Genomic DNA, 56,900 nt, shown 5'->3' with positions numbered 1-56,900 from the left:
GAGCCTACTGGCTGATGGCGGTGCTGGCCGTGGTGGTGGATGCGCGGCCTTACGTGCTGGCGGATCGGCGGGCCAGTTCGGTTATTTTGCCGTCGATCTGCTTCACGTTTGCGATCGCGCTCGCGTGGGGGGTGGTGCCGGCGCTGGCGGTGCAGGTGGTGGCGGTGGCCGTGGCGGGGGCGCGGATGCGGCAGAGCGTGCGGCGGACGTTTCACCTGGCGGTGCAGCATGCGGTGGCGATCGGGGCGGCCGCCGGCGTGGCGGGGATCGTGTCGTTGCGGATCGGGCCCCGGCCGGACTGGGATGACGCGCTGCTGACGATCGCGGCGGCGGGGGCCTGGATTCTCGCGCGGTACGGGCTGGCGGCGGGGGTGGCTCGGGTCAGCTCGCATCGGCGGCGGCGGCCTTCTCGGCGGCGGGGGATCGAGGTGCTGGCCACGGCGGCCCTGTTGCTGCTCGGGCCCGTCGTGTTGGCTACCGCGCAGGTCGGGCTCGCGTTTGTGCCGCTGGTGCTGCTGGCCCTGCACGCGGTGCATCGGATGGTGCGGTCGGCGTGCGAGTCGGAGCGGGCGGCGCGGGTCGACGCGTTGACGGGACTGCCGAACCGGCGGGCGTTGCAGGCCACGGTGGGTGACAAGCACGGGCGGCAGCGGGCGCTCTTGTTGCTCGACCTCGATCGGTTCCGGACGGTCAACGACGCGCTCGGGCACCGGGTCGGCGACCGGCTGCTGGTCGAGGTGGCGCGGCGGCTCGCTGATGTGGTGCCCGCGCACGACCTGGTGGTGCGGCTGGGCGGGGACGAGTTCGCGGTGCTCGCCAACCGGGTGGACGGGGCGCCCGAGGCCCGCCGGATCGCCTATCACCTGGCCGAGGCGCTGAACCGGCCGTTCGCGCTGGACGGGCTTCCGGTCGACGTCAGCGCCTCGATCGGGATCGCGTTGCAGGGCGACTCGGCGGACGACTGCGCGACGCTGCTGCGCGAGGCCGAGGCCGCCATGTACGACGCGAAGCAGCGCGGTGATCAGGTCGCCGTCTACGGGCCGGACGCGGCGCACCACTCGCCCGACCGGCTGGCGCTGCTCGCGGACCTGCGGCGGGCGCTGCGGGAGGACGCGCCCGACGACGGGATCGTCCTCTTCTACCAGCCGCAGATCGCCATCCCGACCGGCGAGGTGGTCGGTGTCGAGGCGCTGTTGCGCTGGCAGCACCCCGAACGGGGACTGGTCGGGCCGGAGGAGCTGATCCGGGTGGCCGAGCCGACCCCGGTGATGCGGCTGCTCACTCTGCGCGTGCTGCACGACGTCGTGGCGCAGGTCGCCGCCTGGCGGGACGCCGGACGCCCGTTGCGCGCCGCGGTGAACGTGAGCGCGCGTGACCTGCACGCCGGTGGCATCGCCGACCGGGTCGAAGAACTTCTGCACGAGTACGCCCTGCCGGCCGACCTGCTCCAGCTGGAGATCACCGAGAGCGCGCTGATGGCCGACCCGCACCGCGTCCTCAACACGATCACGCGGCTCGACCGGATGGGTGTCGCGATCTCGCTGGACGACTTCGGCACGGGCTACTCGTCTCTTCAGCACCTGCGCCGGCTTCCGCTGGCCGAGGTGAAGATCGATCGCTCCTTCGTGCTCGGCATGGCGACCGATCGGGGCGACGCCGCGATAGTCCGTTCGGTGATCGATCTGGCCGAGGCCCTGGGCCTGCGCGCGGTCGCCGAGGGCGTCGAGGACGAGCGCACCTGGCGCCTGCTGGCCGCCGCCGGCTGCCACGCCGCCCAGGGCTGGTTCCACGCCCGCCCGATGCCCCCCGACGACCTGAGCACCTGGCTGTCGCGCTACCGCCCCCTGGTCCTGCCGACACTGCTGACCTGACGCCAAGACGCAACATTCAATCGATATGCTTTGATCTCCTGCATTCCCCCCGACCCCACTCCCACCTGCGGAGCGGCGGCCCGGACCGGTCCTGCCTGCGGTCGGTGACGACCGTAGGGGGTTTGGGCGCAACCACTCACGCAGGTCGCCCGGGTGGGTCGAGTGTTTTGGGCGCTCCAGCGCCCTGCTCGGCCCGCCCGGGTCCCGGCGGGAGCGACGGTCTGTATCACCCACTCAGGCACGACATGAGGAATTTGATCTTCGAGGTGGGTGACCTGACCGCCCGGCGAAAATTCTGTCGGGGGGTCGAAATAGACTCGTCGAGTCAGATACGGAATCGGAGAAAGTAGGGGCTATGGCCATCTCCCGCGAAGAGGTCGCGCATCTCGCGCGCCTGTCGCGGCTCGCCGTGACCGAGCAGGAACTGGATCAGTTCGCGGGGCAGCTCGATGTGATCCTGCAGTCGGTGGCGCGGGTCGGCGAGGTGGCGGCGGATGACATTCCGCCCACGTCACACTCCGTGCCGTTGACAAATGTGTATCGCGACGACGTTCCGCAGCCGTGCCTCACGCAGGAGGAGGCGCTCTCGGGCGCGCCCGACGCGTTCGAGGGCCGGTTCCGGGTGCCGCGGATCCTGGATGAGGAGGCCTGAGCCCGATGACCGATCTGATCAGGATGACGGCCGTCGAGCTGGCTGCGAAGATCAAGAGTCGGGAGGTCTCGGCCGTCGAGGTCGCCCAGGCTCATCTCGACCGCATCGAGGCCGTCGACGATCGCGTCCACGCCTTCCTGCACGTCGACCGGGAGGGTGCGCTCGCCGCCGCCGCCCGGGTCGACAAGGGCGAGGTCACCGGGCCGCTGGCGGGCGTTCCCGTCGCGGTCAAGGACGTGATCGCCACCAAGGGCGTGCCCACGACCGCGGCCTCCAAGATCCTCGAGGGCTGGCGTCCGCCCTACAACGCGACGATCGTGGAGCGGCTGCAGGCGGCCGGCACGGTCATGCTCGGGAAGACCAACATGGACGAGTTCGCGATGGGCTCCTCCACGGAGTACTCGGCCTATGGTCCGACCAACAACCCGTGGGACCTCGGACGCATCCCGGGCGGCTCCGGCGGTGGGTCGGCGGCGTCGATCGCGGCCTATGAGGCACCGCTGGCGATCGGCACCGACACCGGCGGCTCGATCCGCCAGCCCGGCGCGGTCACCGGCACGGTCGGCGCGAAACCGACCTACGGCGGTACGTCCCGTTATGGCCTGATCGCGTTCTCCTCCTCGCTCGACACCCCGGGCCCCTGCGCCCGCACCGTCGAGGACGCGGCCCTGCTGCACACCGTGATCGCCGGCCACGACCCGCGCGACTCCACCTCGATCCCGCAGGCCGTGCCCGACGTGGTCGGCGCGGCCCGGCTCGGCGCGACCGGCGACCTCAGCGGGGTCAAGCTGGGCCTGGTCAAGGAGTTCGCGGGCGACGGCTCCGAGCCGGGCGTCTCGGCGGCGTTCCGCGAGTCGCTCGAGGCGCTGGTCAAGCTCGGCGCCGAGGTCATCGAGGTGTCCTGCCCCCACTTCCAGTACGCACTGCCCGCCTACTATCTGATCGCGCCGAGTGAGTGCTCCTCCAACCTCGCCCGCTTCGACGGCGTCCGCTACGGCCTGCGGGTCGGCGACGACGGCAACCGGTCGCTGGAGGAGGTCATGTCCCTCACCCGCGACGCCGGCTTCGGCCCCGAGGTCAAGCGCCGCATCATCCTGGGGACGTACGCGTTGTCCAGCGGTTACTACGACGCCTACTACGGGCAGGCGCAGAAGGTGCGCACGCTGATCACGCGCGACTTCCAGAAGGCGTTCGAGCAGGTCGACGTGCTGGTCTCGCCGACGACGCCGTTCGTCGCATTCCCGTTCGGGTCGCGTACGTCGGACCCGTACCAGATGTATCTCGCCGACCTGTTCACGATCCCGACGAACCTGTACGGCGGTCCGGCCATCTCGGTGCCGTGCGGACTGTCCGAGGGACTGCCGGTCGGCTTCCAGGTCATGGCGCCGACCATGGCCGACGACCGGATGTACCGGGTGGCGGCGGCGCTCGAGTCCGCGGTCGGAACTCTCACGCCGCCGGCCCTCTGATTCTCGCGACGCCGGCTTCGCTATGAAGCCGGCGTCGTCTTCGAGTCCAGCCAGGTGTTGATCAGCTTGGTGAAGTTCCGGCCGGTCTGCTTGTTGACGAAGGCGATGAACGACGCCCGGTCCTGCTGGGTGCCCTTCTGCGTCTGCACCCACGCCCTGGCCAGCGCGAAGAACTTCGTGTCGCCGAGCGCGTCGTTCAGCTCCTTGAGCATCGCGGCCGGGCAGTAATAGACGTTGCTCTCGGCGAAGTTCGCCGCCTTCGGGTGCCCGGGCGGCCCGAGCCGCTTGCGCAGGTCGGCGTCGGCCGTGCGCAGGTAGTCCTCGAGCGCCGTGTCGCTGAAGTGGTACAGCTCCTGCTCCCACAGATATTGCGCGTACGTCGCCCAGCCCTCGTTGAGCCACAGGTCGTTCCAGTTGGACGTGGTGACCGCGTCGCCGAACCAGTGGTGCGAGTACTCGTGGAGCAGGTCCTCCTCGAACGCGGCGGCGTCCAGCTTCTTGATCTTGCCACCCATCGTGATCATCTGCTGGGTCTCCATGCCGGACGCCGAGTCGACGATCACGATGCCGCCGGTGGCGAACGGGTACGGCCCGAACCGCTTCTCCAGGAAGGTCAGGAACTGCGGCGACTTGCGCAGCGACGGCACCAGCTTGTCGTCGGTGCCGGCGCGGTACCAGTAGGTAAGCGGTACGCCGTTCGGGCCCTTCGCGCTGATCTTCTTGTACTTGCCGACGGCCAGGGTCTGCAGGTAGGACGACATCGGAACATCGCTGCGGTACGTGAACGTCGTGCCCTTCACTCCGGTCGGCGTGCCCGCGGCGATCGCCGAGAAGCCGGCCGGCACCGTCACCGAGATGTCGTAGAGCGCCTTGTCGGACGGCTGGTCGTTGGCCGGGTACCAGGTGAACGCCCCGTACGGCTCCTGCATCGTCCAGAGGCCGCCGCCCTTGGTGATCGTCAGGCCGAGCGGCTCGGAGTCGCTGCGGTGCGACGGCATCGGGGTGGTGGCCGGCCGGCCGTGGTAGGCGACGGCGAGCGTGACCGGCTTGTCCTTGGTGACCGCGACCGGAACGACGAGCCGCTCGGCGGTCACCGTGGCGCCGTCCACCGGCCGGTCGTCGACGGTGACCTTGTCCAGCGTGTACGGCTTGAAGTCGAGCTCGATCGAGGCGGCGTCGGCGGTCGGGCGGATCCGCAGCGTGGCGAGCCCGGTGAGCGTCTTCGTCGGCGGCGCCCAGGAGAGGTCGAGGCCGTAGTGCAGCACGTCGAGGCCCTTGTTGCCGTGTTTCGGGTAGACCGGGTCGGCGACCGGCGTCGACTTGCCCTTCGCCCAGGCGGAGTAGTCGACGGGCCCGGCCGGCGCGGCGGCGCTCGGGGCCGTCGTAGTCGCTGTCGTCGCCGGCTTGTCCTCACAACCCGCGACGAGAACGACGGCGGCGAGGGCCGCGGCCAGGAAGGGGGTGCGGTGCATGGCGGGCACGCTACCTTCTTGATCACCCTCCGTGGGGGCAGCCGGAGGTCGCCGAAAAACTGTCGGTGGCGGCCACTAGGCTTAAGAACGAAAGTCACCGGATCGGAAGTCTGGGAGCTCACCGCATGACCACCATCGCCCTGCCGACGTACGAGGACGCCGTCGCACGCTACGAGCCGGTCATCGGCCTGGAGACGCACGTCGAGCTGGGCACGCAGACCAAGATGTTCTGTGGCTGCCGCACCGAGTTCGGTGCCGAGCCCAACACCCAGGTCTGCCCGGTCTGTCTCGGCCTGCCCGGCGCGCTCCCGGTGGCCAACCGGGCCGGCATCGAGGCCACGATCCGCATCGGCCTCGCGCTGAACTGCGAGATCGCCACGTGGTGCCGCATGGCGCGGAAGAACTACTTCTACCCCGACATGCCGAAAAACTTCCAGACCTCGCAGTACGACGAGCCGCTCTGCGTCGACGGCTACGTCGATGTGGAGACCGGCGGAAAGACGTACCGGATCGGCATCGAGCGGGTGCACCTCGAGGAAGACACCGGCAAGACGCTGCACGTGGGCGGCGCGACCGGCCGCATCCAGGGCGCGACCGAGTCTCTGGTCGACTACAACCGGGCCGGCATCCCGCTCGTCGAGATCGTGACCAAGCCGGTGCCGGGCCTCGGCGAGCTCGCGCCCGAGGTCGCCCGGGCCTACGTGACCGAGCTGCGCGACATCATCCGCTCGCTCGGCGTCTCCGACGTGCGCATGGAGCAGGGCTCGCTGCGCTGTGACGTCAACACCTCGCTCAACAAGCCCGGCGCTGAGTGGGGCACCCGCACCGAGACGAAAAACGTCAACTCGCTGCGCTCGGTCGAGCGCGCCGTCCGCTCCGAGATCATCCGGCAGGCAGCGGTGCTCGACGGCGGCGGCCGCATCATCCAGGAGACCCGCCATTTCCACGAGGACCGCGGCGAGACCAGCCCCGGCCGGTCCAAGGAAGAGGCGACCGACTACCGCTACTTCCCCGAGCCCGACCTCGTGCCGATCGCGCCCGACCCGGCGTGGGTGGCCGAGCTCAAGGCGGCCCTGCCGGAAAAGCCGAGTGCCAAGCGGGCCCGCCTGCGTGAGGACTGGGGCATCAGCGAGCTCGACATGCAGTCGGTGGCCAACGCGGGCGCCGTCGAGCTGATCGAGGAGACGATCGCGGCCGGCGCTTCCCCCGCGGGCGCGCGCAAATGGTGGATGGGCGAGCTGGCCCGCCGTGCCAACGAGACCGGCATCGAGCTGTCCGCGGTGGGCGCGACCCCCGTGCAGGTGGCCGAGCTGCAGAAACTGGTCGACAGCGGCAAGCTCAACGACAAGCTGGCCCGCGCCGTGCTCGAGGGCGTGGTGGCCGGCGAGGGCAACCCGGCGGCCGTCATGGCGGCCCGTGGCCTCGAGGTGGTCAACGACGAGGGCGCCCTCACGGCGGCGGTCGACGAGGCCATCGCGGCCAACCCCGACATCGCCGCAAAGATCCGCGACGGCAAGGTGGCGGCCGCGGGCGCGCTGGTCGGCGCCGTCATGAAGACCACGCGCGGCCAGGCCGACGCCAAGGCCGTCCGCGACCTCATCCTGGCCCGCCTCTCGGCGTGAGCCCGCCTCGGCGTGCCGCCCGGCCGGGCGTGACGCTGGCTCACTGCGCGAGTTCGGTTCCCGGCGCGGGGCCGGCTCTCTTCGTGAGCTCGGCCAGGCCAGTCCAGGCGGTCCCGGTGTCGTACGACGGGAAATGTCCGATCGCCGTGCTCCGCAGAATTGCCTCCTGGGCGGAAACCGACGAGTCCGTCATGCCCGCTGACGTGCTCGCCCGGCTCGAACAGCGTCCCGCACTGGCGCCCGAGCCCGTCCAGGTAGGCCGCGAGCGCGCCCGGCCCGCAGGCGTCCGGGAAGAACAGGTCGGCGTCGATCCCGCTGTCGTGCGAGAGCAGGTGCCGGACCAGGATCTTCGACGCCGCCCCGGGCGTGGTGAGCGCGAACGACGGCAGGTGGTCGACGACCGGCCGGTCGAGATCGAGCGTCCCCCGCTCGACCTGCTGGAGCGGGGCAAGGTTAAGCCGTCAGCTGGGCGGTGCGCTGGTCGGGGTCGTCTGCGCGTCGTCGGCGCCGATCACGTTTCGCTGCATCTCCACGTTGGACTGGCCGGTGCCGCCGAGCTGGATGTCGTCGTACGCCTTGAGCTGGTGTTTCTCGTCGAAGTAGAGAACCGACAGGGTGAGCGGGGTCGGTTCCTCCTTCTCCAGGCCGCGCAGCCCGGCGCCGCCGGTCGACCCCTCGACCATCAGGCGGGTCGGCACCGGCGTCCGGATGCCGTCGGCCGAGATCGCCGGAGTCGGGGTCGGTGAGGCCGACGCGTCGGAGGCGGCCGGGCCGGGCGTCGGCGCCGGCAGCAGGCTCACCTCGCGATGGTGCAGGTGACCGGCGAGCACCAGCGGCACCACCCCGGACAGCGGCGGGGCCATCGCCGGGTCGTGCACCATCGCGATGTCGACCGGCTTGCCGCTCGCCTCGATCGTCTGAGCCAGCTGGTTGCCGGCCGCCAGCAGCGGGCTCGCGGCCGGGTCGTCCGCGTTCGCGGGTTCCGGCGCCGTGGTCTTGTCGGGGGTGAACTCCGGGTCGCCGATGCCGGCGATGGTGAGCCCGTCGATCGTCGTGATCTTGTCGTCCAGCACGATCGCGTTCTTCTGGCGGCCCACGGCGGACTGGATGATCCCCGAGTCGTGGTTGCCGCGGACATAGATGTACGGGACGCCGACCGATGGGATCGAGCTGACGTAGTTGGTCTCGGCCGCCGACCCCCAGTCGACCATGTCGCCGGTGTCGACCACCGCGTCGATGTCGAAGGTCTGCACCACCGTGCGGATCAGGCCCCAGGACGACGGGTTCAGGTGCAGGTCGGAGACGTGCAGGATGCGGGTCGTGTTGCCGGCCGGCTCGTACACCGGCAGCGACGACACCGTCGTGTAGAGGCGGCTCACGTTGCTGACGATCTGCTGGAGCTGGTCGGCGTATTTGCCGTAGTTGTCGGCGATGCGCCGCGCGTCACCGACCACGGCCGGCGCGTTGACCAGCAGGCCCTCGTACCGCGGCTCGGCGATCGAGCCCGGGCGCAGGGTGGCCGCCGCCAGGCCCAGGCTGCCCAGCGTCACCACCAGCGCGGTCACCCCGGCCGCGGCGATCCGGCGGATGTTGCGGAAGATCAGTGCGGACAGGATCAGGGCGCTGAGCACCGCGATACCGAGCGTGCGGACGCCGAGCCGCATGACACCGGTGCGTACGTCGTCGACCGCGTTCTCCCCGGCCGAGCTGATCGCGGCCGGGTCGTCGATGAGGGCCTCGGTGCGGCTCTGGTCGAGCGACCCGAGGTTGACCTTGAGGTGGATCGGGCCGTCGTGGCTGTCCAGGTGCAGCGAGCCGAGCGGCGGGATGTCGACCTCGGTGCCGCCCTGCACGGACGGGCTGATCGACATCTCGGCCCGGAACGGGCCCACCGCGATGTCGGCGTGGGCGAACAGCATCGTGCCGATCACGACGCCGCCGATGCTGATCAGGCCGACCGCGGCCGCGATACGGACGCGGCGGGTCCAGCGGTTGCGATAGGCGCGACCGGTCCACGCCGCGGCGTTGCGCACCTGGCGGCGTGCGGTGGACATATGGCGGAACCAGTTGGGCGAGGTCATGACGAGATCAGGTGATTCCCGCCCCGCCGTCGGAGAAAACAAGCCGGATGATCCGGTCGTCGTCGGGGGCGGGGTCGCCCGCGTCCTCCTGGTTCGACGTGCTGGCCCACAGCGAGCCGTCGGGGGCGGCGACCAGCCCGCGCAGCCGGCCGTACTCACCGGTCAGCAGCGCCTGCGGGGTGCCGAGCACGGTGCCGTTGCCGGTCACGTTGAGCAGCCAGACGCGCTTGCCGAGCAGGCACGCGGTGGCCACGGTCTGCTCGACCACCGCCACGCCCGAGCAGTACGAGTCGTTGATCGGCCAGCTGTACAACGGGCTGGTCAGGGCCGGGTTGGTGGAGGCGCCGTCGGCCTTGGCCCAGCCGTAGTTCTTACCCTTGACGATCACGTTCAGCTCGCCGTTCTTCGGCTGGCCGCTGTCGCTCGCGTACATCCGCTTGGTCTTGTCCCAGGCGATGCCCTGCACATTGCGGTGGCCGAGCGACCAGACCAGTGAGCCTTTGGACGGGTTGCCGGGGGCCGGTTTGCCGGCCGTGGTCATCCGCAGGATCTTGCCGGCCAGGCTCTTCGGGTTTTGTGCCTGCGTACCGGTGGGGGTGGCGTCGCCGGTGCCGGCGTAGAGGTAGCCGTCGGGGCCGAAGGCCAGCGCACCGCCGTTGTCGTCGGTCGAGCGGGGGATGCCGGTCACGATCGGCTGCAGTTTCCCCTTCAGCACCAGCTTGCCGATCCGGTTGTCCCTGGCCGTCGAGTAGTAGACGTAGATCGTCTTGTCGGCCGAGTATTTCGGGGAGACGGCGATGCCGAGCAGACCGCCGTCGCCGGAGGCCTGCACCTCGGTGAGCCGCTGCACCTCGGTGACGGTCAGCCCGTTCGCGTCGGACTCGGGGCCGACCTGCAGGATGCGCCCGGAGTCCCGCTCGGTGACCAGCGCGGAGCCGTCGGGCAGGAACGCCATGCCCCACGGGATCTCCAGCTTTTTGGCCAGCACGGTGACGGCGACCTCCTGGTCGCCCTCGGGCGCTCCGCTCGCCGATTCCGCCGCCGAGGGTTTCGGCAGGTTGGGCGGGGTGCCCTGGGCGTCGGGGTCGGGCGGGCCGAAGCTGCACGCCGCGGACAGCGCCAGCACGGCGCCGAGCGACACAAGCCCCGTTACGGCCCGGCGGGAACGCAGGATCACGCGACCTCCTCGACGTCGACGCACCCAGGGTAGCGGCGCTGCCTGGAAAGCCCCTGGCGATCAGTCGGGGTGGCTGATCTCTTGCTGGCCGGCGGCCAGCACGCGGGGAAGATTGCCCCGGGTCACACCGGTCAGACGGATCACGTTGCCGTTCTCGAGCAGCGCCGAGATCCGGCCGCGCTCGTCGGGGGCGAGCTCGGTGATCCGCGACCACGGCACCCGGGTGCTGCCGGCCAGCGCCCGGACCCGCAGCTCGTCGGGGTAGACGTCGGTGCCGGCCCGCCACGCCCAGACGAAGATGGCGATCGGGATGAGCAGGACGGGAGTCAGCTCCCACTTGGCCCCGGCAAGCGGGACCGTGCCGACGAACGCGATCACGGCGGCGACCAGGAGCGCGCCGGTCTTGCGGACGCGGAGCAGGGGCTTTCTTCTCACCTTCACATTGTCCCATCCGCGGTTTCGGGGCCGGACGGGGCGGCAGTTGTCCACAGGCGACGATCTGTGGATGCGCGGAATCACTACCCGGCCGTAACCTGTTCGAGGGACGTTCGTTGATCCCTGACAGCCGCAACCCCTTGTCCGACCGGCACCGCAGAGGAACCGTCGACGTGGCAGTGCAACCCCCCGTGCACTCCCGGCCCACCGACCGGGTGACGTTCCTCGCTGTGCCCGTGGTCGCCGCGCTCGTCCTGCTGGCCGGGGTCGCGGGCCTCACGCCGCCCGCGGTCGCGCTGGCCATCGGGCTGGGCGGCGCCGGCCTCTGGGCCTGCAGCCACCTGGTCCGGGCCGCTCTCGAGATCCACCATGCCGACGGCACGTTCGTCGCCTGCCGGGGCGCCGGCTTCATCGGCCTGGCCGCGCTGGCCACCGGCCTCACCGCGGTGGTTCCGCTCTGGGGGCCGCCGCACGCGGGTGTCTGGGCGACCATCGGGTACGCGGTGGCCGCCGCCCTGTACTGCGTCGGCGCGCTGTTCCTCCCCGGCTCGGCGACGAGCTGGGTGGTCCGCACGAGGCGCGCCTTCGACGGCGCCGGCCTGGGCGTCAGCCTCGGTTTCGCGGGCTACCTGATCCCCCCGGTGAAGGACGCGCACGTCGCGACCCTGCCGGTCACCCTGCTCGGCGCGGTCGGCATCTCGATCACCGTGATCGCGGTGCTGCGCAGCCGGCCGCACGGCGGCCCCTCGGTGCGCTGCGGCGCCGGAGCGGTCGCGGTCATGGTGAGCCTCGGCGTGCTCACCACGATGGTCGTGCTCGGCACCGGCGGCGCGCTGCTGCCGCTCCTGGGCCTGCCGGTCGTGGCCGGGCTCGCCGCCTCGGCCGACGGCGGCAGCCGCCGCGACCTGGCGCCGCCCCCGCTCGAGCCGCGCAGCCCCGATCAGGTCCTCGCGAGTTACCCGCTGCTGGCCGCGCCGGCCGCGGTCGGTGTGATCGCCGCTCTCTGGCACCTGATCACGGTGCGCGAGTTCGACACCGTCGGCATCGTCCTCGGCATCGGCATGGTCGCCGTGCTGGTGATGCGCGAGCTGCTGGTGGTGCGCGACATCCGGAAGTACGCCGGGCAGCTGCAGACCGCCGAGGCGCATTTCCGCTCGCTGGTGGCCGGCGCCACCGACCTCACGCTGGTTCTCGACGAGCGGCTGCGCATCAAGTGGCAGTCGCCGGCCGCGTCCCGGCTGTTCGGCCTCTCCGACGACGAGGTGGTCGGCCGCGAGTTCCGCGAGCTGATCCACCCCGACGACGCGGCCGGCGCCCAGGCCGCGATCGACTCGGTGCTGGCGGGCGAGCACGCCGACGGGCCGCCCGCGCTGGTCAACGCCCGGCTGCGGGACGGCGCCGAGCTGTGGCGCGACACCGAGTCGACGATCTCCGACCAGCGCGCGGTGCCCGAGGTGGCGGCGCTGGTGGTGCATGTGCGCGACATCGGCGAGCGCCGCCATCTGGAGCGTGCGCTGCACAAGCTGTCGTACACCGACCAGCTCACCGGCCTGGCGAACCGGCGGGCGCTGATGCGCGACCTACTGGCCTACCGCCGCCGCGCCGGCCGTCAGGGCACGCTGCTCGTGATCGACCTGCACGGCCTCGCCGAGATCAACGACAGCCGCGGCCGGGCGACGGGCGACGCCGTGCTGATCGAGGTCGGCCGCCGGATCAAGACGCTGCTCGCCGACGACGACGTGCCGGCCCGGCTCGGCGGTGACGAGTTCGCCGTGCTCACCGGCGACGGCGCCGTGCTGGCGTACGCGATGGCCACGCGCATCGCCACGGTCCTGGCCGAGCCGCTCGAGCTGCCCGGCACGGTGGTCGAGCTGCACACCAGCATCGGCCTGGCCGAGCTGGCCGGCGGCGCCGACTCCGACGAGGTGCTGCGCCACGCCGACCTGGCCCGCAAGCGCGCCCGGCAGATCGGCCTCGACCGCGTCGAGTGGTACGACCCTGACGTCGAGATGAAGCTCAACCGCCGGATGGAACTGGAGCAGCAGGTGCTCGGCGCGGCCGAGCGCGGCGAGCTCGACCTGGTCTTCCAGCCGGTGGTCGACCTGCGCGACCATCTGCCGGTCGGCGTCGAGGCGCTGCTGCGCTGGCGGCATCCCGAGCTGGGCACGATTCTGCCGGCCGAGCTGCTGCCGATCGCCCGGGCCGTGGGCATCGCGGCCGAGCTCGACGAGTGGGTGCTCGACGCCGCCTGCAAGCACCTGATGGCCTGGACCACGGGGGACAACTCGTTCTGGCTGTCGATCAACGTGTCGCCCCGCGAGCTGCTCACCGCCCGTTTCCCCGACCGCGTCGCAGCGATCCTGAACCGATATCACCTGCCACCCGAGCGGCTGGTCGTCGAGGTCGCCGAGGACTGGATCGCCGAGGACGTGCCCACGATCGTGGCTTCGCTGGCCGGCCTGCGCAAGCTGGGCGTGCGGGCCGCGCTCGACGACTTCGGGGCCGGCCAGGCGTCGCTGTCGCACCTGCGCCGGCTCCCGGTCGACATGCTCAAGCTGGACGCGTCGCTGGTCAACTCGCCGTCCGAGGCGACCTTCGGCAACGGGCCGGCGGTGATCGACGTGGTGGTGAGCCTGGGTCGTCGGCTGGGCCTGGAGATCGTGGCGAAGGGGCTCGAGACCGAGGAGCAGATCCAGCGGGCGGCCAAGGCGGGCTGCCTGTTTGGGCAGGGCTTCGCACTGGGCCGTCCTGGGCCCGCCGAGCGCATCGAGGCCTATCTGGAAAGCCACCACGCCTAGGCTTTAAGACCGCAGGGCTCCGCCCCGCACCCCGGCCTCGGCTCGGAGATGCCTCCGCGTGTTTCTTGCGGTGGGTGGGGTGATCTCCTCGCGGCGGCTGCCGTAGGGGATCGCAAGAGTGGGTGGGACGCAAACGGGGTGTGTTTGCGTCCCACCCACTCTTGCGATTTGGCTGGGCTGCCGACGCGAGGAGATCACACCCGGGTTTCTCTGGGCGGCATTCGCCGCCAATCAACCCCCTCCCGCATCGTGATCACGCCCTCTCGCAGTTCGGACACACCACCCGCCCGGAAACGGATCCCGCCCCAAACATCCCGATATGCGAGCCCGCTGCGGCCCGAGCTCCCCGGCATTAGGCGCATATCACCCGCCGGATCTGGCTGGCTCCCGCGCGGAGGATATCGGTCCGACACCTCGGGTTCGGAAAATGCCTAGCGGGGTGGAGCGGTGCTTCCCCGGGGCGTGAGGTGGGCGGTGCCGGCCTCGACGTTGCCGACTTCCTTGCCGTCGATGGATGCCAGCAGCTCGCGGGCCGCGTGGGCGCCGTACTCCGCGATGTCGCGGGTCAGGGCGGTCAGCGGCGGGTGCACGAGGCTGCACAAGGGAGAGTCGTCCCAGGCCACGATGGACAGATCGCCGGGGACGGCCAGGCCCATCTCCTGTGCCACCGCGAGCCCGGCCACGGCCATCACGTCGTTGTCGTAGATGATCGCGGTGGGCCGGTCGGTGTCGATCAGCAGCCGGCGGGTGGCGCGGCTGCCCTCCTCGCCGGTGTAGTCGGACGGCACGGTGACCGCCTCGAGGCCGAGCGACGAGCACGTGTCGTTGAACGCCTTGGTGCGGGCCTGCGTGTGCAGCAGCCCGGGCAGACCGCTGACCCGGGCTATCCGCCGGTGGCCGAGCGCGACCAGGTAGCGCACCGCCTCGGTGATCGCGCCGGCGTCGTCCGACCAGATCTGCGCGATCTTGCCGGTCTCGCCTGGGCCACCGATCACCACGGCCGGCAGCTGGAGCTGCTGCAGGACGGGGATGCGAATGTCGTTCTCGCGGAGGTCGGTGACGATCACGCCGTCGATGCGCCGCTCGCCCCACCAGCGCCGATAGACCTCGACCTCGAGCTCCGGCGTGGCCACGACCTGCAACGTCAGCGCGTACGACCGGGCGGAGAGCTCGGCCTCGAAGCCGCTGATGAGCCCCATGAACCAGGGCTCGATGCCGAGGATCCGGGCCGGCCGGCACAGGGTGAGGCCGACGGCGCGCGCGGACGCGCCGGACAGCGCCCGGGCAGCACTGTTCGGGTTGAACCCGATCTCCTGCGCGATCGCAACGATGCGTTGGCGCGTCGCCTCGGAGACACCGGGCTGTCCATTGAGCGCGTACGAGACGGCGCCCTTGGACACGCCCGCCCGCCGCGCGATGTCGGCGATCGTGGGCCGCTTCACTCGGTCTCCCTCTAGTTTCCGGCTGAAGCTTACCGGCACGCGTTTCGGTAGAGCGCTCTCACGCCACCCCATGGCGAGATGGCCAAGCGTCGGCGGCAGGGCTTGAGCGGTTAAGTGTCGCCGGACACACGCCGTTTGTAAACCGCGAAAGAGGTAGAAGTCCGTTTCGTCCCACTTAACTGTCACTGACAACGATGGGAAATCAACGCGGTAACACGCTATTGACAGTCATCGAGGCACGGCTTAGCGTCACCACAACTTACCCGGTTCAGTAAATTCTCTCCTCTGTGGAGGCGCAATGAAACGTCTTGGCAAAGCGACGGCGGCGGCCGGCGTCGCGGCAACCCTGGCCCTCACGGGCTGCAGCGGTCAGAGCCTCGAGGGCGACGGCGACAAGGCCCAGGGCACCATCACGCTCAAGGTCGCGTTCTGGGGCGACATGGGCCTCGACAAGCTCAAGGCCCAGTACGAGGCGGCCCACCCCAACATCAAGATCGTGCTGAACTCGGGCGAGTACAACGCCCAGCACGAGGACCTGCAGAAGAAGATCGTCGCCGGCACCGGCGCCCCGGACATCTCGGCCATCGACGAGGGCTTCATCGTCCAGTTCCGCAGCCAGGCGGACAAGTTCGTCAACTTCATGGACAAGGGCGGCGCCGAGTACGAGTCGAAGTACCTGCCCTGGAAGTGGCAGGAGTCCATGTCGACCGACGGCAAGCAGATCGGTCTCGGCACCGACGTCGGCGGCCTGGCCATGTGCTACCGCTCCGACCTGTTCAAGGCGGCCGGCCTGCCCACCGACCGGGACGCGGTCAGCAAGCTCTGGAACAACTGGGACGACTTCATCAACGTCGGCAAGCAGTACACCGCCAAGACCCACAAGAAGTTCGTCGACTCCGGCACCAACATGTTCAACCCGGTGCTCGCCCAGCAGCCGGTCGGCTTCTTCGACACCGGCGAGAAGCTGCAGATGGACGGCGGCCCCAAGGTCGCGTTCGACGTCAGCATGAAGGCCCTCGACGCCGGCATCTCGGCCAACCTGGCCAGCTTCCAGCCCAACTGGGACCAGGGCTTCAAGAAGGACCAGTTCGCCGTCCTGGCCTGCCCGGCCTGGATGCTCGGCCACATCCAGGACACCGCGCCCGACCAGGCCGGTAAGTGGGACATCGCGTCGATCCCCGGCGGCGGCGGCAACTGGGGCGGCTCGTGGTGGACCATTCCGGCCCAGGGCAAGAACATCGACGCCGCGGCCGACTTCGTGAAGTGGATGGTCGCTCCCGAGCAGCAGATCGAGGTCTTCAAGACCGTCGGCAACCTGCCCTCGCAGCCCGCGCTCTACAAGGACCCGGCGGTGCTCGACTACAAGAAGGAGTTCATGAGCAACGCCCCGACCGGCCAGATCTTCGCGGCCACCGCCGAGAACCTGAAGCCGCAGTACCTCGGCAAGAAGGCCGGCCCGACCCGCGTCGCGGTGGAGAACGTGATCACCCAGGTGCAGGAGGGCAAGCTCAAGTCGGCCGACGCGTGGGCGGTCGCGGTCAAGGAGGCCGAGAAGGCCGCCAACTCCTGATCTGACAAGTCCTGTGGCGGGGCGGCGCATGCCGCCCCGCCCTTAGCTTAGGAGTGGCAGTGTCCCTCACCCAGCTCAGGCCGTCGCCGCAGCACGCGGCGCCGCCGCCCAAGCAGAGCAGGGCGAAGCTCCTGCTCTACCGGTTCGACACGAAGGCGACCCCGTACGTCTTCATCGCGCCGTTCTTCGTCCTGTTCGCGATCTTCGGCCTGTTCCCGATCGTGTACAACGCCGTCGTCTCGCTGCGCACCTGGAAGCTCGACGAGCCGGACAAGGACGGCTGGGCCGGCTTCGCCAACTTCACGAAGCTGCTCACCGACTCGGACTTCTGGAACGCCCTCTACAACACGTTCGGCATCTTCGTCCTGTCGACCGTGCCGCAGCTGCTGCTCGCGCTGATCATCGCGAACCTGCTCAACCGCAAGCTGCGGGGGCAGTCGTTCTGGCGGATCGGCATCCTGTTGCCGTACCTCACGCCGGTGGTCGCCTCGACGCTGGTCTTCTCGGTCTTCTTCGCGCGCGACAACGGCATGGCGAACTGGTTCCTCTCGCTCGTCGGCTACGGCCAGGAGCAGCCGCTGGACTGGCGCGCCGAGAAGTGGAGCAGCTGGATCGCGATCGCCACGATGGTCAACTGGAAGTGGATCGGCTACAACGCGTTGCTCTACCTCTCCGCCATGCAGACCATTCCCAAGGACGTGTACGAGGCGGCCGCCGTCGACGGCGCCGGCCCGTGGCGGCAGCTGTGGCGGATCACGGTCCCGATGATCCAGCCGGTCGTCGTGTTCACCGTGATCCTGTCGACCATCGGGGGGCTGCAGCTGTTCAACGAGCCGATGATGTTCGACCAGAACCCCCAGTCCGCGACCGGCGGATCGGCGCACCAGTTCCAGACCATCGCCCAGCTGATCTACAAGGTCGGCTGGAAGGACCTCAACCTCGGCTACGCGGCCGCGATGAGCTGGGCGCTCTTCCTGATCATCCTGATCGTCGCGGGCATCAACGCCCAGCTCACCAAGCGCATCGGAGGGGACCGGTGACCACATTCGTGAACCGGGCGCCGCAGGACACCCGCGGCAGTTGGAAGACGTACCTCGGACTGACCGCGGTGCTGCTCGTCTCGGCCTTCCCCGTGTACTGGATGTTCGTGATCGCGTCGAGCACCGATGCGGCGGTCTCGCAGATCCCGCCGTCGGTGATTCCGGGCAGCCAGCTCTTCAAGAACCTCAACGAGGTCTTCACGATGCAGGAGGTCTACTTCACGGCCTCCCTGATCAACAGCGTGATCGTGTCCACCGTCATCACGGCGGCGACGCTGTTCTTCTGCTCGCTGGCCGGGTTCGCCTTCGCCAAGCTGCGCTTCCCGGCCCGTAACGCGCTGATGTTCGTGGTGATCCTGACCCTCACCGTGCCCAACCAGCTCGGCGTGGTGGCCCTGTACATCCTCATGGGCAAGCTCGGCTGGAACGGCACCCTGCTCGCGGTCATCGCCCCGGGCCTGGTCAGCGCGTTCGGCGTCTTCTACATGCGTCAGTTCATCGCCCACGCCGTGCCGGACGAGCTGGTCGAGTCGGCGCGTATCGACGGCGCGATGACCATGCGGGTCTACTTCAGCATCGTGCTGCCGGCGATCCGCCCGGCCCTCGCGGTTCTGGGCCTGCTGACCTTCGTGATGGCCTGGAACGACTTCCAGTGGCCGCTGATCACGCTGAACGGCACCGACTTCCCCACCTCGATGGTCGCCCTCAGTGACCTGGCCAGCGGCAACTATGTGATCTATCGCCGGGTGCTGGCCGGCGCCTTCGCGGCTACCGTTCCCTTGATCATTCTGCTGCTGATCGGCGGCAGGCAGATCGTCCGGGGAATTATGGAAGGCGCAGTCAAGAACTGATGGGAGTGTCGTGACCTCGTACCAACCGTTGCATGAGGGCTGGACCGTCTCGGGCGCGGACGTGACCGCTCTGCCCGCGAGCGTTCCGGGCTGCGTGCACACCGATCTGCTCGCGGCCGGCCGCATCGAGGACCCCTACCTGGACGAGAACGAGACGAAGCTGACCTGGATCGGGCGCACGGAGTGGGTGTACTCCACCACCTTCGCCGCCGCTCCCGGCACGCCGCGGCTCGATCTCGTCTGCGCGGGCCTCGACACGGTCGCGTCGATCGAGCTGAACGGCGTGCAGGTCGGCCAGACCGCCAACATGCATCGCGGCTACCGCTTCGACGTCCAGCCACTGGTGCGCGCGGGCGACAACTCACTGAAGATCAAATTCAACAGCCCCTATGCGTACGCGGAGGAGCAGCAGCGCCGGCTGGGCGCGAGGCCGAACGCGTACGGGGAACCGTTCAACTTCATCCGGAAGCAGGCCTGCAACTTCGGCTGGGACTGGGGACCGACCCTGGTCACGGCCGGGATCTGGCAGCCCATCGGCCTGCACGGCTGGTCGGTGGCCCGGCTCGCCGAGGTCCGGCCCCAGGTCACGGTGGCGGACGGGACGGGCCGGGTCGAGGTGCGGGTACGACTCGAGCGGGCGGCCGAGGAACCGGTGACGATCACCGCCTCGGTCGCCGGCCGCCGCGCCCAGGCCACCGTCGACGGCATCGAGGCGCTGCTGATCCTCACCGTCGACGACCCGGAGCTGTGGTGGCCGCGCGGCCTCGGCAAGGCGGCGCTGCACGACCTCGACCTCACGCTGGCGACGGCGGACGGCACGACACTCGACACCTGGTCGCGGCGGATCGGCTTCCGCTCGGTGCGGGTCGACACGGCCGGCGACGCGTACACGCTGATTGTCAATGACGTCCCGGTCTTCGTCCGCGGCGTCAACTGGATCCCCGACGACGTCTTCGCCGACCGGATCACCCGCGACCGGATAGCCCGGCGCTTCCGGCAGGCCGTCGATGCGAACGTCAACTACCTGCGGGTCTGGGGCGGCGGCCGGTACGAGTCCGAGGACTTCTACGAGCTGGCCGACGAGATGGGCCTGCTGGTCGGCCAGGACTTCCCGTTCGCCTGTGCCGCGTACCCCGAGGAGGAGCCGTTCGCCTCCGAGATCGAGGCCGAGGCCCGGGAGAACGTGGTGCGCCTCAGCTCCCATCCCAGCCTCGTCCTGTGGACCGGCAACAACGAGAACATCTGGGGCCACGAGGACTGGGACTGGAAGCAACGGCTGGCCGGCCGGTCCTGGGGCGCCCACTACTACTTCGAGCTCCTGCCCCGGGTCGTCGCCGAGCTCGACCCGACCCGGCCGTACTGGCCCGGCAGCCCGTACTCGGGCACCCGGGACCGCCACCCGAACGACCCGGCCTTCGGCACGACGCACATCTGGGACGTGTGGAACACCGACGACTACACGAAGTACGCGGCCTACCGCCCGCGCTTCGTGGCCGAGTTCGGCTTCCAGGCGCCGCCCACATACTCGACGCTGCGGCGGTCGATCTCCGACGACCCGCTGGCCCCCGACTCGCCCGGCATGGCCCACCACCAGAAGGCCGGCGGCGGCGACGAGAAGCTCTCGCTCGGCCTGGCGAACCACCTGCCGGCCCCGCGCGACTTCGACGACTGGCACTACCTGACCCAGCTCAACCAGGCCCGCGCGGTCGCCTTCGGCATCGAGCACTTCCGCTCGCTGCGGCCGCTCTGCATGGGCAGCATCATGTGGCAGCTCAACGACTGCTGGCCGGTGACGTCATGGGCCGCGGTCGACGGCGACGGCCGCAAGAAGCCGCTCTGGTACGCGATGCGCGACGCCTACGCGGACCGGCTGCTCACCCTGCAGCCGCGCACGGGCGCTCCGCTGACGCCAGGAGGCCCCGCACCCGTCGAGCCCGGCGCGGTCTTCACGGCGGACGGCGCGCCCGCCCTCGTCGCGGTCAACGACGGGGCCGAGCCGTGGATCGTCGAGGCCACCGTGACCCGGCGCAACCTCGCGGGCGCGATGCTGGCCTCGGCGTTCCTGAGCGTCCCGGTCGAGCCCGGCGCGGCGGTGACCGTGCCGCTGCCCCCGGATGTGTCCACTCCGGACGACCCGGCCGCCGAGCTGATCGTCGCCGACGCCGGCGGGCTCCGCACCGTGCGCTTCTTCGCGCCGGACAAGGACATCCCCTGGCCGTCCGCGTCGTTCACCTCATCGGTCGACGCCGACGGACCGTCCACAAAGGTCACCGTCACCGCCGGCACGATCCTGCGGTCGCTGACGCTCTACCCCGACCGCCTCGACCCCGAGGCCGAGACCGACCGCGCCGGCGTCACGCTGCTCCCCGGCGAGTCGGTGACCTTCACCGTCCACTCCGGACAGCCACTCGACCCGGCCGCACTGATGTCCCGCCCCGTCCTGCGCTGCGTCAACGACATCTAAGGCTCCGTCCGGTCGATCACGTCGCCTGGGCCACGCCCCGGCCCGGCGTGATCGCTCGGGCGGGCCGGCCGCGGGCGTGCTCAGCGGGATGTCGTGGCCGGGCCTCAAGCCGGGGAGCCGGTGACTACGACGGGCGCGCCCAGCAGGATGTCGTGGTCGGTGTGCTCGCCGGAGAGTTCCACGCGGGTGGCCACCGGGGCGTGGCCGCTCGCGGCCACCGTGTAGGTGCCGGGCGGCAGGTCGCGCAGCTCGTAGCGGCCGTTGCGGTCGGTGGTTGTCGAGCCGGCCACCTCGCCGTCGGCGCCCACCGCGACCACCGAGGCCTCGGGCACCGGGCGGCCGGAGCGGGCCGCGCGGACGCTGCCGGAGAGCGTCGTGCCGATCGTCAGCATCAGGTCGGCCTGCCGGGAGCGGCCGGGCGAGATGATGCGGGTCGCCGGGCGGGCGTGTTCGGCGGTGGCCGTGAGCATGTAGTCCGCCTGGTCGAGGCCGGCCAGGCGGTACTGGCCGTCGGCGCCGGTGGTCGCCGTGGCCACGACCGTGCCGGCCAGGTCGGTCAGGGTCACGGTGGCGCCGCCGACCGGCCGGTTCTGCCGATCGGTGATGCGGCCCTCGATGCGCCCGGCGCCGGCCAGCGAGAGGACCCGGCGGATCTCGCCGACGCCCGCGTTCACCAGCACGGCGGCCGGCTGGTGGTCGTCGGCCGCGCAGATCAGCAGGAACGCGCCCCCGGCCGGCAGCGGCAGCCGGAACTCGCCGTCGCCGCCGGTGACCGTGTGGGCGACCTGCCCACCGGCGAACTCGGCGACGGTCACGGTCGCGCCGTCGAGCGGCAGGCCGTCGGGCCCGTCCACCCGCCCGCTGACCACGGGCCGCACCTCCTCTTTGGACACTGACTCTCCTGACGTGCTGACCGAAGCGGGCTGGGCAGAGGGGCGAATCGCGTCGGGGGTGACCGCCGCGACAAGGGCCGCGGACTCGATAACGGCCGGCTCCGCGTGCGTGGACGCGGGCGCGGCATGCGCGCGTGCGCGTCCGGTTGTGGTTGCGGTTCCGGTTGCGGCGAAAGGGTGCGCGGGTGCCGGCTCGGCCTCGGGTGCGGCGGGGTGGGCGAGTGCCGCCGGCACCGGGGTGGGCGCGGGCGCGGCGCCAGGGTGCGCGGGCACCGAGACGGGCGCGGGTGCGGACGTCCGGGCCGCGGTCGGAGGCGTCGCGGACTCGCGGGCCGCCATCGCCGACTGGGCGCGCAGGGGGATCTGCGGGAGGAACAGGAACAGCACCCAGGCGACGAGCAGCACGACCGCGGCCATCAGGAAGATGTGGTCCATCGCGGTGGAGAAGCCGGACTGGAACGGCCGGGCCAGGGCCGGCGACACGTGGTCGAGGAACGACGTGTCGTCCAGCGAGGACGATGAGACGCCGCCGCCGTGCAGGGCGGCCAGCAGCGGCCTGTTGGCCGGGTCGGCGGTCACGGCCGGGTCGGAGAGCACGTGGGCGTCGCGATAGGCGGCGCCGATGCGGTCGCCGACCGTGCCGAAGAGGATCGACAGGAAGATGGCGGTCCCGGCCGTCGCGCCCATCTGCCGGAAGAACGTGGCCGAGCTGGTCGCCACCCCGATCTCCGAGGGCGCCATCGCGTTTTGCACGGCCAGCGTGATCGGCTGAAGGACCAGACCAAGCCCAAAACCGAAGATCCCCATGAACATTCCCGTACGCCCGAAAGGCGTGTCGACGCCGAGCGAGGCGAGCATGAGCAGCCCGGCGATCATCAGAATCGCCCCGGCGATCGGGTACGGCTTGTACCGGCCCGTCCGGCTGATCAGCCGGCCGGAGATGAGCGAGCCGAGCACGATGCCCGCGGTCAGCGGCAGCAGTTGCAGGCCCGACTCGGTCGGCGTCGCGCCCCGCACGATCTGCAGGTAGAGCGGGAGCAGCGCGAGGCCGCCGAACATGCCCATGCCGATCACGAAGCCGCCGGCCGAGGTCAGCGCGAACGTCGGGTTGCCGAAGAAGCGCAGCGGGATCAGCGCCTCCTCGCCCATGATCGCCTCGCTGAGCAGGAACAACGCGAGGCCGAACGCGGCGATCGCATAGCAGATCAGCGAGCGGCGGTCGCCCCAGCCCCAGGCGCGGCCCTGCTCGGCGACGGTCAGCAGCGGCACCAGGCAGACGCAGATCGTCGCCGCGCCCCACCAGTCGATCCGGTGATCGCGCCGGCGGTGCGGCAGGCGCAGCCGGCGGGCGACCACGAACAGCGCGACCACGCCGACCGGCACGTTGACCAGGAACACCCATCGCCAGCCGGCGATGCCGAGGATCTGGTCGGCGCCCGCGAAGAAACCGCCGATGACGGGGCCGAGCACGCTCGACATGCCGAAGACGGCCAGGAAGTAGCCCTGGTAGCGCGGGCGGTCGCGGGCCGGGACGACATCCGCGATGATCGCCAGGGCCAGCGAGAACAGCCCGCCCGCGCCGAGGCCCTGCACCGCCCGGCAGCCCGCCAGCACGTACATCGAGGTGGCGAACGAGCAGGCTGCCGAGCCGAGCACGAAGATGGTGATGGCGGCCAGGAAGAACCGCTTACGGCCGTAGATGTCGGAGAGCTTGCCGTAGAGCGGCGTCGAGATGGTCGCGGTGATCAGGTACGCGGTGGTGACCCATGCCTGCATCGACAGCCCGTGCAGATCGTCGCCGATGGTCCGGATGGCCGACGCCACGATCGTCTGGTCGAGCGCCGCGAGGAACATGCCGAGCATCAGCCCGGCGAGCACCTCGAGGATCTGGCGATGGCCCAGCTGCGATGACTCGGTTGATCCCACCTATTCGCAACGATGCATCGTGCCGTCAGGTTTCCTTACGACGTGTACGCGCCGGCGTCGAGGTCCTCGATGAGGCTTGGGTGGGTCGGCGTCCAGCCGAGGGTCTGCCGGGTGATCTCGCTGGTGATCGGGACGTCCATCGAGAAGAACATGGCCAGCCACTCGAACTGCTCGGCGGCGACCGGCTTCACCGGGATGCCGGTGGCCCGGCCGATCGCCTCGGCGATCTCGCGGGTGGGGACGCCCTCGTCGGCGATGGCGTGCCACACCGAGCCGGGGGTCGCCTGCTCGACGACGAGCCGGAGCAGGGCGGCCGCGTCGAGCACGTGGACGGCCGGCCAGCGGTTGGCGCCGTCGCCGGGGTAACCGCTCACGCCGGTGCGGCGGGCGATGTCGACCAGGACGGCCATGAAGCCGTGGTCGCCCCGGCCGTGCACGGTCGGCGCGAACCGGACGACGGCGGAGCGCACGCCGCGGTCGGCGAGGGCGAGCGTGGCGGCCGCGCTGGCCACCCGGGGATGCAGGCCGTCGTCGGGGCGGTCGAGCTCGGTGGCCGAGCGCCCGTTCACCAGGCCGATCACGCCCGAGGCGATCACCAGGGGCTTGCCGGTTCCGGCGAGGGTGTCGCCGAACGCGTCGATGGCGGCCCGGTCCATCGCGGCGGCGGCGGCCATGCCGCCGGGGGAGAAGTCGGCGTGGTTGTAGCCGAGGTGGATCACGCCGTCGGAGTCGGCCGCCGCAGCCCGCAGGCCGTCGAGGTCGTCCAGGTCGCCGCGGCGGACCTCGGCGCCGAGAGCGGCCACCTTGGCGGCGGACGCGTCCGAGCGGGCCAGGCCGACGACCTGGTGGCCGGCCTTGATGAGCTCGGCGACGGTGGGCGAGCCGATCCAGCCGGATGCGCCGGTGACGAAGATGCGCATGTCGAACCTCCAGTGATGTCACTTGATGACATCGTCCACGCTAGCACGGTGATGTCATGGTGTGACATGACTAGAATCATGTCGTGGGACGGTGGGAGGGAGACGCGGCCGGCCGCCTTCGGGAGGCCGCCATGAGGCTGTACGCCGAGCGCGGCTACGAGCAGACGACGGTGGCCGACATCGCGAGCGAGGCCGGGCTGACCGCGCGCACGTTCTTCCGGCACTTCGCCGACAAGCGCGAGGTCCTCTTCTCCGGCTCGGAGATCCTGCTGGAGCGCATGGTCGAGGCCCTCGATGCGGTGCGGCCCGGCCAGGGCCCGATGCGCGCGGTCGCCGCGGCGCTGGACGCGGCCGCCGTCATGCTCGGCCGCGACCCGTCGTTCTCCCGCCGGCGGCAGTCGCTGATCGACGCGAGCGCGGAACTGCGCGAGCGCGAGCTGATCAAGATGGCGACGATCGGCGCGGCCCTGGCCGACGGCCTGCGCCGCCGCGGAGTTCCGGCCGCCGACGCGAGCCTGGCGGCCGAGGCCGGGATCGCCGTGTTCCGGGTGGCCTGGGAGCAATGGCTGGCCGGCCCGCCCGAGGCGGACCTGGCCGGGATCATGCGCGCGACGCTGGAGCGGCTCTCGACGGTGACCACCGCCCTCAGCCCGGAAGCGGCGGACGGCTGAGGCCACGCACCCAGCTGGTGCGCGGCCTCGTGGCGCTGCCGTTCATGCGGTTGTGAAAGCAGTCGGGGCGTACGATATGAGGCTTTTTACTCGGGAACGCGGCGGTAGGCGCCATCGCTAGCGCTCGTGGCCATCGAGGCGTACGCCCGGAGGGCCGCGGAGACCGGACGCGTCCGGTTGAGCGGCGAGTACGGCTTGGGGCGGCGTTCCTGCTCGTGGCGGCGCTGGGAGAGCGTCTCGTCGTCGACCTCGAGCCTGATGCTGCGGCCGGGGATGTCGATGGTGATCTCGTCGCCGGTCTCGACCAGGGCGATGAGGCCGCCGGACGCCGCCTCGGGCGAGACGTGGCCGATGGAGAGGCCGCTCGTGCCGCCGGAGAAGCGGCCGTCGGTGATCAGCGCGCAGGCTTTGCCGAGGCCACGGCCCTTGAGGAAGCTCGTGGGGTAGAGCATCTCCTGCATGCCGGGGCCGCCGCGCGGGCCCTCGTAACGGATCACCACGACGTCGCCCTCGACCACCTGCTTGCCGAGGATGCCCTCGACCGCGGCGTCCTGCGACTCGAAGACGCGGGCCGGGCCGGAGAACTTCCACAGGGACTCGTCGACGCCGGCGGTCTTGACGACGCAGCCGTCGGGGGCGAGGTTGCCGAAGAGGATCGCGAGGCCGCCGTCGACCGTGTACGCGTGGTCGACGCTGCGGATGCAGCCGTTCTCGCCGTCGGTGTCGAGCGTGGCCCAGCGGTTCGTCGTGCTGAACGGCTGGGTGGTGCGGACGCCGCCGGGGGCCGCGTGGAAGAGCTCCAGCGCCTCGGGGCCAGGGTTTCCGCCGCGAATGTCCCATTTGTCGAGCCAGCTGGACAAATCGGGTGAATGGACGCTCCGGACCTCCGTCTTGAGGGCGCCGCCGCGGTTCAGCTCGCCGAGCAGGGCGGGGATGCCGCCGGCCCGGTGCACGTCCTCCATGTGGTACTTCACGCTGTTCGGCGCGACCTTGGACAGGCAGGGCACCCGGCGGGAGATCGCGTCGATGTCGGCCACGCTGAAGTCGAGCTCGGCCTCGCGGGCCGCGGCCAGCAGGTGCAGCACCGTGTTGGTCGAGCCGCCCATCGCGACGTCGAGGGCCACGGCATTTTCGAACGCGGAGCGGCTGGCGATGCTGCGCGGCAGGACCGACTCGTCGTTCTTCTCGTAGTAGTCCTTGGCGATCTCGACGATCAGCTTGCCGGCCTGCTCGAACAGGGCGCGGCGGGAGGCGTGCGTGGCCAGCGTCGAGCCGTTGCCGGGCAGCGCCAGGCCGATCGCCTCGGTGAGGCAGTTCATCGAGTTGGCCGTGAACATGCCGGAGCAGGAGCCGCAGGTCGGGCAGGCCGAGCGCTCGATGGTGCCGAGCTGCTCGTCGGTCACGTTCTCGTTCGCCGACGCGCTCATGGCGTCGATCAGGTCGAGTTTCTCGTGCACGATGCCCTCGATGGCGACCGTCTTGCCGGCCTCCATCGGGCCGCCGGAGACGAAGACCGTCGGGATGTTGAGCCGGAGCGCGGCGATCAGCATGCCGGGGGTGATCTTGTCGCAGTTCGAGATGCAGACCAGGGCGTCGGCGCAGTGCGCGTTCACCATGTACTCCACCGCGTCGGCGATCAGCTCGCGGCTGGGCAGCGAGTAGAGCATGCCGCCGTGGCCCATGGCGATGCCGTCGTCCACGGCGATCGTGTTGAACTCGCGACCGACGCCGCCGGCCTCGGCGATCGCGTCGGCGACGATCCCGCCGAGGTCCTTGAGGTGCACGTGACCTGGTACGAACTGCGTATAGCTGTTGGCAATGGCCACGATGGGCTTGCCGAAGTCGTCGTCGGTCATCCCGGTGGCGCGCCACAGGGCACGCGCGCCGGCCATGGTTCGACCGTGGGTCGAGGTCCGGGAACGCAGGTCAGGCATCCCCTCATAGTGCCACCGCGGTAAGGGCCGGATGCCACTGGCGTCCACAGCTCGGGATGAGGCTGCCTTCAGTCCGATCAAGGGTGGCGGCGGGGAGGTTGGACTGGGGGGTGCCTAATTACATCGACATCGGGCACAGTGTTTCCGTGCAATCACCGTCCGGCGTGGAGCTGGCCGGGGTCGTCGGCCTTCTGGTCGCCGTCCCGGCCGTCGCCCTGCTGGGCAATTCCGGCCGCCGGCACACGGGCGCGGCCCGGCGGGCACACCTCATCCTGGCCCTCGGCGGCGCGGTCGCCACCGCCGCGGCGCTCGCCGGCGTGCTGAGCGCGCTGCTGAGCGACGCGCCGCCACCGCGCCTGGCGCTCGGCTCGGCGGTCGGGATAGGCACCGCGATCGGCACGCTCGCCCTGCTGGCCGGCACCGCCCTGCTGCCGGGCGCGGCCGAGAGCCCCGGCGCGGCCGTGCGCCATCTGCTCGACGGTCTGGTCATCGCGGCGGCCTTCTGGTTCGTCGGCTGGGTGCTGTTGTCCGAGCCCACCCACCTGCTCGGCGACGCCACCCCGATGGCCTGCCCGTCGCTGCTGATCCCGACCGGGCTGCTGGTCATCTCGCTCGGCCTCACCATCGTGCTGGCGCTGCACGCCCACCGGCCGCGGCTGACCACGGTCCGGGTGGCCTCCGGCGTGACCCTGGTGGCCGCCGCCGCGGTCGGTCTCGGCGGCGGCATCTGCCAGGCCCGCGACAGCTGGGTGCTGAGCGGCGCGCTGCTGCTGCCGGCCGGGCTGGCCCTGATCGCGCACGCGGTGAAGACGGCCGACCGCCCGGTCGAGGTGGTCGGCGACCTGAGCGAGCGCGGCACGGCGTACGCGGTGGTCCCGATGGTGGCGATGGTCACCGCACTCGGCTTCCACCTCGCGCGCGGCGGCTCCTTCGGCTTCTACGCCTTCCTCGGCGCCAGCGTCGAGGGCTTCGCCCTGGTCGGCCGGCAATACCTGGCTCTCGGCGACGTCCGGCGGTACACGCTCAAGCTGCGGCAGCGCGAGGCGCATTTCCGCGAGCTCGCACACACCGACCCGCTCACCGGGCTGGCCAACCGGCGCGGCCTGCAGCGGGCGCTGCGCGACTGCGACTGCCCCGAGGAACCGCTCGTGCTGGTCGGCATCGACCTCGACGGCTTCAAGACGGTGAACGACATGCGCGGCCACGACGCCGGCGACGCGGTGCTGGTCGAGGTCGGCGAGCGGCTGCGGCGCAACCTGCTCGAGGGCGACGTGGCGGCCCGGCTCGGCGGCGACGAGTTCGCGCTGCTCATGCACGGCACGGCCGACGAGGCGATGCTCACCGCGCACCGGCTGCTCGCGGTGCTCGGCGAGCCGTACGAGGTCGAGGGTGGCTCGGTCTTCCTCTCCGCCTCGATCGGCGTCGCCGACACCGGGGAGCTGATCCGCGACGCCGATCTGGCCCTGCGGTACGCGAAGCAGCGCGGGAAGAACCGCGTCGAGCGCTATCAGGTCCGCTATGACGAGCTGCTGCGCCGTCGCGGCACGCTGGAGAGCGAGCTGCGCCACGCGATCGACCGCGAGCAGCTGCGCCTGGTCTTCCAGCCGGTGGTGGCGCTGCCCTCGATGCGCCCGGTCGGCGCCGAGGCCCTGCTGCGCTGGCACCACCCCACGCTCGGCGCGGTACGCCCGGACGAGTTCATCCCGGTCGCCGAGGACTCCGGCCTGATCAACCGGATCGGCTCCTGGGTGCTCGCCCAGGCCTGCGCGCAGCTTGCCGACTGGCTGGCCAAGGGCCACGACGTCTGGGTGTCGGTCAACCTCTCGCCCAAGGAGCTGCACGCGGCCGACTATGCCGGGCAGGTCGCCGACGTGCTGGCCGAGCACGGCGTGCCGGCGCAGCGGCTGGTGCTCGAGGTGACCGAGCACGCCGTCGCCACCGACATGGAGGAGCTGGTCAGCCGCCTCGCCGAGCTGCGGGCCACCGGGGTGCGGATAGCACTCGACGACTTCGGCGCCGGGTACTCGTCGCTGGGGCAGCTGCGCACGCTGCCGGTCGACATCCTCAAGATCGATCATGCGCTGGTCGCCGAGCCGGAATCCCGTACGGGCGAGGCCGCGCCGCTGGTCGACGTGGTGGTGCGCCTCGGCCACCGGCTCGGGCTGGAGGTGCTGGCCGAGGGCATCGGCACCCCGGCCCAGCGGGCGGCGGTCGAGGAGGCCGGCTGCCGGCTCGGGCAGGGCTCGCTGTTCGGCTGGGGCGTGCCCGCCGAGCACCTCGAGGCGCAGCTCGACAGCCTGCGTACCGGGGCGCCCCGGGTGCTGCCCGTCCCTCGCAACGACCCGCCGAAGGGTGCGGCGGCGCGCAGCCAGGTCGTCGCGCTCGGGCCCGGGATGAAGCAGCTCAGGGCCGTTTTGCCGACGGATCCCGCGTTCGGGGCACTCGTCGGTGATCAAAATGTGGGATCAGTTGACTCGCCGAGTGAGATGGGGCAACCTTAGGGCCATGTGCTTCGCGTCCCGAGTACTTATGTGAGCGCACTCCTGCCTAAGTGATCCAGGCGAGAGTGCGCTAGGTCCCGTGCTTCCAGAGCACTAGGGGCCTTTTTTGTTGCTCAAGTACTGACCGGACGACCATCCCGAGAAGGTTCGATTAGCCATGACGAGACCCACTCCCGAGACTCTCGCCCACCGAGCCAACCCCGCCACCGTGGCGGCCTCCGCCACCCCGGCGGCCGTAGCCTCCCCGGTGCCCACCTCCGGCGCCGGCGCTCTCGTTCGGTCGCTCGAGGCGCTCGGGGTCGAGGTCGCGTTCGGCATTCCGGGCGGGGCGATCCTTCCGGCGTACGACCCGCTGTACGACTCGAAGGTGCGGCACATCCTGGTCCGCCACGAGCAGGGCGCGGGCCACGCCGCGACGGGGTACGCGCAGGCCACCGGCAAGGTCGGCGTCTGCATCGCGACCAGCGGCCCGGGCGCGACCAACCTGGTCACGCCGATCGCCGACGCGTACATGGACTCGGTGCCGATCGTCGCGATCACCGGCCAGGTGGCGCGGCCCGCGATCGGCACGGACGCCTTCCAGGAGGCGGACATCCAGGGCATCACGCTGCCGATCACCAAGCACAACTTCCTGGTGCAGACCCCGGAGGAGCTGCCGCGGATCATGGCCGAGGCGTTCCACCTGGCGACCACTGGCCGGCCCGGCCCGGTCCTGGTCGACATCCCCAAGGACGTGATGCAGGCGCAGACCACGTTCTCCTGGCCGCCGACGCTCGACCTGCCCGGCTACCGCCCGACCCTGCACCCGCACGGCAAGCAGATCCGCGAGGCGGCCCGGCTGATCGCCGGCGCCCGGCGCCCGGTGCTGTACGTCGGCGGCGGCGTGCTCAAGGCCGGCGCCACCGACGGGCTGCGCAAGCTGGCCGAGCTCACCGGCATCCCGGTGGTCACCACGCTGATGGCGCTGGGCGCGTTCCCCGACTCGCACCCGCAGCACCTGGGTATGCCCGGCATGCACGGCACGGTCCCGGCGGTGTACGCGCTGCAGAAGTCCGACCTGCTGATCACCCTGGGCGCCCGCTTCGACGACCGGGTCACCGGCAAGCTCGACTCGTTCGCCCCGGACGCCAAGATCGTGCACGCCGACATCGACCCGGCCGAGATCGGCAAGAACCGGCACGCCGATGTCCCGATCGTGGGCGACGCGCGGCACGTCATCGACGAGCTGATCGCCGCGGTCTCGGCCACCGCCGGCGGCGCCGCCCAGTACGAGTCGTGGTGGGCCACGCTGAACGAGCTGCGCGAGCGCTACCCGCTGGGCTACGAGGAGCCGACCGACGGCTCGCTCGCCCCGCAGTACGTGATCGAGCGGATCGGCGAGCTGGTCGGCCCGGACGCGATCTACGTGGCCGGCGTCGGGCAGCACCAGATGTGGGCCTCGCAGTTCATCAGGTACGAGAAGCCGGGCACCTGGCTCAACTCGGGCGGCGCCGGCACGATGGGCTACGCCGTGCCGGCCGCGATGGGCGCCAAGGTGGGCCGGCCCGACGCCGCGGTCTGGGCGATCGACGGCGACGGCTGCTTCCAGATGACCAACCAGGAGCTCGCGACCTGCGCGCTCGAGGGCATCCCAGTCAAGATCGCGATCATCAACAACGGCAACCTCGGCATGGTCCGGCAGTGGCAGACGCTGTTCTACGAGGGCCGCTACTCCAACACCGAGCTGGGCACGCACAAGCACCGCATCCCCGACTTCGTGAAGCTGGCCGAGGCGCTCGGCTGCATCGGGCTGCGCTGCGAGTCCAAGGCCGACGTTGACAAGATCATCAAGCAGGCCATGGAGATCAACGACGCGCCCGTGGTCATCGACTTCACGGTCGGCAAGGACGCCATGGTCTGGCCCATGGTCGCGGCCGGCACCAGCAACGACGAGATCATGTTCGCCCGGGACGTGCGCCCCAGCTTCGACGAGGACGACCTGTAATGAACAAGCACACGCTGTCCGTGCTGGTCGAGAACAAGCCGGGCGTGCTCGCCCGGGTGAGCGGTCTGTTCTCTCGGCGCAGCTTCAACATCGACTCCCTGGCGGTGGGCGAGACGGAGAACCCGGACGTCTCCCGCATCACGATCGTGGTCAACGCCGACTCCTCACCCCTGGAGCAGGTGACCAAGCAGCTCAACAAGCTGGTGAACGTCCTGAAGATCGTCGAGCTGGACCCGCAGCAGTCGGTCCAGCGCGAGCTCCTGCTGGTCAAGGTGCGCGCCGACCGTGCGCAGCGCGGCCAGGTCCTCGAGACGGTCGAGCTGTTCCGGGCGAAGGTGATCGACGTCGCTCCGGACACCCTCACGATCGAGGCGACGGGTAACCCCGACAAACTGGACGCGTTGCTGCGCGACCTCGAGCCGTACGGCATCAAGGAAATGGTGCAGTCGGGTCTGGTGGCCATCGGCCGTGGCTCGCGCTCCATCACGACCGGCCCGGCGCTCCGCGCCGCCTAACAGAAGGCCTAGGAAGGTAAGTAATGACCGCGGAAGTTTTCTACGACGACGACGCCGACCTGTCGATCATCCAGGGTCGCAAGGTGGCCGTGATCGGCTACGGCAGCCAGGGGCACGCGCACTCGCTGTCGCTGCGTGACTCGGGCGTCGAGGTGGTCGTCGGCCTGCAGGAGGGTTCGAAGAGCCGGGCCAAGGCCGAGGAGCAGGGCCTCGAGGTCAAGACCCCGGCCGAGGCGTCCGCCTGGGCCGACGTGATCATGGTGCTCGCGCCGGACACCGCCCAGCGCAAGATCTACGCCGAGTCGATCGCCCCGAACCTGTCCGCCGGCAAGGCGCTGTTCTTCGGCCACGGCCTGAACATCCGGTTCGAGCTGATCAAGCCGCCGGCCGACGTGACCGTGGCGATGGTCGCCCCCAAGGGCCCCGGCCACCTGGTGCGCCGTCAGTACGTGGACGGCAAGGGCGTGCCGTGCCTGGTCGCCGTCGAGCAGGACCCGACCGGCCAGGGCCTCGCGCTCGCTCTCTCCTACGCGAAGGCGATCGGCGGCGCCCGCGCCGGCGTCATCAGGACCACCTTCAAGGAGGAGACCGAGACCGACCTGTTCGGCGAGCAGGCCGTGCTCTGCGGCGGCACCGCCGCGCTGGTGCAGACCGGTTTCGAGGTGCTGACCGAGGCGGGCTACGCCCCCGAGATCGCGTACTTCGAGTGCCTGCACGAGCTCAAGCTCATCGTCGACCTGATGTACGAGGGCGGCATCGAGCGGATGCGCTACAGCGTCTCGGACACCGCCGAGTTCGGCGACTACACCCGTGGCCCGCGCGTCATCAACGCGTCGGTGAAGCAGGAGATGAAGAAGATCCTGTCCGAGATCCAGTCGGGCGAGTTCACCCGCGAGCTGATCGAGGACGACGACAACGGCCGCCCGCTGATGACCAAGTACCGGGAGCAGGCGTCGCAGCACCCGATCGAGGTCACCGGCCGCAAGCTGCGCGGCATGATGAGCTGGGTCGATCGCCCCATCACGGAAACGGCCTGACGCACTTCACAGCGCCCGGTTTTGGCCCTTATGTCGGGCTGAAACCGGGCGTTGTCGTTGAGCTGAAACGTCCACGTTACGTGCCGCTTACCTGGTTGGCGTCGAAATAGAATTGTGCGTCGTTCGGGTACTTGAAGATGGTCTTCGGCGGGTATCTTCGGCCGCATGCGACTGGCTGATTCTTTCCGGAGCGAGCGCTTCGGTGCGGTTCGTATTCACGAGCTGCAGCGGGTCATCGAGCTGGATTCGGGCACGTCGACGGGGGCCGGCAGTCGTATTGTGGCCTCCGACGCTTTGCGCGCCATCGAATCGCAAATGGTAATCGTGGTCCCGTGCATGAATGAGACACGCGGCGTCATCGAGGGAGTGCTCTCCGGCATTCCCCACGACTGCCTGATTGTTCTCGTGTCGAACAGCGACCGTTCCCCGGTCGACCGGTACGAGATAGAGGCGCAGACCGTCGAGCAGTTCTGCCGGCTCGCCGGCCGGTCGGCCATCGCCGTCCACCAGCGCGATCCGGGGGTGGCCGGCGCGTTCAAGGCGGCCGGCATGCCCGAGCTCATCGACGACGAGGGGCTGGTGCGCGCCGGCAAGGGCGAGGCCATGCTCATCGGGATGGCCCTGGCCGCGATGACCGGCCGCCGCTACCTGGGCTACGTGGACGCCGACAACTACGTGCCCGGGTCGGTCCACGAGTACTGCAAGGTCTACGCGGCCGGGCTGCACCTGGCCGACTCGCCGTACTCGATGGTCCGGATCTCCTGGCATTCCAAGCCCAAGCTGCGCGACAACCGCCTGTTCTTCAGCCGCCGCGGCCGCAGCTCGGCCATCACCAACGAGTGGCTCAACCGCTTCCTCGCGGAGTACTCCGGCTTCGGCACCGAGGTGATCGCCACCGGGAACGCGGGCGAGCACGCAATGACCCTCGACCTCGGGCTCAAGCTGCGCCTGGCCGGCGGTTTCGCCGTCGAGCCGTACGAGTACCTCGACCTGTTCGAGCAGTTCGGCGGCGTGCTGGAGAGCACGAACGCCGACGTCATGGCCAACTCGGTTCCGGTGCTGCAGATCGAGACCCGCAACCCGCACTTCCACGACAACAAGGGCGAGGAACACGTGCAGGGCATGCGGATGCAGGCCCTCAACGTCCTCTACCACTCGCCGGTGACGCTGCCGGCCGTGCGCCAGGCGATCGTCGACTTCATGGTCGAGCAGGGCGCGCTCGGCATCGGCCAGGAACCGCCCCGGGAACGGGTCTACCCGCCCGTCGGCACGCTCGACCTCGACCTTCTGTACGACGCGCTGGATGCCGAGGCGCTCAGCTTCCGGCAGCCCGACGGGCGGGCGGCCGAGGGTCTTTCCGCGGCGCCGCCGATCGATCGCAGCGCTATCCCACGCCGGGTCGCGTAACTAGTGATATGTGACGCCTCTCACAAACACATGACGTAACGGCGGGAGTCGGCGGCACGATATCGGGGCCGCGAACCGGATGGAGGCGCATTGACTCCCGTCGTTCTGATCGCCGAGGAACTCGCCCCGTCCGCCATCGATGTGCTCGCCTACGACTTCGACGTCCGCCACGTCGACGGCACCGATCGTCCGGCCCTGCTGCAGGCCGTCGCCGAGGCCGACGCGCTCATCGTGCGCAGCGCCACCCGGGTCGACGCCGAGGTGATCGCCGCGGGCGCCGCGCTCAAGGTGATCGCCCGGGCCGGCGTCGGTCTCGACAACGTCGAGGTGCCGGCGGCCACCGCCCGCGGCGTCATGGTGGTCAACGCGCCGACCAGCAACATCGTCTCGGCCGCCGAGCAGGCCATCGCGCTGCTGCTGTCGGTCGCCCGGCACACGGCCAGCGCCAGCGCGTCGCTCAAGGGCGGGCAGTGGAAGCGGTCCCGCTACACCGGCGTCGAGCTGCAGGGCAAGACCGTGGGCGTGGTCGGGCTCGGCCGCATCGGGGTGCTGTTCGCGCAGCGCATGGCGTCCTTCGGCACCCGGCTGATCGCGTACGACCCGTACATCCAGCCCGCCCGGGCCGCCCAGCTCGGGGTGCGGCTGGTCGGGCTCGAGGAACTGCTGCGGGAGAGCGACTTCATCTCGGTGCACCTGCCCCGCACGCCCGAGACGTTCGGCCTGATCGGCGAGAAGGAGCTGGCCCTGGTCAAGCCGGGCGTACGGATCGTCAACGCGGCCCGCGGCGGCCTGGTCGACGAGCAGGCGCTGGCGATCGCGCTGCGCGAGGGCCGGGTGGCCGGGGCCGGCCTCGACGTCTTCGTCACCGAGCCGACCACCGAGTCGCCGCTGTTCGGCTTCGAGAACGTGGTGGTCACCCCGCACCTGGGCGCCTCGACCGTGGAGGCGCAGGACAAGGCCGGCCTCTCGGTGGCACGCAGCGTCAAGCTCGCGCTGCAGGGCGAGTTCGTGCCCGACGCGGTGAACGTGCAGGCCGGCGGCGTGGTCGACGAGGACGTCCGCCCGTTGTTGTCGCTCGCCGAGAAACTCGGCCGGGTCTTCACGGCGGTGGCCGGGGGAGTGGCGGCGAGCGTGACCGTCGAGGTGCGCGGCGAGATCGTCTCGCACGACGTCGGCGTGCTCCGGCTGGCCGCCACCAAGGGCCTGTTCGCGTCCGTGGTCGACGAGCGGGTGACCTACGTCAACGCCCCGCAGCTCGCGGCCGACCGGGGCGTCGAGGTGGAGCTCCTGGTCAGCGACGAGCCGGCGGAACATCAAAACCTGGTGACCGTACGCGGAGCGCTGCCCGACGGCCGCACCGTGAGCGTCGCCGGCACCCTCACGCTGACCGCGACCCGCGAGATCAGCAAGCTCACCGGCGTCGACGACTTCGACCTCGACCTCACGGCCGACGGAGTGCTGCTGTTCTTCCGCTACAGCGACCGCCCCGGCGTGATCGGCGCGATCGGCACGCTGCTCGGCGAGTCGGGGGTGAACATCGCCGCCATGCAGGTGGCCCGGCGCGAGGCCGGTGGCGAGGCGCTGATGACGCTCACCGTCGACTCCTCGGTCGACGCGGAACTGCTCTCGGCGGTGGCCGCGGCGATCGGCTCGTCCCGCGGCAGCGTGGTCGACCTGCGCGCCCTCTAGCGCACCCGGGCCGGCGGGGGATACACCGTGCCGTCCTGCAGGTCGAGCAGGTCGAGGTTGAGCTCGGCGGCCAGCCGCTCGATCGTCTCGAGCACCACGTCCGGGCAGGCCTCGTCCAGTCGCATCTCGATGTGGTCGGCCGCGGCGTGCAGCGGCGCCACCGCCCACGGCGAGCCGGGCGCCGAGGCGCGCGGCCCACGATCGGGATAATCGCTGGTCAGGGCATCATAGAAGGCGACGACGCGGGGGTCGGCCGGGCGCTGCGGGTGCTCTCCACGCGCACAGCGCGCGTTGGCGGCCCGCACGGCGTCCGGCGGGTCCGTCATGTCCATCGCCCACACCACTAGGTCGAAACTCACCGGCGCATGGTGCCATCACTGAGCGCGACACGCGGGAACAACCGCGCCGACACGCGGGGGATGCGTCTTGCGCGTCTTTAGTCCGCATCGCTAGCGTTGTCCCTGCCGCACGGCCCGCCGGTGGGCTCGTCTTCGGGTGACGCGTCCACCGCTGCGCGCCGTGAGGCTGTGTGATCCGGCGGGACCGAGCCACGCGTACTCGTCGCAACAGCCCCCGCACCGAATTGCCGCGGTGCGGGGGCTGTTCTCCCCTCACGCCGTTCACTTCTTGGGACCGCGTTACCGAAGATCGGGACGCGGGGCTAGCCTGGTCGGGTCTTCGAAGAGCTGAGGGAGCCTGACGTGAGCGTGGCGCGGATCGCGGTGGTGGCCGGCGACGGCATCGGGACCGAGGTGACCGCCGAGGCCCGCAAGGTCATCGAGGCCGTGCTCCCCGGCACCGAGTTCGACGACTACGACCTCGGCGCCCGGTTCTACAACCGCACGGGCGAGGTCCTGCCCCAGGTGATCGAGGACGAGCTGGCCGCCCACGACGCCATCCTGCTCGGCGCGATCGGCGACCCGAGCGTGCCGCCGGGCGTCCTCGAGCGCGGCCTGCTGCTCAAGCTCCGCTTCGACTTCGACCAGTATGTAAATCTTCGCCCCTCCAAGCTCTGGCCCGGCACCACCAGCCCGCTGGCCGGCCTGAAGCCCGGCGAGATCGACATGGTCGTGGTCCGCGAGGGCACCGAGGGCCTCTACGTCGGCGCCGGCGGCGTCCTGCACAAGGACACCCCCGCCGAGATCGCCACCGAGGAAAGCCTGAACACGCGGCACGGCGTCGAGCGGGTCGTGCGGGACGCGTTCGCCCGCGCCCAGCGCCGCGAGCGCCGCCACCTCACCCTGGTGCACAAGACCAACGTCCTGACCAAGGCCGGCAGCCTCTGGGCGCGCACGTTCGCCGCCGTCGCCGCCGAGTTCCCCGAGGTCACCACGGAATACCAGCACGTCGACGCGGCCTGCATGTTCATGGTCAGCAACCCGCAGCGGTACGACGTGATCGTGACCGACAACCTCTTCGGTGACATCATCACCGACATCGCCGCTGCCGTGACCGGCGGCATCGGCATGGCGGCCAGCGGCTCCGTCAACCCGGAGCGCAAGTACCCGTCGACCTTCGAGCCGGTGCACGGCTCCGCGCCGGACATCGCCGGCCAGGGCATCGCCGACCCGGCCGCCGCGATTCTCTCCGCGTCGCTGCTGCTCGAGCACCTCGGCCACCAGGACGAGGCCCGCCGAGTATCGGAAGCGGTCGCCGCCGAGGTCGCGTCCCGCGCCGCGGGCGCCTCGCTGCGTACCGCCGAGGTCGGCGACCGCGTCGCGGCCGCTCTCTGACCTACTCCCGGGTCACTTCACCCCCGTTGTCTTAACGGCCGTTCGGGGTATCTTCGTGGCACTGAGCTGAAGCGTGCCCTCATTCTTTTTCAGATAGGCAGGTCTATTCGCCATGAGTGGTGGTGACAACCTCGACTTCGAGATCCGTCCGAACCCGGCCCCGGTGAGCGTGGCCGAGCGCGATGCGCTGCTGGTCAACCCCGGTTTCGGCCGCGTCTTCACCGACCACATGGTCACGGTGCGGTACGCGGACGGCAAGGGCTGGTACGACGCCCGCGTCGAGGCGCGCGCTCCGATCTCGATCGACCCCGCCTCCGCGGTGCTGCACTACGCGCAGGAGATCTTCGAGGGCCTCAAGGCGTACAAGATGGCCGACGGCGGCGTCGCCATGTTCCGCCCGGACGCCAACGCCGCCCGCTTCGCCCAGTCCGCCCAGCGGATGGCGATGCCGGCCCTGCCCGGCGCCACGTTCCTCCAGTCGCTGCGCGAGATCATCCGCATCGACCGGGACTGGATCCCGCAGAGCGACGAGGGCAGCCTCTACCTGCGCCCCTTCGCGTACGCGAGTGAGGTCTTCCTCGGTGTGCGCCCCTCGCTGGAATACCTGTACCTGGTGATCGCGTCCCCGGTCGGCGCCTACTTCTCCGGCGGGGTGAAGCCGGTCTCGGTCTGGGTGAGCCCGGACTACACGCGGGCGGCCCCCGGCGGCACCGGCGCGGCGAAATGCGGTGGCAACTACGCGGCCGGCCTCTCGGCCCAGGCCGAGGCCATCGAGCACGGCTGCGACCAGGTCGTCTACCTCGACGCGGTGCAGCGGAAATACATCGACGAGCTCGGCGGCATGAACGTCTTCTTCGTGCTCGACGACGGCAGCCTGGCGACGCCGCCGCTGACCGGCACGATCCTGCCCGGCATCACCCGCGACTCGGTGATCAGGCTGGCCGAGCGGGCCGGCCGCCGCGTCGTGGAGCGGCCAGTGAGCATGGACGAGTGGCGCGAGGGCGCCGCCTCGGGCGCGATCCGCGAGGCGTTCGCCTGCGGCACGGCCGCCGTGATCACCCCGATCGGCACGGTCAAGTCGCCCGACTTCGAGTTCACCGTGGCCGGCGGCGGTTCCGGCGAGGTCACCATGGGCCTGCGCAAGGAGCTCGTCGACATCCAGCGCGGCCGGGCCGCCGACCCCTTCGGCTGGGTGCACCGCGTTCTCTAGCCCTCCAGCAGGTGCCCGCGCATCGCCGCGACCTCGTCGTCGGTGAGGCCGATCTCGCGGATGTACTCCTCGACCGAGCCGTGCAGCGCGCGCAGGTCGTCGAGGAACATCAGCATGGCGCCGGGCGGCGAGTCGAACATGTGCTCGTTGCCCCGTACCACCTCGGGGTTCTTCTTGAGCAGGTACTCGGTGAGCGGCCGCATCGCCTCGGTGGTCAGCGCGTAGTCGGCGGCGATGTCCTCGTCGGACACCCCGAGCAGGGCCAGCGTCAGCGCGCAGACCGTGCCGGTGCGGTCCTTGCCGGCCATGCAGTGCACGATCACCGGCGCCCGCGACGGGTCGGCGATCACCCGCAGCGAGGCGAGCAGGGCCTCCCGGCCGTCCTCGGCGAAGTTCAGGTAGCGATCCGCGAGCCAGCGATCCTGCCGCGCCTCGTCGGGCTGCTCGATCCCTTCCCAATCGATGTGCTTGAGCACCAGGTGGAGGTAGTCCAGGCCGTACCGCTCGGGCACGCGGCCGAACCGCTCGACTTCGAACGGCCGTCGCAGGTCGATCACTGTACGGACCCCGAGCTGGGCGAACGCCTCGTTGTCGGCGTCGCCGAGGCGGTGCAGCGCGTCCGCGCGGAACAGCCGCCGCCAGCGCACCGTGCGACCGTCGAGACCGGTGTATCCGCCGACGTCGCGGAAGTTGTAGGTAGCGGAGAAACCGAGGTTCCGGGGGTATGAGTCGGTTACCACACCACCGAATCTAATCTCGATAGGTGGAACAAGGCTTCCCACGAGGGCCGTTAGTGGCATGCTTCATCCCGTGACCCATCTCGTGCTCATTATTGGCACCTAGCGCGCCGGCTGACCTCTCGCCGACGCGCAGACCTCCCGCAGCCGCGGGGGGTCTTTTTGTTGGGTCCTCACAATCCTCCGAAGGGAAACCGCGCCATGGACTACCAGGTCTTCGACACCACGCTGCGCGACGGGGCACAGCGGGAAGGGATCAGCTACTCAGTCGCCGACAAGCTGGCGGTCGCGCGGCTGCTGGACGAGTTCGGCGTGGGCTTCATCGAGGGCGGCTGGCCCGGCGCCATGCCCAAGGACACCGAGTTCTTCGAACGGGCGAAGACCGAGCTCGACCTCAGGAACGCGCTGCTCGTCGCGTTCGGCTCGACCCGCAAGGCGGGCGTCGACGTGGCCAAGGACCAGCAGGTCCAGGCGCTGCTGGACGCCGGAACCCCGGTGGTCTGCCTGGTCGCCAAGTCGGACATCCGGCACGTCGTACGGGCGCTGCGCACGACCGGCGAGGAGAACCTCGCGATGGTCCGCGACACCGTCGCCTACTTCGTCGAGCACGGCCGCCGGGTCTTCCTCGACTGCGAGCACTTCTTCGACGGCTTCCGCTACGACCCGGCGTACACGGCGAGTGTGGTGAAGGCCGCGTTCGAGGGCGGCGCCGAGCGGGTCGTGATGTGCGACACCAACGGCGGCATGCTCCCCTCGATGATCACCAAGGCGGTCGAGGAGGTCGTCGAGCGCACCGGCGTCAGCGCCGACCGGCTCGGCATCCACTGCCAGAACGACACCTCCTGCGCGGTCGCGAACACGATCGCCGCGGTCGAGGCCGGCGTGAAGCACTTCCAGTGCACCGCGAACGGGTACGGCGAGCGCCCCGGCAACGCCGACCTGTTCGCCACGGTCAGCAACGTACAGCTCAAGCTCGGGCTGCAGGTCCTACCGGACGGCTGCCTCGAGAAGGCGGCGCGGGTCTCCACCGCGCTCGCCGAGATCGCCAACATCGCCCCCGACACCCACCAGGCCTACGTCGGGGCCGCGGCTTTCGCTCACAAGGCGGGGTTGCACGCGAGCGCGATCAAGGTGGATCCGCTGCTCTACAACCACGTCGACCCGTCGGTTGTCGGCAACGACATGCGGATCCTGGTGACGGAGATGGCCGGCCGGGCCAGCATCGAGCTCAAGAGCCGCGAGCTCGGACTTGACCTGGCCGGCCACCCGGACGCCCTCTCCACGATCACCCAGAAGGTGAAGGACCTGGAGGCCGGCGGCTGGTCGTTCGAGGCCGCGGACGCCTCGTTCGAGCTGCTGGTGCGAGGCGAGTTGCCGGGCGAGGGCTACCTGCGCCCGTTCACGCTGGAGTCGTACCGGGTGCTGGTCGAGCACCGCGAGGACGGCTCGGTGGTCTCCGAGGCGACCGTGAAGGTCCGCGTCCGCGGCGAACGCGTGATCGCCACCGCCGAGGGCGTCGGCCCGGTCAACGCGCTCGACGAGGCGCTGCGGGTGGCGCTGTCGCAGCACTACCCGCAGCTCAAGACCGTCGAGCTGACCGACTACAAGGTGCGCATCCTCGAGGGCAGCCACGGCACCAACGCGGTCACCCGGGTGCTGCTCGAGACCGGCGACCGGGAACGCGAGTGGACCACCGTGGGCGTGCACGAGAACATCGTGGAGGCCAGCTGGGTCGCCCTGGTCGACGCGCTCACCTACGGCCTGGCCAGGACGTCCACCCCCGCCTGACTGTCGGCCGCGGCGGAGGCGATCAACGCGAGCGCCTCCGCCGCCGGCATCGCCGGCAACTGACGTCCGTCGCGCAGGCGGAGAGCGACCAGGTCGTCCGCCGCCTCCCGCTTGCCGACGATTCCCACGTACGGGACCCTGCGCTCGACCGACGCCCGAATCCGCGCCCCGATCGACCCGTCGTGGTGCGCCTCGGCCCGCAGCCCCGACTCGACGGCCCGGTCCCGCAGCCTCGACGCATCGGCCGACTGCTCGGCGGACACCGGCAACACATCGAGCTGCACCGGGGCGTACCAGATCGGAAATGCTCCTTGATGCACCTCGATCAGGTGTCCGAAGAGCCGTTCCATCGAACCGGCCAGGCTGCGGTGCACCATGACCGGGCGCTCCCGCCCGCCGTCTGGGGCGATGTACTCGAGGCCGAACTGGGCCGGCTGGTGGAAGTCGATCTGAATGGTCGAGAGGCTCCACTCCCGGCCCGCCGCATCCTCGACCTGGATGTCTATCTTCGGTCCGTAGAACGCCGCCTCGCCCGGCGCCTCTTGATAGGAAATTCCGGAAATATCCAGCGCGGCGCGCAGGAAGGCCGACGCTCGCTCCCACAGGTCGTCGTTGCCGGCGTACTTCCCATCGTCACCGCGCAGCGAGAGGCGGAACGACGACGGCCGCAGGCCGAGCGCCTTGTGCGCGACGCCCATCAGGCGCAGCACCCCGGACACCTCGTCGCCGACCTGGTCGAGCGCGCAGAAGATGTGCGCGTCGTTGAGCTGGATCGAGCGCACCCGGGACAGCCCGCCCAGCACGCCCGAGCGCTCGGCGCGGTACATCGGGCCCAGCTCGGCGATGCGCAGCGGCAGGTCGCGATAGGACCGCTGCCGGGACTTGAAGATCAGCGCGTGGTGGGGGCAGAGGCTGGGCCGCAGCACGAGCTCGTCGCCGCCGAGCACCATCGGCGGGAACATGTCGTCGGCGAAGTTACGCCAGTGGCCCGAGAGCTCGTACATCTGCCTCTTGCCCATGGCCGGCGAGTAGACGTGCTGGTAGCCGGCGCGGCGCTCCAGCTCGTACAGGTAGGACTCCACCTCGTGGCGGGCCGCCGCGCCGGCCGGAAGCCAGAACGGCAGGCCCGCGCCGATGAGTGGATCGGAGTCGAAGAGGTCGAGCTCACGGCCGAGCTTGCGATGGTCGGCGTTCATGTCGGGGTCTCCCTTGAACATGGGCGAGACCCCTCGGCACCCGGGCATCTCGCCCGGGGCTGGTGGCACAGGTCAGCGACGCCGGGACTTCTCCGGCGCCGTCGTCATGAACCCGTGCATCATGCCGCCGATGGTAGGTGCGTCCCCGCGGCCCGGCATCCGATTAATCGCCCTTCTCGTCGGCGAGACGCTGGAACAGGATGTGGTCCCGCCACTCGCCGTTGATCCGCAGGTAGCGCGGGGCGAGCCCGAACCGCTGGAACCCGTTGCGGACCAGCACCCGCTGCGAGGCGGCGTTGTGCACCAGGGTGCCCGCCTCGAGCCGGTGCAGCCCCAGCTCGTCGAAGGCGAGCCGCACGATCCGCGCCACCGCGGCCGAGGCCACCCCGCGCCCGTTCGCCGCCTTGGCCACCCAGTAGCCGAGGCTGGCCGAGAGGAACGGCCCGCGGGTGATGCCGCTGAGCGTGATCCGGCCGACGATCTGGTCGTCGTCGACGATCACGTGGGCGAGGGTGGTGCCGGCCGAGCACTGCCGTAACACGTCCTCGAGGTAGGTGCGCTGGCCTTCCGGGGTGTAGTACTCCTCCGGGCGGAACGGCTCGTAGGGGGCGAGGAATTCGCGGTTGCCGGCGAGCAGCGCGGCCAGCTCGGGTGCGTCGCCCGAGGCGACGAGGCGGGTGGTCACGCCAGCCATCATGCCTTCGGCACCGTCAGCTCCGCGACGATCGCCCGGTGGTCGGTCTTCGGGACCGGGTGCACTTCCATTTCCCGTACGCCGATCCGCTTGTCGACGAGCACGTGATCGATGGTGATCTTCGGCAGGTGCCCGTGCCCGACGTAGGGCCAGGTCGGCGTGAATCCGTGGCCGGTGGCGGCGCCCGCGTCCCGGTAGCCGCTCGCGATCAGCTCGCGCAGCGGCGCGTGGTCGAGGGTCGCGTTGAAGTCGCCGAGCAGGATGCGGGGCGTGCCGTCCGGGTCGGCCTTCGGCTCGTCGGCCAGGTCCTCGCGCCAGGCCCGGCCGACCTTCACCTCCGACGGCGCGAGCGGGTGCGCGGAGCCGATGAGCAGCGCGCCTGCGCCCGGGGGCTGGATCACGCCGTACGCCTGCTGGAAACCACCCGGATTGCGCGAGCTGCGCGCCTGGCCGATGGGGAAGCGGGAGTAGAGGCCCGAGCCGGAGGCGCCGGGCTCGTCGGCGAGCGACGCGTAGGGGAGCAGCTCGTCGAGGCCGGCCTTGGCCAGCGCGTCCTTGGCGTCCGGCGTGAACTCCTGCAGCGCCAGCACGTCGACGTCGTGCTCGCGGACCAGCTTGACGACCGCGTCGGCGTCGGCGCCGCCCAGCATCAGGTTGCTGGTCATCACCCGCAGCGTGACGCCGTCCGACGGGCCGCGGCCGCCCGGGATCGCCCGGGGCAGCACGAACGCGGCGAAGGCCACCACGACGGCCAGCGCCAGGGCGGCGGCGCTCCAGCGGCGGGTGGCGAACGCGAGTGCCATCGGCAGCAGCGACCAGGCCGCGACGTACGGCGTGAAGGCCAGCAGCTGCACGAGCGGCCCGCGGTCGAGGCCTCCCAGCCGGATCGCCGCGAACAGCAGGGCGGGCAGGATCAGCAGCCAGATCAGCACGGTCATGGCAACCCTTCGTCCGCTCCGGGCCGGCCGTAGCGTCGTCGGCTCGCTCATGATCGTCATGGTGGCGAGGCTAGCCGCGGTCGGCCATCGTTCTCGCCGTACCTGCACAACATCTTCACGAGACGACAAAAGGCCCCCTTTCGGGGGCCTTTTACCATTTTCGCTAGATCTCGGCGTCGACCAGCTCGCCGATGCCGGCCGCCACCAGCTCGTCCCGGATCACCGCGGCGTCGCCCTCCACCACCAGGGTCAGGCCCTTCGGGTGCAGGTGCGCGGCCGCCGCGGCCGACACCTGCTCGACGGTCGCCTCCAGGTATTCCCGGCGCAGCGTCGCGTAGTACTCGTCGGGCAGGCCGTGCAGCACCAGCGTGCTCAGCGCCCCGACGATCGCGCCCGGCGTCTGCATCTCCACCGAGAGCTGACCGGCGCGCCACGAGCGGGCCACCGCCAGTTCCTCCTCGGTCACCCCGTCGAGCTGGGTGCGGGCGATCTCGCCGATCGTGTCGGTGATCGCCGGCACGGTCACCGCGGTCTGCACCCCGGCGGCCACCTCGAAGCGGCCGAAGCGCCGGGTCATCGCATAACTGCCACGGATGCCGTACGAGTACCCGCGCACCTCGCGGATGAGGTGGTTGAGCCGGGACGTGAACGCGCCGCCCAGCACGGTCGCCGCCAGCGTCATCGGCACGTAGTCGGGCGTGGCCCGTTCCGGCGCCCGGTGACCGATCCGCAGCGTCGACTGCACGCTGCCCGGCCGGTCGACCAGGATCACCCGGCGCTGCGCCCTCGTCTCCCAGGCCAGCGGTCCCTCGGCGGTGGCACCGGCGCCGGTCGTGCCGGCGAACGCGGCCTCGCCCAGCGCGGTCAGGTCGAGTGTGTCGAGGTCGCCGGCGATCAGCAGCACCCCGGGCTTGAGCAGCCAGGAGTCGTGGTACGCGGCCACGTCGTCGACGGTCACGGCGGCCACCGAGGTGGGATCGCCGTGCAGCGGGCGGCCGTAGCGGTCGCCGGCCCCGAACAGGTCGGCCCGCAGCGCGGCGTCGGCGCGGGGGCCGGGCTGCGCCCAGTCCATCCGCAGGGCCGTCACCTCGTCGTCGCGGACCCGGGTGACGTCCTCCGGGTCCAGGCGCGGGGTGCGGGCGGCCTCGGCGGCCAGGCGCACGGCGTCCAGCAGCAGCGGCACCGGCGCGGGGACGCTCACCCGGAACGAGTCCCAGTCGACCGACGCGGACAGCTCGGCGCCGAGGCCCTCGAGCGCGAGCGCGTAGGCCGCCGAGTCGCGGGTCTTGGTGCCCTCCTCCAGCGACTTGGCGAGCACGGTCGCGGTGCCCTCGCGGCCGGCGCTCTCGTGCGCGGCGCCCGCGTCCAGCATCAGCAGCGAGCTGGCCAGCAGCTGGCCGGGCAGGTGGGCGGCGATCACGGTGCCGCCGGCCACGCTCACCCGGCGGATCTCCGGGAACGCGTACGGGCGGGCCGCGCCGGCCGCCGGGCGGTTGGCGACGAGCGTCATGCGTCCTTACCTTCCTTGCCTTCCGGGACGTACGTGAGGGTCACCCGGGACTCGGGCTTCAGGGCGTACGCGGCGGCCTCGGTGACGTCGTCCGCGGTGATCGCCAGCCACTGCGGGAGGCGGTAGGCCACGGTCGCCGGGTCGCCGAACTGCGTCGCGTACCGGCCGAGGGTGTCGGCGCGGCCGCCCACCGTGGACATCGAGCGCCACCAGGCGGTGGTGAGCATCGCCTTGGCCCGGCCCAGCTCCTCGTCGGTGACGGGCTCGGTGACCAGGCTGCCGATCACCTCGGACAGGCCGTCCTCGAGCTCGGCCACGTCCACGCCGTCCTTGGTCGTGGCCGTGACGATCAGCGGCGCCGGCGCGTGCGCGAGGTCGACCCCGTACGAGCCGATGTAGTCGGGCTGGGCGATCCGCTTGCCGTCCGCGAGCCGCTGGTAGAGCCGGCTGCCCCGGCCGTTGCCGAGGATCGTGGCGAGCAGGGTGATCGCGTCGTACCCCTTGGTGCCGAACGGATGGGTCCGGTGCGACAGGTAGATCCGCGACGCCGGCACCGCGGCGGTGACGGTCTCGCGCACCGGCGTGGTGGCCGGCCCGGCGATGTGGCCGGCGGGCGCGGGCGGGATGTCCGGCACCGGGGCGAGCTCCCCGAAGTACTTCTCGGCCAGCCTCTTGACCTCGTCCGGGCCGGCGTCGCCGACCACCGTGAGCACGCAGTTGTTCGGCGCGTAGTACTGCTGGTGGAACGCCTTGAAGGTGTCGAGGCTCGCCGCGTTCAGGTCCTCCATCGACCCGATCGTGGCGTGGTGGTACGGGTGGCCCTCCGGGTAGAGCAGCTCCAGCAGCCGCAGCCAGGCGTCCCCGTACGGCACGTTGTCGTACCGCTGGCGGCGTTCGTTCTTCACCACCTCGCGCTGGTTGTCCAGCGTCTCCTGGGTGAGCGCCGGAACCAGCCCGCCCATCCGGTCGGCCTCGAGCCACAAGGCCAGCTCCAGGTGCTCGGACGGCATCGTCTCGAAGTAGTTGGTCCGGTCCGGGTTCGTGGTCGCGTTCAGCGAGCCGCCGTTGCCCTGCACCAGCCGCATATGCTCGGTCTTCTTGACGTGCACCGAGCCCTCGAACATCAGGTGCTCGAAGAGATGCGCGAAGCCGGTCTGCCCTGCCGGCTCGTGCCGAGAGCCCACGTCGTACCAGAGGTTGACGCAGACGACCGGTGAGCTCCGGTCCTCACTGACCACGACCCGAAGGCCGTTGCTCAGTCGCGTGGTTTCAATAGGCCACGGATAGCCGGTCGTGACAACCGGCGCGCTTGGGGACGTCACCCACCCATACTGCCTTGTCCGGCCGGTTGCCGTGCACGATCGATATCGCCGGGCGACCTGGTGGCAAGCAACGCCACGCCGGCCGCGTGCTGGAGGATGTCCGGCGACTCGCCATCAACTGCTAGCTCCGATACGGCGAGTATTCAAACTTTCGCGTCTCGCCACCGATGCAAAGTCCGTCTCTCGTGGAAAACGCCGACGTGGCGCCTCCTTCGCCCACCGTGGCCTTGGCGCGGCACGGCTTCTCATTGACGAACCCGACCCTTTCGTGCACCTCGCCGGCCAGGAGCGCCGTGACCATGCTGTTCAGATCGGCGGCGAGGGCGTCGAAGTCGGGCGAGTACACATGAGCAACGGAAAATCTCCCGAACTCGACCGTCATCTCGGTGTCCTCTTCGGAGTGGATGGTGAATCCGCACGCTTCTGCTCGAATCGGTGTCACCTTCAGCTCGCAGTAGCTCCCGTCGACCCGGCTGTCAACGGCGGCCAGTCCGGTGAGCTCCTGTTCGAGGCTGCGGGCCAGTTCAAGGAGGAATTCCGTCGACCTGCTCATCCTTACCAGTCTCCATGAATGCGAAGGAAATATTTGGCCTGGGCGCCGCCTCCGCGGGCCGCGCCCGGTCCGCGGCCCGCGCGCATGATCGATAACGCCTGGCGAGCGGGCGCCCGGCGATGCCATGCTTTGCGACGTGCTTGAGGATGTCCGGGTCAATGACCGCCTGACGATTCCGGCGGCCGAGCTTGCCTGGCGTTTCTCGCGTTCCAGCGGCCCCGGCGGCCAGGGCGTCAACACCACCGACTCGCGGGTCGAGCTGTCCTGGGACCTGGCCGGCTCGCCGCTGCTGCCGCCGGTGCTGAAGGAGCGCGCGCTCGCCCGCCTCGACTCCCGCCTCGTGCAGGGCGTGCTGACCGTCACGGCCTCGGAGCACCGCTCCCAGCTTCGCAACCGCGAGGCCGCCGCCGACCGTCTGGCCGGCCTGGTCGCCTCGGCGATCGCCCCGCCACCGCGAGTCCGCCGCGCGACCCGGCCGACGAAGGGCTCGGTCGAGCGCCGCATAGCCGACAAGAAGCGCCGCAGCCAGGTCAAGCGCGGCCGCCGCGGCGACGTCGACTGACGCGAGAGGGGCCCTGCCGGTCACCGCGGCGCGGAGAGGCTCAAGAGAGGGGACTGCCCAGCTCGAAGTAGCGCTGCCCTCCTGTCGACATGGCGTCGATCGAGGGGAGCAATCGGGTGGGCCAGCTCATCATCGGGGTGGATCCGCACAAGCGTTCCGCGACCATCGAAGTCATCGACCAGCGGGAACGCGTGCCGGGGCCGCTAGTCCGGTAGACGTTGGGTAATGGCGACCTGACCCCGCCGCGGCCGCACCACGCCGGCGTTGGGCGAGCGGCGTCCAGCCGGCGAATCAGCGGTGATTGAAGGGCGCGACCGCCTCCCGACTGCGCGCCGCCCCCTCCGGCCCGAGCAGTTCCTCGCAGACGCGAATCAAGCGCGCCCGCAAGCCGGCCGCCCGCCGCGCGAATTCCCGCTGCCGGGCTACGTATTCCGCCTTGCCTTCCGCCGTTTCGATTTTCACCGGCTCGTAGCCGTACGACGAGAGGTCGTACGGGCTGGCCTGCATGTCGAGCAGCCGGATATCCGCGGCCAGGGCGAAGCAATCCAGCGCCAGCGCCCCCGGCACCGCCGGGCCCAGTTTCTGCGCCCACTTGTGGACGTCCATGGCCGCGTGCAGGCAGCCGGGCTGGTCGAGGTCGACCTGCGTCGCCCGGGTGGGCTGCAAGCGATTCAAGCCGACGGCCTCGGGCGTGAAGAAACGGAACGCGTCGTAATGCGTACACCTGATGGGGTGTTGTTCCACGACGCGGTTGGTCTCGGCCTGGCCCAGGCGCAGGGGAAGCGGATGGCGGTGTTCCGGCGCGCGGTAGACCATCGCCCACTCGTGCAGGCCGAAGCAGCCCGAGAAGACCGGGCGGGACGCGGTGGCGGTGAGGAGGCCGTGGATGTAGCGGACACTCTCGCCGCGGGCGTGCATGAACGCGTCCTGGTCGAGCGTGACCACGCCGTCGGGGTACGTCAGGTAGAACTTCCACGCGGCCTGCTCGGCCACGCCGGACGGCGCCGGCGACAGGCCCGTCCCGATGCCGGGATGCCAGCGGCGCAGCTGGGACGGGCGGGTGCCGTAGTAGTCGTAGAGGAAGTCCTCGATCGCGTGTTTCTCGCCGGTCGCGCGCCGGGCACGATGGCCCGCGGTCATCTCGTCGGCGCGTTCGGCGTGGGCACGGGCGAGGGGCATCCAGGTGATGGAGGGCAGCGTCGTGGTGAGCACCCTCACCTGCTTGATCCCCATCGCATCAGCGTATCCAGCCGAGGCGATCAACACGATCACCGTTAGGCGCGAATGAGCTCCGCCACCGCCGTAGGGCCGTCGAGATCTGGGGCATTATGGTCGAACTCGGGCGTGATGACGCGCTTGGCGTTCGGGATGGTCTCCACGAGCACATTCAAAATCTCATGGAAGTACGCCGGGGAGCGGCCCCCGCCGAGCAGCAGTGTCGGCGCCGTGATCGCGGCATAACGGCTCCCGTCCGAGTCGAGCTCGCGCATCACCCCGGTCTCCCGGACGATCGTCGGCAGGACCTCGCGCACGGCCCGCCCCTCGGCCGTGGCGCGTTGCATCACCCACGCGATGGCGTTGACGTGCGGTCCGCTCGGCATGAGGTCGAGCCCGTGCAGAAACTGGACCATGGCCCGCGCGTCCTTGCCCTCGGCGAGCAACTGCTCGAAGCGGGGCTGCCAATCCCAGGGGATCGCGCCGTTCACGCTGACCCCGGGCTCGTATGCGATCACCCGGTCGAGATCGGTCCTGAGCGCCACGTGCAGGGCGACCAGCCCGCCGTAGCTGTGCCCGAAGAGCTGCCGGGAGCCGGTCTCCTCGAGCACCTCGAGCGCGTCGGAGATCTCCACGTCGAGCCCGTAGTCGTCGCCCTGGGCGGGACTTCTCCCCCGGCCGCGTCGTTCGATCACATGCACGGTGTACGTGCCGGACAGCGCGTCGGCCATCCGCTGGTAGTGGCGGGCGCGCCGGGTGCCGCCGGGGAGGACGACAAGACCGGGCCCGTGACCCGTACTCAGAACATCGACAGAAGCCATGCTCAGGAATGTAGTACATCTACTACAACTTTGATACTGTGCTGGACATGGGAGGAATGACTTTGACGGGGGCGCTCGACGTCGGCATGCCGGTGCCGCCCGACGAGCGGGTCATCGACGTCCGTGACCTGCGGATGCGTTACGGCACCAGGGACGTGCTCGACGGCGTCAGCTTCACGGCCCGGCGCGGCGAGGTGCTCGCTCTTCTCGGGCCGAACGGCGCGGGCAAGACGACCACGATCGAGATCCTCGAGGGTTTCCGCATGCGCTCGGCCGGCGAGGTGAGCGTGCTGGGTGTCGACCCGGCGACGGCCGGCGAGCGCTGGCGCGCCCGCATCGGCGTGGTGCTTCAGTCCTGGCGCGACCACGGCAAGTGGCGGGTTCGCGAGCTTCTCAAACATTTGGGTACGTACTACGCGCCGTACTCGACCGACCGGATCCGCCGCCCCTGGCCCGTCGACGACCTGCTCGACGTCGTCGGCCTCACCGAGCTCGGCGGCCAGCGGGTCATGCGTCTCTCCGGCGGTCAGCGCCGCCGGCTCGACGTGGCGATCGGCATCGTCGGCCGGCCCGAGCTGCTCTTTCTCGACGAGCCCACGGTCGGTTTCGACCCGGCGGCCCGCCGCGAGTTCCACGACCTGGTGCACCGGCTGACCGATGTGGACGACACGACGATCCTGCTGACCACGCACGACCTCGACGAGGCGGAAAAGCTGGCCGACCGCATCGTGATCCTGGGCCAGGGCCGGATCATCGCGGACGGCTCGGCCGACGAGCTGTCCCGGCGGGTGGCCGGCGAGACCGAGATCCGCTGGACGCGCGACGGCCAGCGCTTCGTGCACTCGGCGGTCGACGCGACCCCGTTCGTCCGGCAGCTCTTCCTGCAGTACGGGGAGGGCATCGACGACCTCGAGGTGCGGCGCAACAGCCTGGAGGACACGTACATGAAGCTGGTCCTGGAGTCGGAGGGAGAAGCCCGATGATGACTCCACTGCGGGCGGGTGTGGCTCGGGGCGGCATCGAGCTGCGGCAGACCCTGACCAACGGCATCGACCTGTTCACCTACCTCTTCCCGGCCCTTCTCCTGCTCGGGACGATCTTCTTCATGCGGGACGCGCACGTGCCGGGCACCACGTTCTCGCTCGGCGCCAGCACCCTGCCCAGCATCCTCGGCATGGGACTGGCCTTCGGCGGTCTGATGACCGTCTCCCAGCAGCTCGTGGTCGAGCGGGAGGACGGCACGCTGCTGCGGGCCAAGGCCACGCCGAACGGGATGAGCAGCTACCTGATCGGCAAGGCCGTGGTGGTCGGCGGCATGACGCTGGTCAGCCTGCTCATCCAGCTGGTGCCGGGCCTGCTGCTGGTCGGCAGCGGCCTGCACGTGAGCGCGAGCGGCTGGCTGATGCTGGCCTGGCTGGTGCCGCTGGCGTTCCTGTCGACGATGCCGATCGGCGCGGTCCTCGGCTCGATCTTCGAGAACCCGCGCAACATGGGCCTGATCATCCTGCCGATCTTCGGGCTGGTGGCGATCTCCGGCATCTTCTATCCGATCACCGCGATGCCCGGGTGGCTGCAGGGCGTCGCGCAGCTGTTCCCGATGTACTGGCTAGGGTTGGGCATGCGCTCGGTGTTCCTTCCCGACTCGCTGGCGGCCGTCGAGCTGACCCATTCGTGGCGCCACCTCGAGACGTTCGGCGTGCTGGCCTTCTGGGCGGTGCTCGGGCTGGCGCTCGCGCCCTGGATCCTGCGGCGCATGGCGCGGCGCGAGTCCGGCTCGGCGGTGGCGGCGCGGCGCGAGCGGGCGATCGCCACGATGGGCCGCTGATGAGCAGCGAGATCACGTACAACCGGATCGCGATGCTGCGCGCCGAGCGCGGCATCTCGCGGCGGCAGCTCGCCGACGCCCTGGGTGTGCACTACCAGACGGTGGGCTACCTGGAGCGCGGCGAGTTCAGCCCCAGCCTTCACCTGGCGCTGCGGATCTGCGCGTACTTCGAAGTCCCGGTCGAGGTGATCTTCTCCCTCGACCCGTTCCCCAGGCTCGGCGCGGAGTCGAACGGCGCTTCGCGACCGGCGTAGATTTCGGGAGAGGTTCTAGAAGATGGGATTCTTCCGTGCGTTTCGCCCGATTTGTCCATGCTGGCGGTGTCTCCTTCGGCGTAGTCGAGGGTGACGGCTCCAGCGGCCTGACCATCGCCGAGATCGGCTCCCTGCCCTTCGAAAAGGTGCAGTTCACCGGCCAGCGCTGGGCGCTCGCCGACGTACGCCTGCTCGCGCCGATCTTCTCGAGCAAGGTGATCGGGGTCGGCCGCAACTACGCCGACCACGCCGCCGAGTTCGGCAACGAGGTGCCCAAGGAGCCGCTGATCTTCATCAAGCCCTCCACCTCGGTGATCGGGCCCAACGACGCGATCCGGCTGCCACCGCAGTCGCAGCGCGTCGAGGAGGAGGCCGAGCTCGCCGTGGTGATCGGCGCGACCGGCGCCCGCCGCGTCGACCGCGCCGGCGCCGAGAGAGCGATCTTCGGCTACACGATCGGCAACGACGTCACCGCCCGCGACCTGCAGCGCAGCGACCCGCAGTGGACCCGGGCCAAGGGCTTCGACTCGTTCTGCCCGATCGGCCCGTGGATCGTCACCGACCTCGACGTGAGCGACCTCGAGATCCGCTGCGAGGTGGGCCGCAACCCCGAGGCCATGGAGGTGCGCCAGATCGGCCGCACCAAGGACATGGTCTTCGACGTCCCCACCCTGGTCTCGTACGTCTCGCATGTCATGACCTTGCTGCCCGGCGACATCATCCTGACCGGTACGCCCGCCGGCGTGAGCGAGCTGACCGCGGGCGACACCTGCTCGATCGCCATCCAGGGCATCGGCGAGCTGCGTAACCCGGTGGTCTCGCTCGAGTGAAGATCCTGGTGACCGGCGCCACCGGCAACATCGGCCGGATGGTGGTCGACGAGCTGCTGGCGCTCGGCGCCGACGATGTACGCGCGCTGACCGTGGACCCCGGCCGGGCCGCGCTGCCCGCCGGGGTCGAGGTCGCGCGCGGGTTCCTCGGCCGGCCGTCGACGCTCCCCGGGGCGTACGCGGGCGTGGATGTCTTGTATTTGGCACCCCACCTCCCGACGGTGGTGGAGGCCTGCCGGATGGCGGCCGACGCCGGAATCCGCCGCATCGTCGACCTGGCCGGGCCGAAAGGTGGTTACTGGCAGGGCATGGAGGATGCGGTCGAGGCGTGCGGTGTCCCGTTCACCCACCTCGAGCCGGGCGAGTTCATGGCGAACGCGACCCTCTGGGCGCGGCAGATCCGGGCCGGCGACGTGGTGCGCGACACGTGCGGTGACGCGACGAACGCCCCGATCGCCCAGGAGGACGTGGCCGCGGTCGCCGCCCGGGTGCTGCTCTCGGACGCCCACGAGGGCCGCTCCTACGAGCTGACCGGCCCGGCGTCGCTCAGTCGCCGGGAGAAGGTGGCCGAGATCGCGCGGGCGCTCGGGCGTGAGCTTCGTTACGTCGAGTTACCACGGGACGAAGCGATCGAGGAGCTGGCCAAGGACATGGGCGACCACGCCGCGTGGTACGTCGACGGCCAGGAAACGCTCCTCGCCTACCCCCAGCGCGCCGTCCCCACGGTCGCCGAATTGACCGGCCGACCTGCGACAACGTTCCTGGAGTGGGCCCACGCCCACGTGCATCTGTTCCGAGACCCGTAACCCGATTTGGTAGGGCAGGGGTGGTCAGGTAAAGTTCTCACTCGGCACCGGCAAGCCCGGGCCGATGGGGTATGGGGTAATTGGCAGCCCGACTGATTCTGGTTCAGTTAGTCTAGGTTCGAGTCCTGGTACCCCAGCGCTACCAATCCGCGGAGGATGGTGGTGCTGGACTTCTGATAGAGTTCGGCCCGCCGCTGAAGCAGAGCGGAATGCAAGTAAGCAGGTCCTGGCCCCGTCGTCTAGCGGCCTAGGACGCCGCCCTCTCAAGGCGGTAGCGAGGGTTCGAATCCCTTCGGGGCTACACAGCGTAGCGGCCTCACATCGAAAGATGTGGGGCCGCCAGTGTTTTCACCCGACGTGGACTTGCTCCGGCCGAAGCGCCGGTCGCCCAGGTCGCACGTCGAGGAGCGCGTCACCTCAGGCGCGACGGCTGGATGGCGCTCGGCGGCCGCGCTTTTCCGTCTGGGAGGAGTTGCTCGGGCGGTGTTCGCGGATCCAGGCGTCGACGTCCTCGGCGAGCCAGACGTTGCCCAGGGCGAGCTTGGCGACCGGTTTCGGGAAGTGGTCGTAGCTGATGATCTGGTAGGCGCGCTGACGGGTGACGCCGCCCAGACGCAGGCGGATCTCGTGGGTGCCGAGTAGGCAGATCGACATGCTCGCGACTATAGACTCAAGACTATAGTCGTGCAACTAGTGAGCCGACGCTATCGAGTGAGCGGGGCGTTCTTCGGGCGGTGCTCGCGGATCCAGGCGTCGACGTCGTCGGCCAGCCAGACGTTGCCCAGGGCGAGGTGGGCGATCGGCTTCGGGAAGTGGCGATAGTTGACGATCTGGTGGACGCGCTGACGGCTGATGTTGCCCAGGCGGAGGCGGATCTCGTGGGTGCCGAGCAGGTAGGGCATCATGCATACGACTATAGGCGTAGGACTACCCTGCTGTCTCGCCTCGCGTCGTGAGGCCGCATAATCGATCGATGGCAGACATTGTGGTCCGTCGGGTCGATCTCGGCTATTTCGTTCGGCCCGCGTCGGAGACCGGCACCGAGCATGCGCGGGTCGAGCCGACCCTGGGATACCTGATCGAGCATCCGATCGGGCTGGTCCTGGTCGACACGGGCATGGGCCGCCACCCGGAGGTGGACGCGCACTACCGGCCGCGGCGGATTCCGCTCACCGCCGCGTTGCGGACCGCGGGGGCCAAGCTCGACGACATCGAGTACGTCGTGAACTGCCATCTGCATTTCGACCACTGTGGCGGCAACCCGGAACTGGCCGGCCGCCCGGTCTTCACGCAGCGTTCCGAGCTCAGTCTGGCGCGCACGACCGAGCACACGATCCCGGAGCTGATCGACCACCCGGGCGCGCGGTACGAGGAGCTGGACGGCGAGGCCGAGATCCTGCCCGGCGTGGTGATCGTGCCGACGCCCGGGCACACGGCGGGCCACCAGTCCGTGGTCGTGACCCGCCGGGACGGCACGATCGTCGTGGCCGGTCAGAGCCACGACAACGCCAGCCTGTTCACCGGCGACGTGCTGTCCCAGCGGGCCGGCGTCGGGCACCACCCGGTGTGGATCGACCGGCTGCTGGCCTTCGACCCGCGGCAGGTCGTCTTCGCTCACGACAACGCGGTCTGGACCCCGGGCACGAGCCAGGTCAGCGCGTCCTGAGGGAAGGCCGCCGAGATCTCGGCCCGGCCCTCGTGGAAGTGCGACCAGCCCTCGTAATGCACCGGCACGACCCGGCGCGGCTTGACGGCGGAGCACAGCCGCACCGCGTCCCGCCCGGTCATCGTGAACCGGGCCGGACCGGTGAGGCCGAACTGCACCTTGCCCAGGTGCAGGATCGCCGTGTCCACGGTGAACCGGGACGCCACCTCGAGCACGCCGGGAAACAGCACCGTGTCCCCGGAGATCCACACAATGGACGAAGCGCCGGGCGGCCGGAGCGCGAAGCCGGTGGTCGGCCCGACCAGCGGCACGGCCCAGGCCGGCCCGTGCCGCGACGGCGTCGCGGTGACCGACAGATCGCCGACCATCGCCGACTCCCACACCGCCAGCCCCACCCCACCGACCCGGCGCGCCGCAGCCGGGGTCGTGATCACCAGAGGTGCCGAGGACAACAAGCGTCTGCCCGAACTATCTAAATTGTCCGCGTGTTGATCGTGCGTCAGCAGCACCGCGTCGAGATCGCCCAACGCGGAGACCGGCAGGGCCGGCCCGGCGGTCTTGCGCGACGACGTGCCCCAGCCGAACGAATACCGCCGGCCGGGCGGATCGAACGTCGGATCCACCAGCAGCCGCACCCCGCCGATCTCCAGCAGCGTGGTCGGCCCGCCGACGTGCGTGATGGTCAGATCGATCATTTCGCGTGGGCCAGGGCCCAGTCCAGGACCTCGTCCGCGATCTGCTCCCAGCCCTTCTGGGCCGGCAGCAGGTGGGCGTATCCCTCGTACTCACGCCGCTCGGTGATCGTGTTCGACTTGTAGT

At 70.4% G+C, this 56,900-nt stretch carries 48 protein-coding genes, 2 tRNA genes and 1 pseudogene (1 of these 51 running past the window's edge); 28 read left to right on the top strand and 23 right to left on the bottom strand.

Translation table 11 applies throughout. The features are described 5' to 3' along the window. Nucleotides 1-14: 14 nt before the first annotated feature. The 3 genes from A3CQ_RS0147805 to gatA all read left to right on the top strand — a co-directional run bounded on the left by A3CQ_RS0147805 (nt 15) and on the right by gatA (nt 3,992). The gene (locus A3CQ_RS0147805) at nt 15-1,871 is read left to right on the top strand and encodes a putative bifunctional diguanylate cyclase/phosphodiesterase (protein ID WP_020518093.1); all 1,857 of its coding nucleotides are present in this window, start codon (nt 15-17) and stop codon (nt 1,869-1,871) included. A 355-nt stretch (nt 1,872-2,226) separates the two neighbouring features. Continuing rightward, nucleotides 2,227-2,523, top strand: coding sequence for an Asp-tRNA(Asn)/Glu-tRNA(Gln) amidotransferase subunit GatC (gatC, locus tag A3CQ_RS0147800; RefSeq protein ID WP_020518092.1), 297 nt, complete (start codon nt 2,227-2,229; stop codon nt 2,521-2,523). Between the two features lie 5 nt (nt 2,524-2,528). After that, on the top strand, nt 2,529-3,992 hold the full coding sequence (gene gatA / locus A3CQ_RS0147795; protein ID WP_020518091.1) for an Asp-tRNA(Asn)/Glu-tRNA(Gln) amidotransferase subunit GatA: 1,464 nt from the start codon (nt 2,529-2,531) through the stop codon (nt 3,990-3,992). 20 nt (nt 3,993-4,012) lie between these two features. Here the strand turns inward: gatA and A3CQ_RS0147790 are convergent, their stop codons facing one another. After that, nucleotides 4,013-5,464, bottom strand: coding sequence for a M1 family metallopeptidase (locus tag A3CQ_RS0147790; RefSeq protein ID WP_020518090.1), 1,452 nt, complete (start codon nt 5,462-5,464; stop codon nt 4,013-4,015). A 125-nt stretch (nt 5,465-5,589) separates the two neighbouring features. On the opposite strand from A3CQ_RS0147790, the gene gatB reads away from it, so the two are divergent. Beyond that, on the top strand, nt 5,590-7,086 hold the full coding sequence (gatB, locus tag A3CQ_RS0147785) for an Asp-tRNA(Asn)/Glu-tRNA(Gln) amidotransferase subunit GatB (RefSeq protein ID WP_020518089.1): 1,497 nt from the start codon (nt 5,590-5,592) through the stop codon (nt 7,084-7,086). 215 nt (nt 7,087-7,301) lie between these two features. Here the strand turns inward: gatB and A3CQ_RS64310 are convergent. From A3CQ_RS64310 to A3CQ_RS0147765, 4 genes and pseudogenes are all read right to left on the bottom strand, one after another. Next, a pseudogene (locus A3CQ_RS64310) lies at nt 7,302-7,523 on the bottom strand (serine hydrolase); the annotation flags it as partial. Nucleotides 7,524-7,547: 24 nt separating this feature from the next. Further along, entirely contained in the window at nt 7,548-9,167 is a 1,620-nt protein-coding gene (locus A3CQ_RS0147775; protein WP_157297178.1) for a metallophosphoesterase family protein, read from the bottom strand. A gap of 7 nt (nt 9,168-9,174) precedes the next feature. Continuing rightward, nucleotides 9,175-10,344, bottom strand: a complete 1,170-nt coding sequence (locus tag A3CQ_RS0147770; protein ID WP_051115554.1) for a PQQ-dependent sugar dehydrogenase — start codon at nt 10,342-10,344, stop codon at nt 9,175-9,177. A gap of 60 nt (nt 10,345-10,404) precedes the next feature. Further along, nucleotides 10,405-10,785: a PH domain-containing protein gene (locus A3CQ_RS0147765; RefSeq protein ID WP_020518085.1), complete on the bottom strand. Its 381-nt coding sequence runs from the start codon at nt 10,783-10,785 to the stop codon at nt 10,405-10,407. Between the two features lie 167 nt (nt 10,786-10,952). On the opposite strand from A3CQ_RS0147765, the gene A3CQ_RS0147760 reads away from it, so the two are divergent. Next, the gene (locus tag A3CQ_RS0147760; RefSeq protein ID WP_026207018.1) at nt 10,953-13,577 is read left to right on the top strand and encodes a putative bifunctional diguanylate cyclase/phosphodiesterase; all 2,625 of its coding nucleotides are present in this window, start codon (nt 10,953-10,955) and stop codon (nt 13,575-13,577) included. 431 nt (nt 13,578-14,008) lie between these two features. On the opposite strand, the gene A3CQ_RS0147755 is transcribed toward A3CQ_RS0147760, so the two are convergent. Continuing rightward, nucleotides 14,009-15,019, bottom strand: coding sequence for a LacI family DNA-binding transcriptional regulator (locus A3CQ_RS0147755; RefSeq protein ID WP_020518083.1), 1,011 nt, complete (start codon nt 15,017-15,019; stop codon nt 14,009-14,011). A 298-nt stretch (nt 15,020-15,317) separates the two neighbouring features. On the opposite strand from A3CQ_RS0147755, the gene A3CQ_RS0147750 reads away from it, so the two are divergent. Genes A3CQ_RS0147750 through A3CQ_RS0147735 form a run of 4 tightly spaced genes read left to right on the top strand, consistent with a single transcriptional unit; the run spans nt 15,318 to nt 20,944 of the window. Continuing rightward, nucleotides 15,318-16,589 carry an ABC transporter substrate-binding protein gene (locus A3CQ_RS0147750; RefSeq protein ID WP_020518082.1) on the top strand — a complete coding sequence of 424 codons (1,272 nt, stop codon included), beginning with the start codon at nt 15,318-15,320 and terminating at the stop codon, nt 16,587-16,589. A gap of 59 nt (nt 16,590-16,648) precedes the next feature. Further along, on the top strand, nt 16,649-17,629 hold the full coding sequence (locus A3CQ_RS0147745; RefSeq protein ID WP_020518081.1) for a carbohydrate ABC transporter permease: 981 nt from the start codon (nt 16,649-16,651) through the stop codon (nt 17,627-17,629). Further along, nucleotides 17,626-18,480: a carbohydrate ABC transporter permease gene (locus A3CQ_RS0147740; RefSeq protein WP_020518080.1), complete on the top strand. Its 855-nt coding sequence runs from the start codon at nt 17,626-17,628 to the stop codon at nt 18,478-18,480. Before A3CQ_RS0147745 ends, A3CQ_RS0147740 begins: the two co-directional genes overlap by 4 nt. A gap of 10 nt (nt 18,481-18,490) precedes the next feature. Continuing rightward, on the top strand, nt 18,491-20,944 hold the full coding sequence (locus tag A3CQ_RS0147735; RefSeq protein ID WP_020518079.1) for a glycoside hydrolase family 2 protein: 2,454 nt from the start codon (nt 18,491-18,493) through the stop codon (nt 20,942-20,944). A 104-nt stretch (nt 20,945-21,048) separates the two neighbouring features. Here the strand turns inward: A3CQ_RS0147735 and A3CQ_RS0147730 are convergent, their stop codons facing one another. Together A3CQ_RS0147730 and A3CQ_RS0147725 are read right to left on the bottom strand one after the other, a co-directional pair. Next, nucleotides 21,049-23,763, bottom strand: coding sequence for an MFS transporter (locus A3CQ_RS0147730; RefSeq protein ID WP_020518078.1), 2,715 nt, complete (start codon nt 23,761-23,763; stop codon nt 21,049-21,051). A gap of 35 nt (nt 23,764-23,798) precedes the next feature. Then, nucleotides 23,799-24,683 (bottom strand): SDR family oxidoreductase, encoded by an 885-nt coding sequence (locus A3CQ_RS0147725; protein ID WP_020518077.1) that lies wholly within the window; start codon nt 24,681-24,683, stop codon nt 23,799-23,801. An 83-nt stretch (nt 24,684-24,766) separates the two neighbouring features. Between A3CQ_RS0147725 and A3CQ_RS0147720 the strand changes: the two genes are divergently transcribed. Then, on the top strand, nt 24,767-25,354 hold the full coding sequence (locus tag A3CQ_RS0147720; RefSeq protein ID WP_026207017.1) for a TetR/AcrR family transcriptional regulator: 588 nt from the start codon (nt 24,767-24,769) through the stop codon (nt 25,352-25,354). A gap of 86 nt (nt 25,355-25,440) precedes the next feature. Here the strand turns inward: A3CQ_RS0147720 and ilvD are convergent, their stop codons facing one another. Then, a complete protein-coding gene (gene ilvD, locus A3CQ_RS0147715) occupies nt 25,441-27,288 on the bottom strand; it encodes a dihydroxy-acid dehydratase (protein WP_026207016.1) in 1,848 nt (615 codons plus the stop codon). A gap of 146 nt (nt 27,289-27,434) precedes the next feature. On the opposite strand from ilvD, the gene A3CQ_RS0147710 reads away from it, so the two are divergent. From A3CQ_RS0147710 to serA, 6 genes are all read left to right on the top strand, one after another. Next, nucleotides 27,435-29,789 carry a putative bifunctional diguanylate cyclase/phosphodiesterase gene (locus A3CQ_RS0147710; RefSeq protein WP_040434210.1) on the top strand — a complete coding sequence of 785 codons (2,355 nt, stop codon included), beginning with the start codon at nt 27,435-27,437 and terminating at the stop codon, nt 29,787-29,789. 157 nt (nt 29,790-29,946) lie between these two features. After that, complete coding sequence (locus A3CQ_RS0147705; protein ID WP_026207015.1) at nt 29,947-31,773, top strand: acetolactate synthase large subunit; 1,827 nt, start codon at nt 29,947-29,949, stop codon at nt 31,771-31,773. Beyond that, on the top strand, nt 31,773-32,288 hold the full coding sequence (gene ilvN, locus A3CQ_RS0147700; protein WP_020518072.1) for an acetolactate synthase small subunit: 516 nt from the start codon (nt 31,773-31,775) through the stop codon (nt 32,286-32,288). Before A3CQ_RS0147705 ends, ilvN begins: the two co-directional genes overlap by 1 nt. A gap of 23 nt (nt 32,289-32,311) precedes the next feature. Next, nucleotides 32,312-33,325 (top strand): ketol-acid reductoisomerase, encoded by a 1,014-nt coding sequence (gene ilvC / locus A3CQ_RS0147695; protein WP_020518071.1) that lies wholly within the window; start codon nt 32,312-32,314, stop codon nt 33,323-33,325. A gap of 165 nt (nt 33,326-33,490) precedes the next feature. Further along, nucleotides 33,491-34,732 carry a mannosyl-3-phosphoglycerate synthase gene (mpgS, locus tag A3CQ_RS56540; RefSeq protein WP_084699526.1) on the top strand — a complete coding sequence of 414 codons (1,242 nt, stop codon included), beginning with the start codon at nt 33,491-33,493 and terminating at the stop codon, nt 34,730-34,732. A gap of 90 nt (nt 34,733-34,822) precedes the next feature. Next, nucleotides 34,823-36,421 (top strand): phosphoglycerate dehydrogenase, encoded by a 1,599-nt coding sequence (gene serA / locus A3CQ_RS0147685; RefSeq protein ID WP_020518069.1) that lies wholly within the window; start codon nt 34,823-34,825, stop codon nt 36,419-36,421. Here the strand turns inward: serA and A3CQ_RS0147680 are convergent. Then, nucleotides 36,418-36,780 carry a hypothetical protein gene (locus A3CQ_RS0147680; RefSeq protein WP_026207014.1) on the bottom strand — a complete coding sequence of 121 codons (363 nt, stop codon included), beginning with the start codon at nt 36,778-36,780 and terminating at the stop codon, nt 36,418-36,420. The two genes, serA and A3CQ_RS0147680, sit on opposite strands and share 4 nt — an antisense overlap. A gap of 348 nt (nt 36,781-37,128) precedes the next feature. Here A3CQ_RS0147680 and A3CQ_RS0147675 point away from each other — a divergent pair, with 348 nt between their 5' ends. Together A3CQ_RS0147675 and A3CQ_RS0147670 are read left to right on the top strand one after the other, a co-directional pair. Beyond that, nucleotides 37,129-38,154: a 3-isopropylmalate dehydrogenase gene (locus tag A3CQ_RS0147675; protein ID WP_026207013.1), complete on the top strand. Its 1,026-nt coding sequence runs from the start codon at nt 37,129-37,131 to the stop codon at nt 38,152-38,154. Between the two features lie 112 nt (nt 38,155-38,266). Next, a complete protein-coding gene (locus A3CQ_RS0147670; RefSeq protein WP_020518066.1) occupies nt 38,267-39,364 on the top strand; it encodes a branched-chain amino acid aminotransferase in 1,098 nt (365 codons plus the stop codon). On the opposite strand, the gene A3CQ_RS0147665 is transcribed toward A3CQ_RS0147670, so the two are convergent. Beyond that, the gene (locus A3CQ_RS0147665) at nt 39,361-40,104 is read right to left on the bottom strand and encodes a tyrosine-protein phosphatase (RefSeq protein ID WP_020518065.1); all 744 of its coding nucleotides are present in this window, start codon (nt 40,102-40,104) and stop codon (nt 39,361-39,363) included. The two genes, A3CQ_RS0147670 and A3CQ_RS0147665, sit on opposite strands and share 4 nt — an antisense overlap. A gap of 198 nt (nt 40,105-40,302) precedes the next feature. Between A3CQ_RS0147665 and cimA the strand changes: the two genes are divergently transcribed. Beyond that, the gene (gene cimA / locus A3CQ_RS0147660) at nt 40,303-41,889 is read left to right on the top strand and encodes a citramalate synthase (RefSeq protein WP_020518064.1); all 1,587 of its coding nucleotides are present in this window, start codon (nt 40,303-40,305) and stop codon (nt 41,887-41,889) included. Here cimA and thrS read toward each other — a convergent pair. From thrS to A3CQ_RS0147630, 6 genes are all read right to left on the bottom strand, one after another. Then, nucleotides 41,856-43,085 carry a threonine--tRNA ligase gene (gene thrS / locus A3CQ_RS0147655; protein WP_040434236.1) on the bottom strand — a complete coding sequence of 410 codons (1,230 nt, stop codon included), beginning with the start codon at nt 43,083-43,085 and terminating at the stop codon, nt 41,856-41,858. The two genes, cimA and thrS, sit on opposite strands and share 34 nt — an antisense overlap. A gap of 163 nt (nt 43,086-43,248) precedes the next feature. Beyond that, complete coding sequence (locus A3CQ_RS0147650; protein WP_040434209.1) at nt 43,249-43,779, bottom strand: GNAT family N-acetyltransferase; 531 nt, start codon at nt 43,777-43,779, stop codon at nt 43,249-43,251. After that, nucleotides 43,779-44,717 carry an endonuclease/exonuclease/phosphatase family protein gene (locus tag A3CQ_RS0147645; RefSeq protein WP_020518061.1) on the bottom strand — a complete coding sequence of 313 codons (939 nt, stop codon included), beginning with the start codon at nt 44,715-44,717 and terminating at the stop codon, nt 43,779-43,781. Before A3CQ_RS0147645 ends, A3CQ_RS0147650 begins: the two co-directional genes overlap by 1 nt. A gap of 163 nt (nt 44,718-44,880) precedes the next feature. Next, nucleotides 44,881-46,227, bottom strand: coding sequence for a M16 family metallopeptidase (locus A3CQ_RS0147640; protein ID WP_020518060.1), 1,347 nt, complete (start codon nt 46,225-46,227; stop codon nt 44,881-44,883). Continuing rightward, entirely contained in the window at nt 46,224-47,549 is a 1,326-nt protein-coding gene (locus A3CQ_RS0147635) for a M16 family metallopeptidase (RefSeq protein ID WP_026207012.1), read from the bottom strand. The genes A3CQ_RS0147640 and A3CQ_RS0147635 overlap by 4 nt, the downstream gene beginning before the upstream one ends. Before the next feature lie 121 nt (nt 47,550-47,670). Next, nucleotides 47,671-48,102, bottom strand: a complete 432-nt coding sequence (locus tag A3CQ_RS0147630) for a hypothetical protein (RefSeq protein WP_020518058.1) — start codon at nt 48,100-48,102, stop codon at nt 47,671-47,673. Nucleotides 48,103-48,226: 124 nt separating this feature from the next. On the opposite strand from A3CQ_RS0147630, the gene arfB reads away from it, so the two are divergent. Continuing rightward, entirely contained in the window at nt 48,227-48,664 is a 438-nt protein-coding gene (arfB, locus tag A3CQ_RS0147625; RefSeq protein WP_020518057.1) for an alternative ribosome rescue aminoacyl-tRNA hydrolase ArfB, read from the top strand. 291 nt (nt 48,665-48,955) lie between these two features. On the opposite strand, the gene A3CQ_RS0147615 is transcribed toward arfB, so the two are convergent. After that, a complete protein-coding gene (locus A3CQ_RS0147615; protein ID WP_020518055.1) occupies nt 48,956-49,897 on the bottom strand; it encodes a hypothetical protein in 942 nt (313 codons plus the stop codon). Between the two features lie 41 nt (nt 49,898-49,938). Continuing rightward, nucleotides 49,939-50,700, bottom strand: coding sequence for an alpha/beta fold hydrolase (locus A3CQ_RS58340; protein WP_084699524.1), 762 nt, complete (start codon nt 50,698-50,700; stop codon nt 49,939-49,941). Between the two features lie 56 nt (nt 50,701-50,756). Between A3CQ_RS58340 and A3CQ_RS0147605 the strand changes: the two genes are divergently transcribed. The 7 genes from A3CQ_RS0147605 (at nt 50,757) to A3CQ_RS0147575 (ending at nt 54,716) form a co-directional block, all read left to right on the top strand. Further along, nucleotides 50,757-51,683 carry an ABC transporter ATP-binding protein gene (locus A3CQ_RS0147605; protein ID WP_245577677.1) on the top strand — a complete coding sequence of 309 codons (927 nt, stop codon included), beginning with the start codon at nt 50,757-50,759 and terminating at the stop codon, nt 51,681-51,683. Next, nucleotides 51,683-52,525, top strand: a complete 843-nt coding sequence (locus A3CQ_RS0147600; protein ID WP_020518052.1) for an ABC transporter permease — start codon at nt 51,683-51,685, stop codon at nt 52,523-52,525. The genes A3CQ_RS0147605 and A3CQ_RS0147600 overlap by 1 nt, the downstream gene beginning before the upstream one ends. Further along, a complete protein-coding gene (locus A3CQ_RS0147595) occupies nt 52,525-52,779 on the top strand; it encodes a helix-turn-helix transcriptional regulator (protein ID WP_020518051.1) in 255 nt (84 codons plus the stop codon). Before A3CQ_RS0147600 ends, A3CQ_RS0147595 begins: the two co-directional genes overlap by 1 nt. Before the next feature lie 35 nt (nt 52,780-52,814). Next, nucleotides 52,815-53,609 carry a fumarylacetoacetate hydrolase family protein gene (locus tag A3CQ_RS0147590; RefSeq protein WP_020518050.1) on the top strand — a complete coding sequence of 265 codons (795 nt, stop codon included), beginning with the start codon at nt 52,815-52,817 and terminating at the stop codon, nt 53,607-53,609. After that, nucleotides 53,606-54,415 carry an NAD(P)H-binding protein gene (locus tag A3CQ_RS0147585; protein WP_020518049.1) on the top strand — a complete coding sequence of 270 codons (810 nt, stop codon included), beginning with the start codon at nt 53,606-53,608 and terminating at the stop codon, nt 54,413-54,415. Before A3CQ_RS0147590 ends, A3CQ_RS0147585 begins: the two co-directional genes overlap by 4 nt. 65 nt (nt 54,416-54,480) lie before the next feature. Beyond that, a tRNA-Gln gene (locus A3CQ_RS0147580) sits at nt 54,481-54,552 on the top strand. A 91-nt stretch (nt 54,553-54,643) separates the two neighbouring features. After that, a tRNA-Glu gene (locus tag A3CQ_RS0147575) sits at nt 54,644-54,716 on the top strand. A gap of 116 nt (nt 54,717-54,832) precedes the next feature. On the opposite strand, the gene A3CQ_RS56530 is transcribed toward A3CQ_RS0147575, so the two are convergent. After that, the gene (locus tag A3CQ_RS56530; protein ID WP_020518048.1) at nt 54,833-55,069 is read right to left on the bottom strand and encodes a helix-turn-helix transcriptional regulator; all 237 of its coding nucleotides are present in this window, start codon (nt 55,067-55,069) and stop codon (nt 54,833-54,835) included. 50 nt (nt 55,070-55,119) lie between these two features. Then, entirely contained in the window at nt 55,120-55,320 is a 201-nt protein-coding gene (locus A3CQ_RS0147565; RefSeq protein ID WP_020518047.1) for a helix-turn-helix transcriptional regulator, read from the bottom strand. Nucleotides 55,321-55,388: 68 nt separating this feature from the next. Between A3CQ_RS0147565 and A3CQ_RS0147560 the strand changes: the two genes are divergently transcribed. Then, complete coding sequence (locus tag A3CQ_RS0147560) at nt 55,389-56,081, top strand: N-acyl homoserine lactonase family protein (protein WP_026207009.1); 693 nt, start codon at nt 55,389-55,391, stop codon at nt 56,079-56,081. Here the strand turns inward: A3CQ_RS0147560 and A3CQ_RS0147555 are convergent. Together A3CQ_RS0147555 and A3CQ_RS0147550 are read right to left on the bottom strand one after the other, a co-directional pair. Continuing rightward, nucleotides 56,030-56,776, bottom strand: coding sequence for an MBL fold metallo-hydrolase (locus tag A3CQ_RS0147555; RefSeq protein ID WP_020518045.1), 747 nt, complete (start codon nt 56,774-56,776; stop codon nt 56,030-56,032). The genes A3CQ_RS0147560 and A3CQ_RS0147555 overlap by 52 nt on opposite strands. Continuing rightward, nucleotides 56,773-56,900, bottom strand: the end of a protein-coding gene (locus tag A3CQ_RS0147550; protein ID WP_020518044.1) for an alpha/beta hydrolase. Its footprint extends 661 nt past the window's final position; the window shows 128 of its 789 coding nt (coding positions 662-789); its start codon lies off the right edge, out of view; the stop codon is at nt 56,773-56,775. The genes A3CQ_RS0147555 and A3CQ_RS0147550 overlap by 4 nt, the downstream gene beginning before the upstream one ends.

The organism is Paractinoplanes globisporus DSM 43857, assembly GCF_000379645.1.
Classification (GTDB): domain Bacteria; phylum Actinomycetota; class Actinomycetes; order Mycobacteriales; family Micromonosporaceae; genus Actinoplanes; species Actinoplanes globisporus.
Note: the sequence above shows the minus strand (reverse complement) of the source record. Positions and strands in the feature narration are given on the sequence as shown.

Excerpts from the sequence above, each read along its gene's own strand:
- A3CQ_RS56530 (WP_020518048.1), bottom strand. The coding sequence starts at position 55,069 with ATGTCGATCTGCCTACTCGGCACCCACGAGATCCGCCTGCGTCTGGGC.
- A3CQ_RS0147670 (WP_020518066.1), top strand. The coding sequence starts at position 38,267 with ATGAGTGGTGGTGACAACCTCGACTTCGAGATCCGTCCGAACCCGGCC.
- A3CQ_RS0147775 (WP_157297178.1), bottom strand. The coding sequence starts at position 9,167 with ATGACCTCGCCCAACTGGTTCCGCCATATGTCCACCGCACGCCGCCAG.
- A3CQ_RS0147705 (WP_026207015.1), top strand. The coding sequence starts at position 29,947 with ATGACGAGACCCACTCCCGAGACTCTCGCCCACCGAGCCAACCCCGCC.
- A3CQ_RS0147560 (WP_026207009.1), top strand. The coding sequence starts at position 55,389 with ATGGCAGACATTGTGGTCCGTCGGGTCGATCTCGGCTATTTCGTTCGG.
- A3CQ_RS58340 (WP_084699524.1), bottom strand. The coding sequence starts at position 50,700 with ATGGCTTCTGTCGATGTTCTGAGTACGGGTCACGGGCCCGGTCTTGTC.
- A3CQ_RS0147630 (WP_020518058.1), bottom strand. The coding sequence starts at position 48,102 with ATGAGCAGGTCGACGGAATTCCTCCTTGAACTGGCCCGCAGCCTCGAA.
- mpgS (WP_084699526.1), top strand. The coding sequence starts at position 33,491 with ATGCGACTGGCTGATTCTTTCCGGAGCGAGCGCTTCGGTGCGGTTCGT.
- A3CQ_RS0147645 (WP_020518061.1), bottom strand. The coding sequence starts at position 44,717 with ATGACCGTGCTGATCTGGCTGCTGATCCTGCCCGCCCTGCTGTTCGCG.
- A3CQ_RS0147600 (WP_020518052.1), top strand. The coding sequence starts at position 51,683 with ATGACTCCACTGCGGGCGGGTGTGGCTCGGGGCGGCATCGAGCTGCGG.
- A3CQ_RS0147725 (WP_020518077.1), bottom strand. The coding sequence starts at position 24,683 with ATGCGCATCTTCGTCACCGGCGCATCCGGCTGGATCGGCTCGCCCACC.
- A3CQ_RS0147565 (WP_020518047.1), bottom strand. The coding sequence starts at position 55,320 with ATGATGCCCTACCTGCTCGGCACCCACGAGATCCGCCTCCGCCTGGGC.
- gatC (WP_020518092.1), top strand. The coding sequence starts at position 2,227 with ATGGCCATCTCCCGCGAAGAGGTCGCGCATCTCGCGCGCCTGTCGCGG.
- A3CQ_RS0147805 (WP_020518093.1), top strand. The coding sequence starts at position 15 with ATGGCGGTGCTGGCCGTGGTGGTGGATGCGCGGCCTTACGTGCTGGCG.
- A3CQ_RS0147650 (WP_040434209.1), bottom strand. The coding sequence starts at position 43,779 with ATGGCTGGCGTGACCACCCGCCTCGTCGCCTCGGGCGACGCACCCGAG.
- gatA (WP_020518091.1), top strand. The coding sequence starts at position 2,529 with ATGACCGATCTGATCAGGATGACGGCCGTCGAGCTGGCTGCGAAGATC.
- ilvC (WP_020518071.1), top strand. The coding sequence starts at position 32,312 with ATGACCGCGGAAGTTTTCTACGACGACGACGCCGACCTGTCGATCATC.
- ilvN (WP_020518072.1), top strand. The coding sequence starts at position 31,773 with ATGAACAAGCACACGCTGTCCGTGCTGGTCGAGAACAAGCCGGGCGTG.
- A3CQ_RS0147555 (WP_020518045.1), bottom strand. The coding sequence starts at position 56,776 with ATGATCGATCTGACCATCACGCACGTCGGCGGGCCGACCACGCTGCTG.
- cimA (WP_020518064.1), top strand. The coding sequence starts at position 40,303 with ATGGACTACCAGGTCTTCGACACCACGCTGCGCGACGGGGCACAGCGG.
- A3CQ_RS0147790 (WP_020518090.1), bottom strand. The coding sequence starts at position 5,464 with ATGCACCGCACCCCCTTCCTGGCCGCGGCCCTCGCCGCCGTCGTTCTC.
- arfB (WP_020518057.1), top strand. The coding sequence starts at position 48,227 with ATGCTTTGCGACGTGCTTGAGGATGTCCGGGTCAATGACCGCCTGACG.
- thrS (WP_040434236.1), bottom strand. The coding sequence starts at position 43,085 with ATGAACGCCGACCATCGCAAGCTCGGCCGTGAGCTCGACCTCTTCGAC.
- A3CQ_RS0147640 (WP_020518060.1), bottom strand. The coding sequence starts at position 46,227 with ATGACGCTCGTCGCCAACCGCCCGGCGGCCGGCGCGGCCCGCCCGTAC.
- A3CQ_RS0147605 (WP_245577677.1), top strand. The coding sequence starts at position 50,757 with ATGACTTTGACGGGGGCGCTCGACGTCGGCATGCCGGTGCCGCCCGAC.
- A3CQ_RS0147595 (WP_020518051.1), top strand. The coding sequence starts at position 52,525 with ATGAGCAGCGAGATCACGTACAACCGGATCGCGATGCTGCGCGCCGAG.
- ilvD (WP_026207016.1), bottom strand. The coding sequence starts at position 27,288 with ATGCCTGACCTGCGTTCCCGGACCTCGACCCACGGTCGAACCATGGCC.
- A3CQ_RS0147615 (WP_020518055.1), bottom strand. The coding sequence starts at position 49,897 with ATGGGGATCAAGCAGGTGAGGGTGCTCACCACGACGCTGCCCTCCATC.
- gatB (WP_020518089.1), top strand. The coding sequence starts at position 5,590 with ATGACCACCATCGCCCTGCCGACGTACGAGGACGCCGTCGCACGCTAC.
- A3CQ_RS0147750 (WP_020518082.1), top strand. The coding sequence starts at position 15,318 with ATGAAACGTCTTGGCAAAGCGACGGCGGCGGCCGGCGTCGCGGCAACC.